This is a genomic window from Stenotrophomonas sp. YJH_SMC_19, from assembly GCF_059367915.1.
On the sequence record NZ_JCAFRI010000001.1, the window covers coordinates 226,392 to 283,255 of the forward strand.

The window sequence follows — 56,864 nt, forward strand, 5'->3', positions numbered from 1 at the left end:
CGTCCGCCCAGGGCAGCGTGAACGCTTCGGGCAGCGTGGCTTCCTTGTGCATGAACATCACCACGCCCCGCTCGTCCTGCTGGAGCGCCCCACGCGCGCCACGCAGCAGCGCTGCAAGTGCAACCCTCTCCTCTTCACTGAGGTGGGAAAGGTCCAGCGTTGACACCTTGCCGTCCACCAGCCCCAGGCGGATCTGGGTTTTTTTGACCACTTGGAACGTCGCCGCTGGCCTTTTGACGGTTGCCCCAAGCAAGTCCTCATCGCGCCGAGACTCACGCCAGCGGCGAACCTTGGGGGCGCCCCTCACCCCTTCTGCCCATTCCAGAAGTCGGGGCAGGCCAATGGCCGCATGCTTGCCATCGTCTGCAAGCAACGGACCTGTTTCGCTGTCCATCGTTGCGAGAACCCGGAAAACCTTTTGGTTGATTCCCAGAAGTCCAGCGGCCTGCGCCGATGTCCACGGCGGGCTCAACTCCACCTTCGTTTTCGCCTTGGCCGCTTTCGCCTCTTGGTCAATGTCGTTCTTCAGACGCTTCCAGGAGACGCCCTCGCCGGCCAGGAACGCCGGGTGCTTTTGGCCCCAGGTTTTTCTGTAGCGTTTTAACAGCTGTGTTTCCGCTTCCTGCTTGGAATCAAGGGACATGGGTTTGCCGCACGGGTGGAATGACGATGGTAGCCGGTCAGAACCGGAACGGTGTGCGAGTGATTGGGTCCGCCGCGGGCGGCAGGCCGTCGTCCAAGCCTTGCGCACGGGCTTGGTTCCGGACCGCCCTCCACGCCGCCTGGAACGCGGATTGTGCCGCCTCCATTGCGTCATCGAATGGCTCGCGCGCCGCGACGCTGGTCCAAGGCTCCAGCAGCGCCTCGGCCAGGGGGGCCTCCCAGAGTTCGCCCTCGGCCAGGGCGCGATCCAGGGTGTCCTCGTCCACGGTGAGCACGTGCCCGGCAATGAGCCCTCCCACCACCGCCCATGGGTGGGGAATGGCCCAACCTTCATGGCACGTGATCAACGCAGCAAAGCGCCCGGCGTTCTTGCGCAGCTTTTCCAATGCCACCTTGGCCTCGTGGATCTGCCGCTCCAGCTCCAGCTCTCGCTGCTGTTGGCTCAAGCGCTCCAGCTCAGCGGTCAGCCGACGCTCTTTCGCTGACCTGCCCTGACGCCCATCCTTCCAAGCCACCAGTTCGTCGTAGTCGTATTTCACACGCTGGTTGGGGCCATTGACGGCGCTGCCGGTGGCCTTCTGAAAGCGGGGCCCGGTGGGCGGGGTGCGTCGCCTCCACTCGCCCAGCGTGTCGGCATGGATGCCCAAGAACCACGCGGCGGCCTTGGCGGACACCAACCCGCCTCCAGCGCTCTTCGCCCGGGCCAACTCTGCGTTCCAAGAGGCTTCCGCTTTGGCTTGGAACGCCTCTTCTGTGCGAACGGGCTCAATCCTCGTCATCGAGCGCCACCTTCTGGTTGCGTGCTGCAAAAATCGTCACTGGCGGGTCGTTGACCTCATCCAGCCGCGGCTTGTCCGTGCCCTTCCAGCGGTTCCAGACCCGGGGACTGCTCGCCATCATGTGCTCTTCCACCACGGCAAACGCTTGACGCAGGACCGACCACTCCTGCTCGGTGTAGATCGCGTCGGTGGCCGCGGAATCCTTGTCCTTGATCCGGTGGTGAAGCATCTGCGACACGACCCGGGCCTTGGTGCCGTGAATCCGTTCGGCATAGCGCCCCAAAGTGCGACGCAAGTCGTGGGGGGTCAGGCCGATGTCCACCTCCTCGCGCAAATCGATCAGCCCAGCGTCGCGACGCACGTTGGCGATGATGGATTTGCTGTCGGAGTAATGACCCGTTTTGCTGCGCCCGGACCTTGCCGGAAAGACGAACCGGGTTCGATCCAACGCGTGCTCAGCGTCAGCCACCGCCGCCTCCAAGGCGTCGATCAGTCCCCGTTGTCCACCCCGTTTGCTCGCGGCGCTCAGCGCGGCCTTGGCGGCCTCCAATCCCTGCTTGGCCCCCGTATCGTCCACGCGCTCGCTGAAGCGCCGCCGCAGGACGCGCTCGGCAAAGTAGGTGACGGGCAAGAACCGCTGCTCTTTGTTCTTGGTCTCGAAAAGGTAGACCTGGCTGCCCGCCCGCTTGGTGGTCGGGTTGATGTCCTCAGGACCCGCCAGCCAGACCCAGGACACCATTTCCTGCGACAACTCTCCGGCGGTGCAGCGGTCATACCACCGCAACGGGGCCGCCTCGCTGCGCCGTGTCCCCCAAAGCAAAGTCAGCAGCAGGTAGTCCGCCCCGGCCGCGTTGCGCCCGCCTTGTTCGTCCCGCCGTGCTGCAATGGCTTTGAGGACCTTGGGCAGGGTTTTGTCGTTCAGGGGATTGCGAACCTCGGCCCGGCTGTAATGGTTTCGCAGCTCGTGTGCTTCTCGGAGCATGTCCCGGGTATGGATGACCACCAGCGGGTTGTAGAACTGGCGTTGGGGCCGGCCAAAGCGATGATCGCGGGCTCTTTCCTCTTCGATGAGGAAGTCGACCGCTCGCCTGGCATCTGAAAACGTGTGTTCCGTTGAACTCAACCCTGCAGCTCGCACACGCTGGATGTATTTGCCGGTGATGCCCAACGCTTCCAGCTGGGACACGGTGAGCTTCGCCCAATCCGCCACCTCCGCCAGCTTCTTGCTCATGTCCCGCGGGATGCGATTGGACAGTTGCATGGAACTGATCCGGCAAGCATCAAAGGCCTGTTGGATGACCTCCAAGTGGAGCTCGTTCAAGGATTTATCCGCCAACCCAACCGCGGGGCGCAAAAGGCGGGCCAAACTGTCCCGCACCGCGTCCACGCTGGCCGGCTTGATCTTCTTGTTCTTTGCGCGGGCGTCCAGGTGGGCGATGTAACGCTCCAATGCCTCGCGCAAGGTCAGATCCCCGAACTCCTTTTCCGATTCCCTCTCCAGCGACTCCAGCAACTGCTGGCGCTTGACGTGGACGGGGTTCTTTCCCGTTTCTTTGAGCAGCGCCAAGTGCTCCCTGCACGCGTCCCTGGCCTCGTCCAGCCCCATGTCGCTCACGTTGCCCAAGGTAAAGCGGATCGGCGTGCCCGTGGGCCCGCGCTTCTGGCCCACGTAGGTGGTCATCGTGGAGCCGACCCGGAAGCCGAACCCCGTGGGAGCGCCTGGTCCACCGTCGAGCACCACGTAGGGTTTGGCTTCCGGGCGGGGGACCAAGCGAACCTTTCCCTGCGCATCCAAGGCCGGGCCTTTGTTGACCGACAACGCCAGCACCTGGGCGTAGGTCAAACTAAACTTGAGTGAACCGGACCTATTGCTCGACGCTGGACTTTTCAACGCATGCCCCTCTGGATGCCAGAGTTGCTACAGTAGCGCACGCCCAGGACCATTGCTACAAGCCGTTGCTACACCCGATAGAGCACTCTCGGCCGCATATCGCTACAACGTCGCTACAACAAACACCGTCACTCGCCCTCATTCGCCTCGAATCACCGCCACTGCCTCGAACAACGCAGACCTCAAGTGACTGATATCAAAGAAAACACTGAAACCACCAAGGGTTCCAAGGAACATACGCCTGCGATGAAGCAGTTCTTCGCAGCCAAGTCCGACTACCCGGACCTGCTGCTGTTCTTCCGCATGGGCGACTTCTACGAGCTGTTCTACGACGACGCGCGCAAGGCTGCGCGGCTGCTCGACATCACCCTGACCCAGCGTGGCAGCTCCGGCGGCGCACCGATCCCGATGGCCGGCGTGCCGGTGCATGCCTACGAAGGCTACCTGGCACGGCTGGTGGCGCTGGGCGAGTCGGTGGCGATCTGCGAGCAGATCGGCGACCCGGCGCTCGCCAAGGGCTTGGTCGAACGCAAGGTGGTGCGCATCGTCACCCCCGGCACGGTCACCGACGAAGCGCTGCTGGACGAGCGCCGCGACACCCTGCTGATGGCGTTGTCGCGCAGCAAGCAGGGCTACGGCCTGGCCTGGGCCGACCTGGCCGGTGGCCGCTTCCTGGTCAACGAAGTGGAGACCGACGACGCCCTGGAAGCCGAGCTGGCACGGCTGGAGCCGGCCGAGCTGCTGGTGCCCGACGAGGAGAACTGGCCGGAGTTCCTGCGCCAGCGCACCGGCGTGCGCCGCCGTGCGCCGTGGCTGTTCGACGCGGACAGCGGGCGCCGACAGCTGCTGAACTTCTTCAAGCTGCACGATCTGAGCGGCTTCGGTATCGATGACAAGCCCCGTGCCACCGCCGCCGCCGGCGCCCTGCTCGGCTATGTCGAGGAAACCCAGAAGCAGCGCCTGCCGCACCTGACTTCGATCGCGATGGAAACCGCCGGCGAGGCGATCGCGATGAACGCCGCCACCCGCCGCCACCTGGAATTGGACACGCGTGTCGACGGTGATACCCGCAATACCCTGCTGGGCGTGCTCGACAGCACGGTGACACCCATGGGTGGGCGCCTGCTGCGCCGCTGGCTGCACCGCCCGCTGCGCCTGCGCGAGGTGCTGGTGCAGCGCCACCACGCGGTGGAAACCCTGATCGATCGCGGTGCGGACGCCGACATCCGCGAGCAGTTCCGCCGCCTCGGCGATCTGGAACGCATCCTCACCCGCGTCGCGCTGCGCTCGGCGCGCCCGCGCGATTTCTCCACCCTGCGTGACGGCCTGGGCCTGCTGCCGGCGGTGCGCGAAGTGCTGGCCCCGCTGGACTCGCCGCGCCTGCAGGCCCTGCATGCGGCGCTGGGCGAACACGACGCGTGCGCGCAGCTGCTGGCCAGCGCCATCGCCGACATGCCGCCGCTGAAGCTGAGCGACGGCGGCGTGCTGGCCGATGGCTTCGATGAAGAGCTGGACGAGCTGCGCCGGCTGTCCACCCATGCCGACCAGTTCCTGGTCGACCTGGAACTGCGCGAGCGCGAGAGCAGCGGTATTCCCACCCTGAAGGTGGGCTACAACCGCGTTCACGGTTACTACATCGAAATCAGCAAGGGCCAGTCCGATCGTGCGCCGGTGCACTACACCCGCCGCCAGACGCTGACCAATGCCGAGCGCTACATCACCGAAGAACTGAAGGCATTCGAGGACAAGGTGCTGTCCGCGCGCGACCGTTCGCTGTCGCGCGAGAAGTACCTGTACGAGCAGCTGCTGGACACCCTTGGCGGGCAGTTGGAACCGCTGAAGCAGTGTGCCGCTGCGCTGAGCGAACTGGACGTGCTGGCCGCCTTCGCCGAACGCGCGCAGGCGCTGGACTGGGCGCGCCCGGAACTGCAGGCCGAGCCGTGCCTGAAGATCGAACGCGGCCGCCATCCAGTGGTCGAAGCGGTACGCGAACAGCCGTTCGAACCCAATGACCTGGACCTGCATCCGGACCGTCGCATGCTGGTCATCACCGGCCCGAACATGGGCGGTAAATCGACCTACATGCGGCAAAATGCGCTGATCGTTCTGCTGGCCCACATCGGCAGCTTCGTGCCGGCCAGCCGGGCGGTGATCGGCCCGATCGACCGCATCCTGACCCGCATCGGCGCCGGCGACGACCTCGCCCGCGGGCAGTCAACCTTCATGGTCGAGATGGCCGAGACCAGCTACATCCTGCACCACGCCACCGCCCATTCGCTGGTGCTGATGGACGAGATCGGCCGTGGCACCTCCACCTACGATGGCCTGGCGCTGGCCGACGCGGTGGCCCGCCACCTGGCCTACCAGAACCGCTGCTACACGCTGTTCGCCACCCACTACTTCGAGCTGACCGCGCTGGCCGACGAACAGCATGAGGGCGGCCGCAGCGGCATCGCCAACGTGCACCTGGACGCGGTCGAGCACGGCGAAGCGCTGGTGTTCATGCACGCAGTGAAGGACGGCCCGGCCAACCGCAGCTTTGGCCTGCAGGTGGCCGCACTGGCCGGCCTGCCGCGCGCCACTGTGGCGCAGGCACGGCGTCGCCTGGCCGAGCTGGAACAGCGCGGCGCTGAAAGCCACGCCGCCGAGCTGGCGCCGCAGGCGCTGGATGCCCCGCAGCAGTTCGGGCTGTTCGCGGCGCCATCCAGCAAGGCGCAGGAAGCGCTGGCGGCGATCGATCCGGACGAACTGACGCCGAAGCAGGCGCTGGAAGCGCTGTACCGGCTGAAAACGCTGCTGTAAGTGCGCCTGGCCAGGGGGCACCATGCCCCCCTGGAAGCCACCGCGGAGAATCCTGCATACTCGGCCACGCAGACCGCCACAGGGGAGCTGGGGCGCCGTTCCGCACAGTCACTGAAACTGCGATCCCAGCGGCATGCAATGGGGCCGGGCAACATGCCGCGGCATCGAAGCGAGGGGATTCGATCACGAGGGAACGAACATGCGGCGTACGGTTCTAGCGTTGTTGCTGGTGTGTGGCGTGGCCGATGCACAGGAATTCGTAAGCAGCGAGCGTACCTACGACGAACGCCTGCGGGGTGCGCGGGTCGCGGCGCTCGGCGATGATCTGTTTGGTGATTCCCTAAACAGGAAGGATGGCACGCTGCAGTTCTCGCAGACCGATGTCGTGGTGCCGACCAGCAGTGGAATGCGGGTCGCATTCACCCGCACAACGCCGAAGCAGAAACAGGGACTGGATCGCGCTGCCGCCCCGCTGGGGGCGTCCTGGGAGATCGATGCCCCCTACATGATGGGCTCCTACGATCAACGCCGGGGCTGGAATGCGGCGGGCGGCGGCCGCTGCAGCGGCAGCAACCTGTCCCCGACCGAGTGGGTGGGCCCGTCACCGGACTTCAACACCCGGGTCATCCCGAAGCACACCTATTGGAGCGGCATCTTCATCAACCTCCCTGCGGTCGGTTATGAATCCCTTTTGCTGAAGGAAGCAGGGGCAAGCCTGCCCCAGGATGGGGCAACCTACATTGGCACCTCGGCCAGCCAGTGGCGCGTCAGCTGCCTGCCAGCCATCAGGAATGGAACCGGCGAAGGTTTTGTGGTGCGGACCACCGATGGCACCCGTTACTTCTTCGATTGGATGGCGGTCCGCGACCAGCACGACGTGCTGGCCAACGAGTACTATCGTGATGGCAATGGCAATGGCACATCGCAGCCCTACCTGCTGGTTCCGGTCGTCGATGTCTTCCTCTACGCGACACGTGTCGAGGACCGCCACGGCAACTGGGTCAGTTACAGCTACGACGGTGCCAACCCGACCCGCCTGCTGGCGATCATTTCCAATGACGGAGCCCGGATCGATATCGACTATGACGCGCAGGGCAAGATCGGCGCCGTCCGGGCCGGGGATCGCACCTGGCGTTACAACTACGTCGACAGCTACTGGGGGCGCACGCTCAACGAAGTCGTACTTCCCGACCAGTCGCGCTGGACCTTCTCCACCGACCGCCATGTGGGCGCCATGCCGTGGACGATGGTGCCCCCCGTCCTGAATCCAGGCTTCTACATGAATTCCTGCGCGCAGAATGCAACGGGATTCCGCTCGGAAGATGCCGGCGACCCGGCCTTCAACGATGTGATCACCATGCGCCATCCCAGCGGCGCACAAGGGGTGTTCTCGCTTCGCCAGTTGATCCACGGATCGGACAACACGCCTGGCAGCTGCGGCATCATCGGCACTAGTTCCTCCAACTTCGGGTTTGGCTCATTCGGCATTCCCAATGCCTACATGGCCAAGTCGCTGGTATCCAAGACCCTGTCCGGGCCCGGCATCCAGCCCGCCTCCTGGACGTACACATACTCACCACACTGGTCATTCACCGGTGGCTGCACCTCCAACTGCGTTTCAACAACCTGGGAAAACCGGCCCGACGGCGTGCAGGCCGAGTATGTCTTCGGCAACGACTACACCGCCAACATCGGCGACCTGCAGATCGAGCGCCTTCGCCGTGCCGGCCTGGTGGTACAGGAAACCCGGTATGTGAAGGCAGCCGCATCGGGGCCCTACCCCGCACGCTATGGAACGCAACTGGCGCCACGCGGGAATCCGCTGACCACCCAGATCCGGCCGATGCAGGACACCCAGCTGCGCCGGGACGGGATGCTTCATCGTCGTTATGTGGATGCATTCGACGGCCTAGCGCGCCCGGTGCGCATCGTCGAATCGAGCACTGCTGGCCCATGATCGGAGCGTGTCGGGATGCGAGCCGCCGGGCGACCGGAACAAGGCCCCGGCAATGAATTCCCGACAATCGATAGACAGAAGCTATAGAAGTGAATGATTCATTCGATTATTCATTTCATCTGGCCATAGCTAAAGTCGAGTGAAGATGTTCCACCCCGTCTTCACCCGCAGGAGCCAGCCATGAGCCAGTCCGATAACAACAGCCCCAAGTGCCCGTATCACACCGCGCCGTCGCCTGCGGAAGGCGCCCAGCAGCAGCGTGAACTGAGCACCACGCCCAAGCAGAAGCACGGCGATGATCCGGTCACGCCGATGACCACGGCCTTCGGCGCACCGGTGGTGGACAACCAGAACAGCAAGACCGCCGGCCCACGTGGCCCGCTGCTGATGGAAGACGTCTGGCTGCTGGAGAAGCTGGCCAACCTCAACCGCGAGATCATTCCCGAGCGCCGCATGCACGCCAAGGGCTCGGGCGCGTTCGGTACTTTCACCGTCACCCACGACATCAGCAAGTACACCCGTGCCAAGCTGTTCGAGAAGGTCGGCAAGCAGACCGAGATGTTCGCGCGCTTCACCACGGTGGCCGGCGAGCGTGGCGCCGCCGACGCCGAGCGTGACATCCGCGGCTTCGCACTGAAGTTCTACACCGAAGAAGGCAACTGGGACCTGGTCGGCAACAACACGCCGGTGTTCTTCCTGCGCGACCCGCGCAAGTTCGCCGACCTCAACAAGGCCGTGAAACGCGACCCGCATACCAACCTGCGCAGCGCGCGCAACAACTGGGACTTCTGGACGTTGCTGCCCGAAGCCCTGCTGCAGGTGACCGTGGTGATGAGCGACCGCGGCATCCCGCGCAGCTTCCGCCACATGCACGGCTTCGGCTCGCACACCTACAGCTTCACCAACGCCGACAGCGAGCGCTTCTGGGTGAAGTTCCACTTCGTCAGCCAGCAGGGCATCGAATCGCTGACCGACGCGCAGGCGCAGATCCTGGTCGGCCATGACCGCGAAAGCCACGGCCGCGACCTGTTCGCCGCAATCGAGAAGGGCGACTTCCCGAAGTGGAAGCTGTTCATCCAGGTCATGCCCGAGCTGGAGGCGGAAACCTACCGCATCCATCCGTTCGACCTGACCAAGGTGTGGCCGAAGAGCGACTACCCGCTGATCGAAGTGGGCCAGTTCGAACTCAACCGCAACCCGGTCAACTGGTACCAGGACGTCGAGCAGTCCGCGTTCGCACCGAGCAATCTGGTGCCCGGCATCGGCCCGTCGCCGGACAAGATGCTGCAGGCACGCCTGTTCGCCTATTCCGATGCGCAGCGCTACCGCCTGGGCGTGAACCACCACCAGATTCCGGTGAACGCCGCACGCTGCCCGGTGCACAGCAACCACCGCGACGGTGCGATGCGCGTGGACGGCAACTACGGCGGCCTGCCGCACTACGAGCCGAACAGCTACGGCCAGTGGCAGGAACAGCCGCAGTACCGCGAGCCGCCGATGAAGATCCGCGGTGACGCCGACTTCTGGAATTTCCGTGAGGACGACGCCGACTACTTCAGCCAGCCCGGTGCGCTGTTCCGCAGCTACAACCAGGCACAGAAGGACCGCCTGTTCGCCAACACCGCCCGCGCCCTGGGCGATGCGCCGGACTTCATCAAGCAGCGCCACATCGACAACTGCAGCAAGGCCGACCCGGCCTATGGCGCTGGCGTTGCCGCGGCCCTGAAGGCGCTGGCCAGCCAGCCGTCGGATCCGTTCAAGCCGGCGCAGCCGGAAGCGGACTTCCCCACCGCGACCCCGGGCGCCGAAGACATCGAGCTCTGATCGCCCTGCCCCGTGAACAGCACGCCGCCTCCCCGTGAGGCGGCGTCGCCGTTTTAACGGTCCGCGTCGTACCTTCTGCACGCCCCACCCCAATCAAGGATTCCGCAGATGAGCCTCACCGACGAACTTCTCGCCAAACTGCAGGGCGCACCGCTGCAGCAGGTGTCGCAGCAGCTCGGCATCAGCGACACCCAGGCTTCCGGTGCGATCAGTGCCGCGCTGCCGGTGCTGATGGGCGCGCTGGGCAACAACGCCTCGCAGCCGCAGGGCGCGCAGGCGCTGCTCGGCGCGCTGCAGAACAACCACAGTGGGCTGGACCTGGGCAGCGTGCTCGGTTCGGTACTGGGCGGCGGTGGCGGTGGTGCCGCCAGCGATGGCGCCGGCATCCTCGGCCACATCTTCGGCGGCAACCAGCAGAAGGTGGAAACCGGCCTGGCCCAGGCCACCCAGCTCGACAGTGGCCGCACCAGCCAGCTGCTGCAGATCCTCGCACCGATCGTAATGGCTTTCCTCGCCCAGCGCCTCGGTGGCGGCCAGGCCGACGCCGGCTCGCTCAGCCAGGCCCTCGGCCAGGAAAAGCAGCAGGTGCAGCAGCAGGGCGGTCTTGCCGGCGGCCTGCTAGGCAGCCTGCTGGACCAGGACGGTGACGGCCAGCTCGGCGTGGGCGATCTGCTGAAGATCGGCGGCAGCCTGCTGGGCGGCAAGCGCTGAGCCAAGGGGGCGCCGGATCCGGTCTGGCGCCCTGCTGCTTACAACGCGTCGATATCGCCGAGCGCGCGGATCAACCGCCGTGCGCGCTTGTCCGGCTTGTGCTCCGGCGGCTGGAAACCATCGCGCGCCGCGATGCGCAACGCGCGCTGTTCGGCACGGCGCGCCTTGGAGGCCTCACTCTCGGCATACAGCTGCTGCGCCGTCGGCGCCGGCCCGCGCTGGTCGCTCAGGCCCAGCACCTGGATCTCGAAATGCTCCTCGCCGCGGTCGACCTGCAGCTGCTCACCGACGCGCACTGCGCGTGAGGATTTCGGGCGCTGCCCGGCGACGCTGACCTTGCCGGTTTCGATGGCCTGCTTGGCCAGGCTGCGGGTCTTGAAGAAACGGGCCGCCCACAGCCAGATGTCCAGGCGGACACTGGGCGACAGCGGGGAAAGCTCGGTCATCGGCAGGGACTACTCCGTTCGCTTGTTCAGGGGACGCGGGTTGTCGGGGTCGGTGCGGCAGCCACTGCCCCCGATCAGGGTGGGAACGCCGGCGGAAAGATCCTGGCGCTGGCTGCCGACCAGGCACTCGGGGCGGTCGATTGGCCGCACCTGGGTATCGCCCAGCCGGTCACCTGTCGAACATGCGGCCAGCGCGGCGCCGATCAAGGCCAGCGCCAGCCTTCGCTTCACCTGCAGTCGTTGACGCATTGCCACATCCCGCAAACCGGCTTGGTGCTAGTGTGCGCCTCCCGGGATTCGATCACCACTCCATGGCCAAAGCGCCGCTTGACCTGACCTCCGGCCCGATCGGCCGCAATCTCCTGTTGTTTTCCCTGCCGATCCTGGCCGGCAACATCGCGCAGTCGCTGAACGGTTCGGTGAATGCGGTCTGGGTCGGGCGCTTCCTCGGCGAGGCGGCACTGACCGCCACCGCGAACGCCAACAACATCATGTTCTTCCTGATCGGCTCGGTGTTCGGCTTCGGCATGGCCTCGACCATCCTGATCGGCCAGGCGATCGGCGCGCGCGACATCCCGCAAGCGCGGCGCGTGGTGGGTACCAGCGCTACCTTCTTCATCGGCCTGTCGGTGATCATCGCCATCGCTGGCTGGTTCATGGCCCATCCGCTGCTGGCGGCGATGGGCACGCCGGCCGCCTCGCTGCCATTGGCCGAGGCCTACCTGCAGATCATCTTCCTGGCGATGCCGACGCTGTATGCGTTCGCCTTCCTCACCGCCGCGCTGCGCGGTGCCGGTGACTCGCGCACACCGTTCCGTTTCCTGATGGTGTCGGTGGCACTGGACATCGTGCTGAACCCGGTTCTGATCTTCGGCATGGGGCCGTTCCCCGCGCTGGGCATCGCCGGCTCGGCCTGGGCAACGCTCGTCGCGCAGACGCTGTCGCTGGCCGGCCTGCTGCTGTACATGCGGCACAAGCGCCACACGTTGTGGCTGGGCCGCGCCGACATGCGCCTGTTCAAGCTCGACCTGACCATCCTGAAAGCGTTGGTGCTCAAGGGTGTGCCGATGGGCCTGCAGATGGTGCTGATCTCGCTGTCGGTGATCCTGCTGATGACCATGGTCAACCAGTACGGCACCGACACCGCCGCCGGTTACGGCGCTTCCCTGCAGCTGTGGAACTACCTGCAGATGCCGGCGATGGCGATCGGCGCGGCGTGCTCTTCGATGGCGGCGCAGAACGTCGGTGCACAGCGCTGGGACCGCGTACGCGCCACCGCACGCCAGGGCGTGCTGTTCAATTTCCTGCTGACCGGCGCGCTGATCCTGCCGCTGGTGCTGTTCGATCGCCAGCTGCTGGCCCTGTTCCTGCCGCCGGCCAGCCAGGCGCTGGACATCGCCCGTCACCTCAACCACGTGGTGATCGGCTCGTTCCTGTTCTTCGGCGTCAGCTTCGTGATCTCCGGCGTGGTGCGCTCCACCGGCGCGGTGATCCCGCCGCTGCTGATCCTGGCTGGTTCGCTGTGGGGCGTGCGCGTGCCGTTCGCCGAGCTGCTGCAGCCGTATTGGGGCGCCGATGCGATCTGGTGGAGTTTCCCGGTCAGCTCGCTGGTGTCGATGCTGCTGTCGTTGGCGTATTACCGCTGGGGCGGCTGGCGCAAGGCGAAGATGATCAGCAAGCCCTCGCACGCCCAGGAACTGGCCACGCCGTCGGAAATTCCGGCCTGCCCGCCGTCGCCGGTGGCCGACCCGGATGCCGCACCGCCACGGTAGTGCCGGCCGCTGGCCGGCAACCTCATGGGCCAGTGAACGCCACGGTAGTGCCGGCCGCTGGCCGGCAACCTCGCACCTCTCCAGCAGCATCGCGGAACAGCCGGCCAGCGGCCGGCTCTACCGCTTCTTCTTCTTCGCCGCGTTGAACATGGCCGCCGCGCGCATCAGCGCCTTGAACGCGGCGGCATCCGGCATCGCGCCTTCATGGATATCGATCGCGCGCCGCGTGTTGCCCTCCAGGCTGGCGTTGAACAGTCCCTTCGGATCGGCCAGCGCCGCGCCATTGGCAAACGTCAGCTTCACCGCCTGCTTGTAGGTCTCGCCGGTGCACAGGATGCCGTTGTGCTCCCACACCGGTGTACCCCGCCATTTCCAGGTTTCCTGCACGTCGGGCAGCGCCTCATGGATCAACGCACGCACGCGTGCCAGCGCTTCGCCACGCCAGTCGCCCAGTTCGGCGATGCGCGCATCGATCAGTTCGGCGGCCGGGGTTCCGGCATCGGCCGGGTTGGGTGCATGCGTGGCCATCAGCGGCTCTCGTCGGCAAGGAGATCAGAACGGTGGGCTTACATGTGTTCGCCGGGCAATGCCGCGGCCTGGCGCACCCAGTCAAGAAACCGGGCTTCATCCAGTACGCCATCCTGTGCAATGTGCAGGTAGCGCGTATCGGCACTCCTGGACGGCTCCGGCGGCACCGGTTTCAGCGCAGCGCCGCGGAAGAACGCCACCTTGATATAGCGGGTGAAGCAATGGAAGCTGAGAAACCAGCCTTCGCCCGCGGCCACCGCATACATCGGCGAGTTCCACTTCACCGCCTTGTGCACCCCGGGTACGGCCTGTTCGACCAGCGCATCCAGCCGTGCGCCGATCGGCCGCTTCCAGTCCGGCATCGCCGCGATATAGGCCTGCACCGTGGCATCGCCCTCGCCCTTGGCGATCTGCGGATTACCGCCTGACAACAGCTTGTGCGCAGCGGAAGGTGCGGTTCGCTTGGCAGGCATCGCACGGCACGTCCATCGGGATGATGCCGGCAGCCTACCGCGGCCTGTGCCGGGCGGTCACGGCGCAGTGCGCCATCGGCTCAGTCCGCCTGCCCCGCGCGGAACTGGCGCCACTCCGGTAATTTGCGGTGACGGCGCAGCGAGCGCATCAAGCCGGCCATCACCACGCCGAACAGCGCACCAGCCAACAGGCCGGCCGCCAGCAGCAAGGCCAGCGGACGCTCGCTGCCCTGCCACAGCATCAGCCACATCAGCGCGGTCCAGAACAGCCCGAACAACAGGCCCTGCACCAGCGCATTGGTACCGAAGCCGGCCAGGATCGGCGGTGGCAGTGCGATGCCCATGCGCCACAGCAGGCGATGCAGCAACGGCGCCGACTGCACACGCGCCAGTCCCTTGCCGTCGAGGAAGCGCAACGCCGACTGGATCACGGCGGGATAGCACGGGTTGATGTCGTTCATCACCTGATCGTGGCCGATGCGATGCCGGAAACGCAAACGGCCACCCGAAGGTGGCCGTCGCGGCAACAACCGAAGTTGTTTATCAGGCCTTTTCGGCCAGACGGGCTGCCTTGGCGGCAGCAGCGGCAGCCAGGTCTTCCTTGATGCGGGCAGCCTTGCCTTCCAGGCCACGCAGGTAGTACAGCTTGCCGGCGCGGACCTTACCACGACGCTTCACTTCGACCGAGTCGATGATGGCGCTGTGGGTCTGGAACACGCGCTCGACGCCGTAGCCGTGCGAGATCTTGCGCACGGTGAACGAGGAGTTCAGGCCGGCGTTCTTGGTGGCGATGACGACGCCTTCGTAGGCCTGCACGCGCTCGCGGCTGCCTTCCTTCACCTTCACGTTGACGACAACGGTGTCGCCCTGGCTGAACTTCGGCAGTTCACGGGTGATCTGGGCGGATTCGAATTCCGCGACGATGGACTTGTTCAGCTTGCTCATGGGTTACACCGATTCTTGTTCGGGTGGGCGTGTCATGTAGACAACGTGGGCTCATGCAGTCACCGGACTGTGCTGCACGTTTGTTGTGGGTACTGCGCGCGCCGGCCTAGGCTGGCGGTAATTGGCCATGATAGCCGATAAAGCCGGCCCTGCGCTAGGGGTCGGCCTTCTGTTTCTGGGCCTGACGGCCCTGTTCCAGCAGCGTGCGGTCGGCCTTGCCCAGCGCCTGTTCATCCAGCAGGTCCGGGCGCCGCTGGGCGGTACGGACCAGCGACTGCTGGCGGCGCCACGCGGCGATGGCCGCATGGTTGCCTGAGCGCAGCACGTCCGGCACGTCACCCAGCGGGTGCTGGGCCGGCTGGCTGTAGTGCGGGCAGTCGAGCAGGCCGAGGTCGCCCTCGAAGCTGTCCTGCGCCGCCGATTCGGCGTCATTCAGGGCACCGTCCTGCAGGCGGGCCACGGCGTCGATGATGACCGCCGCGCCCAGCTCGCCACCGGACAGCACGTAGTCGCCGAGGGAAATCTCCTCGTCGACATTGGCTTCCAGGAAACGCTCGTCGATGCCTTCGTAGCGGCCGCAGAGCAGGACCATGCGCGGCAGCGCCGCCAGTTCCCGCACCTTGGCCTGGGTCAACGGCGCCCCCTGCGGACTGAGGTAGATCACCCGCGCCGGGGTCGGATCAGCATCGCGGATCGCCTGCAGGCAGGCCTGCAACGGCTCGATCAGCATCACCATGCCCGGGCCGCCACCGAACGGACGGTCGTCCACCCGGCGGTAGTTGCCTTCGGCGTAATCACGGGGATTCCAGCCATGCAGGCTGAACAATCCCTTCTCCTGCGCGCGCCCGACCACGCCCAGTCCAGCGGACTGGGCGAGGAACTCGGGGAACAGGGTGATGACGTCGAAACGCATGCTCACACTCAGAACTCGGGATCCCAGTCGACCACGACCAGGTTGACCTCGAAATCGACCGACTTGACGAAGTCCGGCTGCACGAACGGAATCATCCGCTCGCGGTCACCCCGGACCACCACCACGTCGTTGGCGCCGGTGCTGAACAAGTGCGAGACCTGGCCCAGGGCAACGCCCTCGGTGGTCTTCACGTCCAGGCCTTCCAGGTCCACCCAGTAATACTCATCGGGCTTCGGCGGTGGCAGGGCACTGCGGGCCACGTAGATCTCGGTGCCGCGCATCGCTTCGACGGTATCGCGGTCCTCGACGCCGGGGAACCGGGCGACCAGGTGCTTGCCACTGTCGCGGCCACGCACACCTTCAATCGTGGTTTCCACGCCGGACGGGCTGCGCACGATCCACGGCTGGTAACGGAAAATGGCGGAACGTGGCTCGGTCCAGGACTCGAGCTTGATCTCGCCGCGCACACCAAAAGCGCCGACAACCCTGCCCAGCAGGATGCGGCGCTCGATATCTTTCATCTGCTTCAACCAAGAGGGCCACGCCGAAGCGTGGCCCGTCAGGATCAGGCCGCAGCGGCCTGGGACTTGGTCGCTTCCTTGATCAGGTTGCGGACCTTGTCGGTCGGCTGGGCGCCGTTCTTGACCCAATGGTCAACGCGGGCCAGGTCCAGCTCGATGCGCTTCTCGCCGCCCTGGGCGACCGGGTTGTAGAAACCAACGCGCTCGATGTTGCGGCCGTCGCGCGCGCTGCGCACGTCGGTGACGATGATGTGGTAGAACGGACGCTTCTTGGCGCCGCCGCGGGTCAGTCGAATCTTGACCATGGTGTTTTTCCTATTGCCCAGTCGCCAGGATGGCGAGGTAAGCTGGCGATTATAGCGGCAGAGCCCGGCCGAGCCAACCCCGGGGGGTTCGCTTGGGGTCAGATCCCTTTTGCGGCGCAAAAGGGATCTGGCCCCAGCCCCTGCCAAGCCACCGCCGCCAGCACCGCCCTGCCCTGTTCAGCCAGCGCCTGCGAGCTTGGCAGGAGATGCCCGTCGATGGCCTCCAGCGCCCACAGGCCGCTGGCGTTGCAGGCAAAAGCGGCCTTCACACTGCCCAGTTCAGCCAGCGCCAACGGCCGCGTCAACTGCGCATCGGGCCAATGCCGCTTCAGCAGCGCTTCGGCCGTACCGCGCAGGGCCGGCGCCTGCGGCCAGAGCAGCCGTTCACCATCGTGCACGGCCAGATTCCAGGTGCTGCCTTCACTCACGTCGCCATCAGCGGTCACGAACAGCACATCGTCGAATCCTTCGGCCATCGCCGCTCGGCGCTCGGCGAACAGGCCAAACGTGCCCACGTGCTTGATCTGCGGCATTTCGCGCTGCCAGACCACGCTGCGCACGCGCTTGGGCGCGACCAGGGCCACCGGCGCTGATACTGCCACCAGCACGTCCACCGGCACCGCCGCCAGCGGGTTGCGGAAATCGAACCGGCGCGAGTACACCGTCACCCGCAGCGAGGCATCGGCCAGGCCGGCCTGTTGCAGGGCCTGTGCCATCCAGGTCTGCACCTGCACCGTATCCAGCTCGCTGCCGAACAGTTCACGGGTCGCCTGTGACAGCCGCGCCAGATGCAGGTCCAGTCCCTGCACCGCGTGGTCGCGCACCTGCAGCGAGGTGAAATGGCCGTAGTTGACCAGCGCCGGCAGCAGATCCTCGACCTGTGCCGGCAGGCCGTTGCAGGTCACCGTCATCGCAGCAGCGCCTGCGCCTGGCTCCACATGCCGCGCAGCACGTCGGCGGCCGGCTGTGCCGGCGCCATCCACGCCGACTGCCCGGCCCAGGCCTGCATCGCCGCCAGGCGGTTTTCCTGCGCGGCCTGCTTGCGCATCGGCGCGGTCAGCCCGCGCTGCACCGGGTACGGGCGTGGCGCCGGGGCGCCTTCTGCGGCAGCGGCGCGCACATAGGCGGTCGCCAGGCCGCGGCCCAGGCGGCCGCTGAAGGCGCGGGTCGGCCAGGTGTCTTCCGGTTCGCTGGCGGCCAGCCCATCGGCCCATGCCGAGGCGATCGCTGCTTCGGGCGTGCGCAGGAACGCGGTGCCGATCTGCACCGCGCTGGCCCCCAACGTGAGCGCGGCGGCGATACCGCGGCCATCGGCGATACCGCCGGCGGCAATCACCGGGATCTGCAGGTGATCGGCCAGGCGCGGCAGCAGCGCGAACAGGCCGACCAGCTGGCGCTCGGCCATCGCCGGATCGAACGCACCGCGATGGCCGCCCGCTTCCATGCCCTGCGCCACCACCGCATCGGCACCGGCGTCCTGTGCTGCACGCGCTTCGGACAAGGTGGTCGCGCAGGCGATCCAGGCAATGCCGGCATCCTTCAACTGCTGCACGTGGCGCGGCAGCAACACACCCATGATGGTCGAGGCCACCGCCGGGCGTGCGGCCAGCAGTGCGGCGAACTGTTCTTCGAAGTCGGCGGGCGTGGCATCGGCGGCGCTGGCCGGCACGTCCGGGCCCCACTGCGTCAGGAAGGCGCGGCTGGCAGCCTCGGCGGCAACGTCACGGGTCGGCACCGGATCCGGCACCCACAGGTTCACCTGCGCCGGGCCATTGGAAGCGGCGCGGAAGTCATCCATCCAGCGGCCGATATCGGCGGCCGGCGACAGCACCGCACCCATCGCGCCCATGCTGCCGGCATTGGCCAGCGCGGCCGACAGCGGCACCGGGCAGGCACCGGCCATCGGTGCCAGCAGGATCGGAAGCTGCAATGAAAAACGCCGACAGAAGGTGTCGGCGCGTTCAAGAATCGGCGATGCATTCACGCGACATACCTGTTGGAGAAGTCGCCATCCAGCATACGCCAGTCATTGTGACCGGGGCCGCGTCGCAATGCGCGCCGGCCCCGTCGCTGCATCAACGGAACGGCATGCCGCGGCCGCCCATGGCGCCCATCATGCCCTTCATGCTGCGCAGCATGCCCTTCATGCCGCCGCCGGCCATCTTGCTCATCATCTTTTCCATCTGCATGTACTGCTTCATCAGCTTGTTGACGTCAGCCGGCGTCACGCCCGAGCCCTTGGCGATGCGCGCGCGGCGCGAGCCGTTCAGCAGGTTCGGGTTGCGCCGTTCCTTCTTGGTCATCGAGCTGATGATGGCGATCATGCGCGGCACTTCCTTGCCCTGGCTGACCTGCTGCTTCAGATGGTCGGGGATGTTGCCCAGGCCCGGCAGCTTGTCCATCAGGCCGCCGATGCCGCCCATGTTCTGCATCTGCTCGAGCTGGTCACGCATGTCGTTCAGGTCGAACTTCTTGCCCTTGGCGACCTTCTCGGCCAGCTTGGCCGCCTTGTCCTTGTCGACCTGCTGCTCTACCTGCTCGACCAGCGACAGCACGTCGCCCATGTCGAGGATGCGGCTGGCGATACGGTCCGGGTGGAACACGTCCAGGCCTTCCGGCTTTTCGCTGACGCCGACGAACTTGATCGGCTTGCCGGTGATGTAGCGCACGCTCAGTGCGGCACCGCCACGGGCGTCACCGTCGGTCTTCGTCAGCACCACGCCGGTCAGCGGCAGGGCATCGCCGAAGGCCTTGGCGGTGTTGGCCGCGTCCTGGCCGGTCATGGCGTCGACCACGAACAGGGTTTCGGCCGGGTTCACCGCAGCGTGCAGGGCCTTGATCTCGGCCATCATCGCTTCGTCGATGGCCAGGCGGCCGGCGGTATCGACCAGCAGCACGTCGACGAACGACTTGCGCGCGTCGTCGATGGCGGCACGGACGATGGCTTCCGGCTTCTGGTCGGCACTGGACGGGAAGAACAGCACGCCGACCTGCTCGGCCAGGGTCTTCAGCTGCTCGATCGCGGCCGGACGGTAGACGTCGGCCGAGACCACCATCACCTTCTTCTTGCGCTTTTCCTTCAGGTGCTTGGCCAGCTTGCCCACCGTGGTGGTCTTGCCGGCGCCCTGCAGGCCCGCCATCAGGATGATGGCCGGCGCGGGCACATTGAGGTTCAGGTCGCTGGCTTCGGCGCCCATCACCGCGGTCAGCTCGTCGCGCACGACCTTGATCAGCGCCTGGCCCGGGGTCAGCGACTTCAGCACTTCCTGGCCGACCGCTCGTACCTTGATGCGCTCGATCAGGGCCTGCACCACCGGCAGCGCAACGTCGGCTTCGAGCAGCGCGATGCGCACTTCGCGGGTCGCCTCGCGGATGTTCTCCTCGGTCAGGCGGCCACGGCCACGCAGGCGCTCGATGGTGCCGGAAAGGCGCTGGGTCAGGGACTCGAACATGCGGCGCAACCTGTCTGAAAGCGGGGGACAATAAGGCAGACAGTATAACGGGTCCGACTGTCTCCCCGGACTGCGGCCACGGGGCCGTCGCCACCACCGCAGGGGTGTGCGAAACTGCAACGATGACAATCGTTCTCATCGCCGTCCTGCTCTACCTGGCTGCCAGTGCCCTGCTGGTGCGCGCGCTCGGCCGCGATGAAACCACCGGCTCGCCCACCTGGCTGTGGCCGGCCCTGCCGGCGATGCTGCTGCATGGCAGCTACCACGTGATGGTGGCGATGCGCACCAACGGCGGGCCGGACATGCACTTTTTCGCCGCGCTGTCGCTGGTCGGCCTGGGCATGGCCTGGCTGACCTCGCTGGTCGGCGCACGCGGGCGGATGTCGGCGCTGGGCGTGGTGGTGTTCCCGCTGGCTGCCGTGCTGCTGCTGGCCTACCACGGCTACGGCCACGAACCGAGCAAAGTGCTGGGCTGGCGCCTGGCCAGCCACGCCTGGCTGGCGCTGCTGGCCTACGCCACGCTGAGCATCGCCGCGCTGCTGGCAATCATGCTGTGGCTGCAGGAACGCGCACTGCGTCGCCGCGAGTTCCGGCCGTGGCTGCGGGCGCTGCCGCCGCTGGCCGACCTGGAATCACTGCTGTTCCGGGTGATCACCGTCGGCTTCGCGCTGCTGACCCTGACCCTGGTCACCGGTGTGCTGTTCGTCGATGACCTGCTGGCACAGAAGCTGGTGCACAAGACTGTGCTGAGCGTGCTGTCGTGGGTCGTGTTCGGCGTGCTGCTGGTCGGCCGCCGCCGCTACGGCTGGCGCGGCATGAAGGCGGTGCACTGGACGCTGGCGGCAATGCTGTTGCTGCTGCTGGCGTTCTTCGGCAGCCAGTTCGTGATTGAACTGGTGTTCGGGCATACGCGATAGAAGCGTGCCGACCAACGGTCGGCACCCACCACATCACCTGGTAGTGCCGGCCGCTGGCCGACAACTGGACCGCACCCTGTGTGGATGCTGCCGCCGGTCAGGGCACCGGCTGGGCCAGGATCTTCCGCACCGAACGGCCGCTGTTGGTGAGGATGTCATCGACCTGCCAGCAGCCCTGGCCCTGGCGCACCATCGGCAACCGGGTCACGTAGGCCTTTTTCCAGACCAAATAGCGCATTTCCACCTGGCCAGTGGTCGCCGAGGCCTCTTTCCAGCTGTAACGCACGGGGCTGTCGATGTCGCCATCCTGCGCATCCAGCCACGGATCGGAATCGATCGTGCAGATGCCCTCCTCGCGCTGCTGGCAGGCACGTTCATCACGCAGCGCCTTGCCGAAGGCCGCGCTGACCAGCGCGGCCGGCGGCTCCAGCAGATCACCGTTGCCGGTCGTCGCCTCGTAGAAGGCGCGGGCCACAGCCGCAGGCTCCCGGCAGGCGGGAGCAGCCTGCACGGTGGGGGCCAGCAGCAGCCCGGCGATCACGAACATCCCTGTATTTCGCATGTATTTCTCCTTGAGGGAGTGCCGGTCGCTGACCGGCACTACAGGATATCCCGTTGCTGCCGGCCAGCGGCCGGCACTACCCGATACCCGGCTTACAACCCGTAACGCTCGATCACGTCCAGGTGCGGCTGGCGATCCTGGTCGCAGGCTTCGGCCAGGCGCAGCCAGCAATGCGGATGCGGCCACGTCGCGGTCTGCTGCTGGAGGAAGCGGTGCAGCGCCAGCGGTGCATGGTCCTGCGGCTGGGCCACGGTAAACAGCAGGCCGGGCAGCGTGCCGTCTTCCACATCGGGGTCGGTGACGGTGTAGTCCGGGCGGCTGTGCGACCACACCTTCCAACCCTGTGCTTCGGCCGCCTCGACGAAGACGTTCCAGGCCTCTTCGCCCGGGTGCGCGCCATCGATCATCCAGCTGCGGGCGAAGCCGCCGCGTTCCAGCACATGCACCTGCGCATAGGTCGGGATGAAATGCTCGCGTGCTTCCTCCTCCTCGGGTGCCGGATGCACCAGCGCGGCATCGAACACCACCCAGTCGCCCACCTGCTGGGCGCGGTTGGACGGCGCGTTCTCGACGATGCGCGCGGTCACCGGTCCGCTGCGACGGGCGTAGTACTCCATCGGCTCACCGTTCTCTTCGCTGCGGATGATCACCCAGCCCCACGGCTCTTCGACCACGCCTTCCTGGCTGGACAGCTCCATGCCGATCGCCTTCGCCGAGCGACGCACGGCGTCCCAATCCCGCGCCGCGCTGGCGGCACTCATGTGGTCCCAATGCGCGGCATTCGGCTCTTCCAGCAATTCAACCAGCTGCGCATAGCAGGCCTGTGCTTCGCTGAAGCGGCCGGTTTCCATGTACATGCGCGCCAGCGTGCCGCGCGCGCCGTGCGAGCCCGGAGACAGCTCCAGAAGGGATCGGGCCGCCTGCTCCAGCGCCGGCCAGTCGGACACGCGGCGGGCACGCTGCACCTCGCACCAGTGCGCGAACACCGGCACGCTGCCACGGTAGAGATCGGCCAGCTGGCGCAGGCCATCGTCGTCGCCCTGCTCGGCCAGCCAGCGCATCAGCGTGTAGGCCGCGGGACCATCGTGCTGCGCATGGCCGCGTACGAACCGCCACAGCAGCGCGCGCGCCTCGGGCTGTGCGCCGCAGGCATTGAGTGCGCTGGCCGCCATCTCGGCCAGCGCCTCGTCATCGGGCAACTCGGCATGCGCCTGCAGCAACCACTGCGCTTCGCGCTCGGGATCGCGCGACTGGTTCTGTTCGCCCTGCGCGTCCAGCCATGCCAACAGCTCGCCCGCCGGCGCCGGCAGCGGTGCGACATCCGGCAACGCGTCGATGCGCGCGGCCAGGCCGGCCACCAGCGCCGCAGCACCACGATCCTGGCGCAGCTGCGCCAGATGGGTGCGGGCCAGTTCCAGCTGCCGCAGTGCCACCCAGCGCGCGCCACGCTGCAGCGCCAGCTCCAGGCTCAGTGCTGCCACTTCGATCAGCAGGCGATGCGATCCGACCCGGGCAAAGTGCTCGATGATCGTGTTGAAGCGCGTGCCCAGATCCCAGGTATTGCGCGCAGGATCCCGCTGGCAGAGCGCGGCGGCGGTGTTGGCCCACAGGCGCCAGTAGTTCGGAGTCAGCTCGCTCCACGGCACCAGCTGCTGCAGCGCCTCTTCGTCGCGGCCCAGCTGGGCCAGCGCCCAGGCCTTGGACAGGCGGCGCGGCACCGTGCAGTTGGCCGGCTCGTATTCTCCGGACGCAGCAACTTCGGCCTCCCGCTTTTCGATCAGTGCCAGTGCCTCATCGGCACGGCCCATTCCCAGCAGGATCTTGATCTGCATCTCCGGGAAGCTGTCGAACACTTCCTTGCCACAGGCCTCCACGGCATCGGCCTGCGCCTGCAGGTAATCCAGCGCCGCCTGGCCACGACCATCATCGAGCAGCGCATCGGCCTTCTCGCAGCTCAGGCACTGGAAACAGGCCCAGCTCGGGTCGATGCGACCCAGTGTTTCATCGCAGACCTCGATGCGCTCGGGCACCCAGCCCGGGCCATCGATGTTGCCATAGCAGGCAGCCAGATCCTGGGTCACGCAGATCGACTGCGGGCATTCCAGCGTGTCCTCACGGTGCGCACGTTCGAACAGCGCCACCGCTTCGCCCAGCGCGCTCTCGCCTTCGACGCGGTTGCCGACGCGGTTGCGCAGCGCCCAGTGGCCGACATAGACGTCGACCCACGGGTTGTCCAGCGCCTTGCCCAGCGCACGCGCTTCGGGCAGCAATGCATCGACGCGGTCGATCTGCAGTTCACTCACCTCGTCGGCGAGACGGTTCAGCAGGTGCGCGTTCTGCGCCTGGCCGGCCTGGCGCAGGTCACCCTGCAGTTTTTCGACCCAGTTCCAGATGTCCATGGGGTAAGTGCTCCTGTCTAGCAAAGGCTGGATGAGAAGGTACGGTGCTCAGCGCAGCATCTGCTGCAGGGCACCGGCAATATCGGTAAAGGCGCCGTTGAGATCCGGGCCGGGCGTAGCGTTCGCGCGTGCCAGCGGGCGGCCCTGCGCGGCGACGATGATCTTCAGTGAGCGCAGCAGACGGGCTGCGGCTTCGGCCTGTGGATGCCCCTCGCGCTGGGCGCGCAGCAGCGCCTGCACTGCCGGGTTGTCGAGATTGAGGTACAGCCGCGACGGCGCGCGCGACTCGATGCGTGCGGTGAACTGCCGGGCCAGGCGCAGCGCGGCCATCGACACGCGCTTGTCGTTCTCGTCGTCTTCCAGGCGCTGCTTCAGCTCGGCTTCGCGGTCGGGCACCACCACCACCGGCAGCGACTCGGGGCTGAAGCGTGCCGGCAGCAACTGTTCGCCGTCGCCCAGCTGCTCGCGCAGCCATGCCAGCTGCGCCTCGTCGAGGCTGTCATCGCTTCGGAACAGTGCACGGTTACCCTGCTCGGTCCCCAGTTCAACCAGGCGCAGGCCCTTGGCCTGGGCCCAGCGACGCAGGAACGGCACGACTGCATAGCGGTGGCCATGCGCGACCGGTACCCCCATCGCGCGGAACAGCATCTCCTCGAAGCCACCGCCATTGTCGAGAATCACATGCACGGCACCACGCGCCGGCAGCGCACTGGCCGGCAGGTCGCCCTGCGAAGTCGGCACGCGCACGTGCTCCAACAGCAGGTCGAACAGGCGGTCATCGCACAGCGCCGCGCCCAGCAAGGCCTCATTATGGCGCGTGAGAACGCGTCGCCAGGCTTCCGGCTGCTGCCGTGCGACGTCGGCCAGGCCATCAATCAGCGCCTCCAGCAGCGCGTGCTGCACGGCCCGGTACTGGTCATCGCGCTGCAGGTCTTCGCGGCTGGCGGTGGGCGTCAGCCGCGAGGATTCGATCACCCCGCCGATGAAACCGGCCCACGGCGGCAGCAGGTCGCGCGCATCGTCGTCCAGCAGCATGCCGCGCACGAACACCGAAAGATTGCGGTTGTCACTGGTGCCGTAGGTAGCGCCATCCTGGACCCACAACAGGCCGGTGGCATCGCTGTCGCCATCCGCGCGCAGTGGCACGGTGACGATCGGCTCGAAATCGTGCTCGAAGCGCGCAGCGAACTGCAGCGCCTGGCGACGCGCCTGCACCGGATGCACGACGACGTCACCCTGGCTGCGCCACGGCGGCGGCTCGGGGTTGAGCGCCTCGGCCGCAGCACCAATGAAGATCGGCTCGGACAGCAGCGCGCAATAGCGGCCCAGCACCTCGTGCAGGCGCGCCTCGTTGGCCAGCGGCAGGAAATCCGGATGCAGCTCCAGTTCCACCTCGGTGCCAACCGCGCGCGCCGGCATTTCGCTGACGGTGTACTGCTCGGCATTGCTGGACACGTACAGATGACCCAGTTCCGGCGTCTGGTACGAGGTGGTACGCACGCTGACCCTGCGCGCCAGCACGAAGGCCGACAGGAACCCGAGGCCGAACATGCCGATCAGGCCTTCATCGTCCTCCCCGCCCTGGCGCAGGCCCCGGGTGTAGCCGACGCCCACGGTAGCCAGGTAGTCATGGATTTCCTGGCGGGTCAGGCCGGCACCGGTATCGGTGATGCGCAGCACGCCGGCAGCGGCATCGACCTGCACCGAGATGCGCGACGGCACTTCGATGCCAGGCTGCTCGATGCGGCGACGGATGATCGAGTCATGCGCGTTCTGCACCAGCTCACGCAGCGCCACCACCGGGGTGGAATACAGGTGCTTGCCCAGCACCGTCATCAATCCATTGAGATCGACCCCTGCGCGACGGATTTCGGCGTTGGGGGCGGTGAGCGTGGTGTCCTGCATGTAATCGTTTACTCCTGGGCACGGAAAGACGCCAGAGGGCGCCTTCGTCGAGCGGGAAAAACTAGCACAGGCAGGCTGACCGTTGCCGTATACGACGCTTGTAGAGGCAGAGCCCCGCGCATCACGCCGCGTCGATGGCCTCGGACAGGCGCTCCACCGCGATCACTTCCATGCCCTTCACCGAACCGCCCTTGGGCGCGTTGGCCTTGGGCACGATGGCGCGCTTGAAACCATGGGTGGCCGCCTCGCGCAGGCGGTCCTCGCCGTTGGGCACCGGGCGGATCTCGCCGGACAGGCCAACCTCGCCAAAGGCAATCGTCTTTTCCGCCAGCGGCCGGTCCTGCAGCGAGGACAGCACCGCCAGCAGCACAGGCAGGTCGGCCGCGGTCTCCTGTACGCGGATACCCCCGACCACATTGACGAACACGTCCTGGTCGCCGACCAGCACGCCGCCGTGACGGTGCAGCACTGCCAGCAACATGGCCAGGCGGTTCTGCTCCAGGCCGACCGCGACACGGCGCGGGTTCGACAACGGCGATGCATCGACCAGTGCCTGCACCTCCACCAGCAGGGGCCTCGTGCCCTCGCGGGTGACCATCACGCAGCTGCCCGGCTGATGGGTGCTGCCGCCGGACAGGAAGATGGCCGATGGATTGGAGACTTCCTTCAGGCCCTTGTCCCCCATCGCGAACACGCCCAGTTCGTTGACCGCACCGAAGCGGTTCTTGAACGCGCGCAGCAAACGGAAGCGGCTGCCGCTCTCGCCTTCGAAGTACAGCACCGCATCGACCATATGTTCGAGCACGCGCGGGCCGGCGATGCCGCCCTCCTTGGTCACGTGGCCGACCAGGAACACCGCGGTGCCGGTCTCCTTGGCGAAACGCACCAGCCGCGCCGCGCTCTCGCGCACCTGGCTGACCGAACCCGGCGCGGCGGTCAGGCTCTCGGTCCACAGGGTCTGCACCGAATCGGCCACGATCAGCCGCGGGCCCGCCCTGGAGGCATGCTGCAGGATCGACTCGACGCCGGTCTCGGCCAGCGCGTTGACCCCATCCAGTGGCAGTTCCAGCCGGTGCGCACGACCGGCCACCTGCGCCAGCGACTCCTCGCCGGTGACGTACAGCACCGGCAGTTCGGCCGCCATCTTTGCCACTGCCTGCAGCAGCAGGGTCGACTTGCCGATGCCCGGGTCACCGCCGACCAGCACCACCGCGCCCTCGACCAGGCCACCGCCGAGCACGCGGTCGAACTCGCCGATGCCGGTGCTGACCCGGCGGTGCTCGGTCTGCTCCACGTCCTTCAGCGCGGTGATCTTCGGCGGATCGATCTTGCCCGCCCAACCCGCCCGGCGCGACGCCGGCGCCTTGGCCGCCGCCGCGCTCTCCAGCACGATTTCCGACAGCGAGTTCCAGGCGTTGCACTCGGTGCACTGGCCCTGCCACTTGCTGAATTCGGCGCCGCATTCATTGCAGACGTAGGCGGTGCGGGCTTTGGCCATCGGATGATTTCCAGCAACGGGAACAGGCGTGGCAGGATAGCCGAGCCGGGTCGCAGGTGCTGCGACCGCTCAAGTCCCGCCTGCCCGCGCCGATAGCTGTCGCGGGCGTGCGCCTTGCGGGCGCCCCCTCCCTCCCCCTCTGGATTCAACATGACTGGCAGTTACAGTCAGAGCCTGGTCGCCATCTCCCTGCTGGTGGCCATTCTTGCTTCGTACACGGCGCTGGACATGGCCGGCCGCCTGGCCACCGCCGAGGGCCGCGTGGCCCGCTGGTGGCTGGCCGGCGGCGCGGCGGCGATGGGCCTGGGTATCTGGTCGATGCATTTCATCGGCATGCTGGCCTTCGACCTGCCGATTCCGGTCGGCTACGACCTCGGCATCACCCTGTACTCGCTGGCCGTGTCGATCGGCGCCTCGGCCTATGCGCTGTGGCTGGTGTCGCGGTCCAGCCTGCCCTGGCGACGTCTGCTGGCCGGCGCCGTGCTGATGGGCTTGGGCATTGCCACCATGCACTACCTGGGCATGGCCGCGATGCGCATGCAGCCGGGCATCGACTATCACCCGGGCTGGTTCGCTGCCTCCATCGCGGTTGCCATCGGCGCCGCCGGTGCGGCGCTGTGGATTGCCTTCCGCCTGCGTGCCGAGCAGCGCAACACCACGCGCCTGCGCCTGCTCGCCTCACTGGTGATGGGCCTGGCCATCGTCGGCATGCACTACACCGGCATGGCCGCGGCGCGCTTCCCGGAGGGCAGCATCTGCGGCGCGGTCGGCAGCGGCGGCATCGACACGCGTTGGCTGGCGGTGCTGGTGATCGTCACCACGGTGGCGACCCTGGGCATCGCCCTGGTGGCCTCGCTGTTCGACCGGCAGATGCGCGTGCGCACCGGGCTGCTGGCCGATTCACTGGCACACGCCAACGACAGGCTGATCCAGGCCGCCCTGCACGACCCGCTGACCCAGCTGCCCAACCGCATGCTGCTGCAGGACCGCATCGAGCAGGCCATCGAGAAGGCGCGGCGGCGCAACCAGGCGGTGGCGGTGATGTTCTGCGACCTGGACGGCTTCAAGGCGGTCAATGATGCGTACGGACACCAGCTGGGAGATCGCCTGCTGGTGGCGGTGGCGCAGCGTATCGGCGGCCTGCTGCGGCCACAGGACACCTTCGCCCGCCTCGGCGGCGACGAGTTCGTGATCGTGCTGGCCATCGATGTTCCCGACGATGCAGTGGTGGTCGCCGAGCGGATCATCGCGGCGGCGGGCGAACCGTTCCTGCTGGATGCAGCCGAGCTGCAGGTCAGCGCCAGCCTGGGCATCGCCCTGTATCCGGCTGATGCCGGCAACGAGCGCGAGCTGATGGCACACGCCGATGCGGCGATGTACCACACCAAGGAGACCGGCCGGAACGGCTATACGTTCTTCACCCCCTCGATGCAGCTCAGTGCCAACCGCCAGCTGCGCCTGCTGCAGGACCTGCGCAAGGCCATCGCCCGCGACGAGCTGGTGCTGCACTACCAGCCCAAGTTCCCTGCCGCCGGCGCACCGGCCACCGGCGCCGAAGCGCTGCTGCGCTGGCAGCATCCCGAGCTGGGCCTGCTGGCGCCGGATGTGTTCATTCCCATCGCCGAACGCAGCGGTCTGATCCTGCCGATCGGTGACTGGGTACTGGACCGTGCCTGTGCACAGCTGCGCGCGTGGCACGATGCCGGACATTCCGAATGGTCGATGGCGGTGAACCTGTCACCGTTGCAGTTCGCCTCGCCGGCGCTGCTGGACAGTGTGCGCGAAGTGCTGCAACGGCACCGCATCGAGCCGGCGTGCCTGACCCTGGAGATCACCGAGACCACGGCGATGAAGGACGTGGACGCCAGCCTGGCGATTCTCAACGACCTGACCGCGATGGGCGTGCACATTGCCATCGACGACTTCGGCACGGGCTATTCCAGCCTGCTCTACCTGAAGCGCATGCCCGCCACCGAACTGAAGATCGACCGCGCGTTCGTGCACGATCTGGAATGCAATGAAGAGGATGCCGCCATCGTCTCGTCGATCATCGCGCTGGGGCGCACCCTGCAGCTGCAGGTGGTGGCAGAGGGCGTGGAGACGCAGGCACAGCGCGAGTACCTGAGCGAACTGGGGTGTGATCAATTGCAGGGTTACCACCTGGGCCGACCAATGGACGCCGAGGAGTTCCTGCGCCGGGTGGGGTGAGACCCCATCCACGCATGGCGTGGATCTCCTGGTAGAGCCGGCCGCTGGCCGGCTTCCCGCAATTGCCGGCCAGCGGCCGGCACTACCACCCTGTGCCGGCCATGCCAGGCGGGATGAGGCCGATGGCTTTGGGGTCGGATCCCTTGCTGCAGGCAAGGATTCAGACCCCATCCACGCATGGCGTGGATCTCCTGGTAGAGCCGGCCGCTGGCCGGCTTCCCGCAACTGCCGGCCAGCGGCCGGCACTACCCCCCTGTGCCGGCCATGCCGGGTGGGATGAGGCCGATGGCTTTGGGGTCGGATCCCTGGCCGCAGGCAAGGGCTCTGACCCCATCCACGCATGGCGTGGATCCTGGTAGAGCCGGCCGCTGGCCGGCTTCCCGTAATTGCCGGCCAGCGGCCGGCACTACCACCGCGCGTGCCATTCCCGGCGGGCGCGACAAACAAAAAAGGCCGCCCGAGGGCGGCCTTTCTGCGTGGCAACGTCGCGCGGACGTCAGTGCATCATGTGCACGTTCATGTTGTGCATGACCCACAGGGTACCGACCACGATGATGCCGATCACCACCACGGTGAAGGCCGCAGCGTTGACGTTCCAGCGGCTTTCCGAAGAACGGTCCAGGTGCAGGAAGAACACCAGGTGGACCAGCATCTGCAGCACCGCGGTGATGGCGATGACCACACCGTTGACGGTGCGCGAGAAATCACCCGACATCACCATCCAGAACGGGATGACGGTCAGCACCACCGCCAGCACGAAGCCGATCAGGTACGACTTCACGGTGCCATGGCTTTCGCCGCCGGTGCCGTGGTCGTGTGCATGGTTGTCATGTGCCATTACAGGGCTCCATTGAGATAGACGACGGAGAACACGCCGATCCAGATCAGGTCCAGGAAGTGCCAGAACAGGCTCAGGCACGCCATGCGGGTCTTGTTGGTCGGGGTCAGGCCGTACTTCTTCAGCTGCACGAACATCACCAGCAGCCACAGCAGGCCGGCGCTGACGTGCAGGCCGTGGGTACCGACCAGGGCGAAGAACGCCGACAGGAAGGCACTGCGGTCCGGACCGTAGCCCTGGTGGATCAGGTGCTGGAACTCCCACACTTCCATGCACATGAAGCCGAAGCCCAGCAGCCAGGTGATGCCCAGCCACAGGTACATCTGGCCCATCTGCTTGCGGTGCATGGCGATCATGCCCAGGCCGAAGGTCAGCGAGGAGGTCAGCAGCAGCGCGGTTTCCCATGCCACGAACGGCAGTTCGAACAGGTCCTTCGCGGTGGGGCCACCATCGGTGCCGCCTGCCAGCACCACGTAGGTGGCGAACAGCGAGGCGAAGATGAGGCAGTCGCTCATCAGGTACACCCAGAAACCGAAGACGGTGTTGCCGCCGGTGTCGTGGTGCTCGTGGTCGTCATGGCCATGGGCCGCCGCATGCGCGGCGTGCCCGTGGCTCAGGGTCGAGGTATTGGTGCTCATGCCTTCAGCTCCGACTTCACCAGGCCCTGGGCTTCCAGGTGCTTGCGGTGTTCGTTCTCGATGCGTTCCACCTCGGCGGCCGGGACCCAGTAGTCCACGTCCTGGTCGAAGGTGCGGTAGATGAACGTGGCGATCATGCCGACGAAGCCGACGATGGCCAGCCACCAGATGTGCCAGATCATCGCGAAGCCGAACACCAGGCTGAAGGCACCGATGACAACGCCTGTGCCGGTGTTGCGCGGCATGTGGATGTCGGTGTACTTGGCCGGCTTCGGCCAGGCTTCACCACGCTGCTTGCGCTCCCAGAAATCGTCCAGTTCGGTGACTTCCGGCAGGGTGCCGAAGTTGTAGAAGGCCGGCGGCGAAGAGGTTTCCCACTCCAGCGTACGGGCATCCCACGGGTCGCCGGTCAGGTCGACGGTCTTCTTGCGGTCGCGGATCGACACGGCCACCTGGATGATCTGGCACAGGATGCCGGCACCCACGATGAAGGCACCTGCGGCGGCGATCAGCAGCAGCGGCTCGTAGGCCGGGTTGACGGTGCTCTGCAGGCGACGGGTCATGCCCATGAAGCCCAGCACGTACATCGGCATGAAGGTCACGTAGAAGCCGATGAACCAGCACCAGAACGCGCACTTGCCCCAGAACTCATTGAGGCGGAAGCCGAACATCTTCGGCCACCAGTAGGTGATGCCGGCGAACATGCCGAACACCACGCCGCCGATGATGACGTTGTGGAAGTGGGCGATCAGGAACAGGCTGTTGTGCAGCACGAAGTCGATGGCCGGGATCGCCAGCATCACGCCGGTCATGCCGCCGATGACGAAGGTGACCATGAAGCCGATGGTCCACAGCACCGGGGTGGTGAAGTGCACGCGGCCGCGGAACATGGTGAACAGCCAGTTGAAGATCTTCACGCCGGTCGGGATCGAGATGATCATCGTCGTGATGCCGAAGAAGGCATTGACGTTGGCACCCGAGCCCATGGTGAAGAAGTGGTGCAGCCACACGATGAACGACAGCACGCCGATGCAGGCGGTGGCGTAGACCATGCCCTTGTAGCCGAACAGCGCCTTGCGCGAGAAGGTCGCGATGACTTCGGAGAACACACCGAACGCCGGCAGGACCAGGATGTACACCTCCGGGTGGCCCCAGATCCAGATCAGGTTGATGTACAGCATGGCGTTGCCGCCACCGTCATTGGTGAAGAAGTGCGTACCCAGGTAACGGTCCAGGGTCAGCAGCACCAGGGTGATGGTCAGCACCGGGAAGGCAGCGACGATCAGCACGTTGGTCACCAGGGCGGTCCAGGTGAACACCGGCATCTGCATCAGCTTCATGCTGGGGGTACGCATCTTCAGGATGGTGATGAAGAAGTTGATACCGCTCAGCGTGGTACCCAGGCCTGCGACCTGTAGACCCCAGATGTAGTAGTCCATGCCGACGCTTGGACTGTATTCGATGCCCGACAACGGTGGGAACGCCAGCCAGCCGGTGGCAGCGAACTCACCGATCCACAGCGACAGCATGATCAGCACAGCGCCCGACACGAACAGCCAGAAGCTGAGCGAGTTGACGAACGGGAACGCGACGTCGCGCGCACCGATCTGCAGCGGCACGGCCAGGTTCATCAGGCCGGTGATCAGCGGCATCGCCACGAAGAAGATCATGATCACGCCGTGGGCGGTGAAGATCTGGTCGTAGTGGTGCGGCGGCAGGTAACCCTCGGACCCGCCGACGGCGAGCGCCTGCTGGGTACGCATCATGATGGCGTCGGAGAAGCCGCGCAGCAGCATGACGAAGGCGACGATGAGGTACATCACGCCGATCTTCTTGTGATCCACCGAGGTGAACCACTCCTTCCACAGATAGCCCCACAGCTTGAACTTGGTGATCAGGGCCATGACGCCCAGGCCACCCAGCACCGCGCCGACCAGGGTGGTCAGCACGATCGGATCGTGGGGGATCGACTCAAGAGAGAGTTTTCCCAACATGTTCATTCTCCCGAACCCGCGTGGCCAGCATGGCCAGCGTGTTCGTGTTCGGTGGCATCCAGGTTTTCACCCGATTCCTTGGAATCATGCGCGTCACTGGGGGCATGCCCCTCGTGCGCTTCATGGCTGGCGGCATCGGCAGCGGCGGCACCGGCGTGCGAGTGCTTCATGCCGTAATGCTTGTTGTCGCCCATGTGCTTGGCGATGACCCAGTCGAACAGGCCTTCTTCGGTCTTGCCGAAGTAGGTGACCGGATACCACTCGGCGTTGCGTGCTTCACCCAGGGCCTTGAACGAGGCCTTGTCCAGGGTCTGCTCACCGGCACGGACCTGGTCCAGCCACTGACGGTATTCGGCATCGGTGACCGAGTAGGCGGTGAAGTGCATCTTGGCAAAGCCTGCGCCGCTGTAGTGCGAGGACATGCCCGGGAATTCACCGGTCTCGTTGGCGATCAGGTGGAGCTTGGTCTCCATCGCAGCCATCGAGTAGATCATGCTGCCCAGGTGCGGGATGAAGAAGGCATTCATCACCGAATCGGACGTGATCTTGAAGTTCAGCGGCGTGTTGACCGGGAACTTGATTTCGTTGACGACCGCCACCTTCTCTTCCGGATAGATGAACAGCCACTTCCAGTCCAGCGAGATCGCCTCGATGGTGACCGGTTTGACGTCCGATTCCAGCGGACGATACGGGTCCAGCGCGTGCGACGAACGCCAGGTCAGGACCGCCAGCACCAGCACGATCATGCAGGGAATGGACCACACCACCACCTCGATCGCCGTCGAGTGGGACCACTTCGGCTCGTAACGGGCCTTGGTGTTGGAGGCGCGATACTTCCACGCGAAGGTCAGGGTCATGATGATGACCGGGATGACGACCAGCAGCATGAGCACGGTGGCCGTGATCAGCAGGGTCTTCTCATCCTGGCCGATCTGGCCCTTCGGACTGAGGATGGCCACGGCATCGCAGCCGGTGAGCATCACCAGCAACGACAGCAGCAGGCCCGGGCGCAACCAGCGCCCAAGGGTTTTCAACGGAATCATCGGTCGATCCAATTGCGAGGGAATGCCGTTCCCCGTCCTGCCTGTTCCGGCCAAAGCCGGTCCCACCGGTCCGGAAGACAGGTAGGGAGGTGGGTCGAGTCAGCCTTTCAATTTTAGGCCGTCACCCACCATTTAAGAAAGGCATTGACATTGATCGAGCGCAGGAAAGGCCCGATTCTGGCTGCGACACGTTGTCGCACCGCGCGGGCATGACGGGGCGCATGACCCAGGGCGGCATTCCGGCCCTGGACGTTCGCGGGCCGTTCGCCCTCGTTCGGCAAAGTCACCTGAATCGGTTCAGGCGTGCTGACGGGTGCCTAGCATGGGATGCTCGGCACAGGAGGAAGACCCCGATGGACAAGATCGACTTCAAGAAGCGCGACCGGGCACTCTATCACCCGCCCACCGGCCAGTTCGTACCGGTCGATGTACCGCCCCTGCCCTACCTGATGGTCGATGGCCGCGGCGACCCGAACACCGCCCCGGCCTACCTGCAGGCGGTGCAATGGCTGTACTCGGTGAGCTATGCATTGAAGTTCGCCCTGAAGGCCGGGGGCCAGGACTACGTGGTGCCACCGCTGGAAGCGCTTTGGACCGCCGAGGATCCGTCGAGCTTTGTGGCACGCCGCAAGGATGAGTGGAGGTGGACGGCGATGATCCGCACGCCGGATGGGATCAGTCCAGCGCAGTTGGAGGCTGCCATTGCCAAGGCGGCGAAGAAACTGGGCGACGTTCCAGCCAGCCTTCGCCACGAAATTCTCGAAGAAGGCCTCTGCCTGCAGACGCTGCATGTAGGCGCCTACGATGACGAGGGTCCGGCCCTGGCCCATCTGCACGACGAACTGATGCCCGCACTGGGTTACACCTTTGCCGGCCCCCATCATGAGATCTACCTGAGCGACCCGCGCAGGACCGACGCGGCGCGGTTGAAGACCGTGCTGCGGCAGCCCGTCCGCGCGGAATGACCGCCTGCGAGCACCGCTCTGACAAGGAGCAGAAGATTCATGCCCCTGATTGATCGTTTACTGCGCTGGACCACCCTGCCCACCGGGCGCCGCGCCTTCGCGCTGCTGTGCAGCGTGTTGTTGCTTGTACTGGCCTGCAATCCCGACCTGCTGCCGCTGCTGTCGCTGATCGATGCACTGGGGATGGATGTGGTGATGTTGCTGCTGGCTGCACAGGTAACGGTGGTACTGCCCTGGCTGCGGGAACGCGCCGGGCGATGGTTCCGGCTGGCCATGCGGATCGCGGCCGGGGTGCTGGCCGGGGTGATCGGCGGCTATCTGCGGCAACTGGTGATGCTCGTGCTCATCAGATCCGGCACCTGCTGCGCTATATATAGGGCTTGATGCCCCGGGCCTGCAGGGAAGACATGAAACAGCTCGCTATCACACTCGGTGCACTGCTGCTGTCCGGCAGCGCATGGGCCGATACACACCAGACCGGAAAAATCACCAAACTGGTTGTCGAATCCACGTTCGTTTCCGTGTGGCTGGAAGGCCAGCCCACCAACAACGAGTGTGCTTCCGACGGGCGCTGGACAATCGATCTTGCCAGCGACAAATCCGGACGGGAAAAGTACGCGGCCATCCTGTCGGCGGCGTCATCGCGGACACCGATCGGCTTCCACGCACTCACCAGCGAAGGTTGCGGCGTGTTCGGAGCAAAGAAGATCTACTATTTCGACCTTGCCTATTGAGACAGCACTCCGCGCAGACGTGCTGCTCAGCGCCTCGGGGCCGGATCTGCGATGCAGACCTTCTCCCCAAGGCGCAGGGACTTGCCGTCCCCGTGCCCTGCCGATGAACGATCAAGCGGCCAAAAGCAGACACTGATACCGGAAAGGTCATTGCCATAGTCTTCGGGGATGCCGGTCATGGCAATGCCCATGACTTCATTCCAGCCCGGCGCGCCACACTTCAGGCAAGCTGCCGCGCTCGCCTTGGCTTTGCCTGGTGTCCATCGCGCGGGCGGAAGGCCCATTCGCCCGGCTTTCCATTCGACATACCGGGAATGGAAGCCAATTGAAAATCCACGCCCCATGTCCACCGTTGTCGTCGAGGCGTCTGCGGGAACCGTCGATTCAACCCGGATCGTCACCGGCCGGTCGGGCAACGTGGCTCCGACCTCAATGCAGTAGGTCGGCGCGCAGGCCTGCGGCACAGAGACAGGTGGCGCAGCGGATGCTGCAGCCGGCAGCGAGGCGGCCAGAATGACGACTGAAGAAGCAATCCGCATGATCATTTCCTCTTGTCGTCCTCGATGAGGGTCTTCAACACCTGCTCGCTGCCGTTGCTGTTTCAGCAGGTTGACCGGGCTCATTCAATCCAGACGTTGGAAATCGAATGTGACCTTCCTGGTGCAGCGGGATGGGACCGGAGGGAAACGCCACTTCGCCACGGCAACCAAGGCTGCGCGCTCATAAGCAGCATTGTCGACCCTCCCCCGGTCCAGCGCTTCAAACTGTGACCGCGTGATGACGGGATTTGTCACCCGCCCATCCTCTTCAACGACGACGGTCGCCACGACAGAGCCACGCACCTGCATCTCGGTCGCGGCGGAAACGACCGGCGCAATGGACTCCACCGGACTGCTTGCCGCCTGGCAAGGCCCAGGGAGCTCCTCACCGGCGCGACATGAGGCACTGGACAAGGCCAACGCAAGCATCAGAACGCGGTTCATTCAACACTCCCGATTGCTGGTGGGGGAGCAGACATTAACCGTGCCGTTCGTGTCGCTGTAGCTCTTCCGGGCAGGCTCCCCCAGCTCACGCGCGGCCCGGGTCTCCACCCCCGTAGCCCGCGCCTCCTCCGAAGATACGCCGACTCGGATCTGCATCACGCCGTTGCTCTCCGAGTTGGACTGTGGCGCAACAAGCGAAGCTTGGAAAGCGGACAATCCAACCCGATCATGCTGGGCAGCATGGCTCACCTCGTGACCGCCCCCCAGAGCAGGAGACTGGATCTCCCCGGAGGATTTGACGCGAAGTCCAGAGGTGACATCAATGCTGATGATTCTCTTGTTCTCGTCATATCCAAAATCACCATTGCGATTGAACTGTATGGTGTAGGTCTCATCGGATAGGAGAATCTGCTTCAGTTCAGAGCTGATGGTTTCTGACTTCATCCAATGGTTGAGCACGGCAGCACCATCACGCAGCGTCGCTCCGCCTTCAAATGCGTACTTGACGATTCGCCCATCTGGATCCGTGAACCTGTAAGGATTCCCGTTCGCATACCTATACCGGTTGAACTGCCCCACCGGCTGCTCATACGCCGTGACCGGATCAACCGACAGGAACACCCCCAACTGCGGATCCATGTAGCGCTGCTGCATGTAGATCAGGCCCGTTGCCGAGTCGCTCACGTGCCCGGTATACCCCGGCCCGTCCGTGACCTGACCACCGACCACGGCCCCGTAGGGCTCGTAGTCATAGCGCTTGATCACATTGCCGTTGGCATCGCTCTCAGCCACGACCGAGCCCAGGGCGTCAGTGTGGATGTACGTCACAGTGGTCTGGGCGATTGCGGATGGCGACAGACCAAGGCCGATCAGCAGCACACAACACAGCCAAGCGCCTGATGCCCCCAGCTTGCGAATTCGATCTCCACATCTCCTGAAGCGGGTAAACACGCCGCCTGCAGTTCCCCCGAACCTGCGCATCCTTCCAATCTCTGAAAGAGCCTTGAAGCAAGGCTGGGTATTCATAGCACAGGAATGACCGGCTGCAGTTGCCAGGTCAGGAACTGTGCAAGGAGCCATGCGCCTGGGAAGGCGGAGGGGCGGGTAGATCGCGAGGCTCAGAAATCGCGACCTGCCAGCCATGGGCTGGCACTTCTGGGGTTGCCGGCCAGCGGCCGGCACTACCAGAGCATAAAAAAAGCCCCGACCAAGGCCGGGGCTTTTCTACAACTGGTGCCGGAAACAGGAGTCGAACCTGCGACCTACGCATTACGAATGCGCCGCTCTACCAACTGAGCTATTCCGGCGGAGCCCGCGATTTTACGGGCTGGGCGCCCCGGCGGTCAATCCACCCGGCTCAGTCCGCCTCTACCCGGTTGGCACACACCCGCCCAGCCGCGAAATCCTGCAGGTTCCCCAGCGTGATCGCCGAGATCTCCTGCAGCGCCTCCACGGTGAAGAAGCCCTGGTGGCCGGTCACCAGCACGTTGGGGAAGGTCATCAGGCGCTGGAAGGCCTCGTCGTCGATGATCTCGCCGGACAGGTCCTGGAAGAACAGCGCGCTTTCCTGCTCGTACACGTCGATCGCCAGATGGCCGAGCCGGCGCGACTTCAGCCCGCGGATCACTGCATGGGTATCCACCAATCCGCCGCGCGAGGTATTGACCAGCATCGCGCCCGGCTTCATCCGCGCCAGCGAGGCGTCATTGATCAGGTGCTGGGTATCGGGCGTCAGCGGGCAGTGCAGCGAGACGATGTCAGCGCGCGCCAGCAGTTCATCCAGCGCCACCATCTCGCCGATACCTGCGAAGGCCGCCGACGGATACGGATCGTGCCCCAGCACCATGCAGCCCATGCCCTTGAAGATGCGCGCGGTGGCCAGGCCGATCTTGCCGGTACCGATGATGCCGACCGTGCGGCCATGCAGGGTGCGCCCGAGCAGGCCATCTAGCATGAAGTTGCCCTCGCGCACGCGGTTGTAGGCACGATGGGTCTGGCGGTTGAGGGTCATCACCAGCGCCAGTGCATGCTCGGCCACGGCTTCGGGCGAGTACGCCGGCACCCGCGCGACGAACAGGTCCAGCGCTTTCGCAGCGGCCAGGTCCACATTGTTGAAGCCCGCACAGCGCAGCAGCACGGCCCGCACACCCAACGCGTGCAGCGCGCGCAGCACCTGCGCATCCAGCCGATCGTTGACGAACACGCAGACCGCGGCGCAGTCCTGTGCCAGCGCTGCGGTATGCACATCCAGCGCGGCATCGAAGTAGACGAACGTGTAACCCTGCCCCGCCGCCTCACGCAGGTTGGCTTCGTCCAGGAAGCGACGGTCGTAGGGTCGGGCGCTGAAGACGGCGATCTGCATGGAAGAACCTGGATGGAATGCCATGCCGACCATACCGCAGCCACGCGTCCGTGGGGATGGCACCGGCGATGCGAACATCGCCGGTGCCCTGTGCCACTCAGAACTTGTAACCCAGCCCCAGCATCACGCCGTTCTGGATCTGCCCGTCACGACGCTCGCCCACGTAGTCGGCCATGATCGACAGGCGTTCGCTGGCGCGGCTGGTCACGCCCAGGTTCCAGGCCAGCACCTGCTCGCCCACGGCCTGGCTGCTTGCCCCGAACACCAGATCCGGTGCTGCGGCGAAGCCGGTGCTGTAGCGCGCCTGCGAGTCGCCCAGTTCCTTCTGCCAGACCACGCGGGCACGCGGGGTAATGCGCTCGCCGTTGTTGCCTTCGAAGGTCCTGAACAGCTGCAGGCCGGCGCCCACGCGGATGCTCTCCAGGCTGCCGCTGCGACCGACCAGTGCACCCGCACCCTGCCCTTCATTGAAGCGCGTGGCCGAGGTACGCGCGTAGTCCACCACCGGCAACAGCGGCTGGATCACCAGGCCCTTGCCCGTGGTGAATGAGAACGCGTGCTCCACCCGCGCGGAGATCGCATCGTTGCTGTACTTGGCACGCAGCGGCTGCTGCAGGCCATCGATACCGCTGACGCTGCGGCGGGTGTCGTGACGCAGGTCTGTGTAGCGCACCGCCGCCGACAGATAGCCGCGCGAATAGGTCGCGTCCAGGTAGCCGCCCACGTCCAGCGCGCGCACGTCACCACTGAAGTCGGAGCCGTCGCGGCCCTTGGTCGACATATCCGCCGCTGCCACGCTGACGCCCAGGGTGACGCGGTCATCGGCAACGCGGGTATCGGCGCCGACGACGATGCCGCCGATGTTATGGCTCAAGCCTGCCACGCCACCGTCGGCATCGATGCGGCCGTGGCTGGCGAAACCGCGCGCCCACAGGCCACGGTTGCGACCAAAGCCACTGCCTTCACCGCCACCCGCCGCCGGCTCGACCAGATGCATGGCCAGCTGGTTGAACAGGCTGCCGTGGCGCATGCCCGGCTGCGCCGACACCGATTGCGCGGCCTGCGAGGCCAGGCCGTCGGCATCACCGCCACTGCGCATCGCGGCCTGGTGCTGCTGCACCACGTTGCCGATGCTGCCCACCAATGCGTTGTCGGCCAGGCGCAGGGTCGCGTGCGCGTCACCGCGCAGGGCACCGGCCTGCTGTGCGATCACATCACGGTCGGCGAACTGCAGGGCGCCGAGCAGCGACTTCAGGCCACCATCCCTGCGATCGGAAGCAGTCGCCAGCGCGCGGCCCAAGCCATCGCCGGAAGTGCCGTTGGTGAACAGGCCCAGCTGGTCGAAACCCGGGTTGGCGGTCAGCCACAGGCCTTCAGCGGCCTGCTTCACGTTGAAACTCAGCAGCGAGTTGTGGCGCGGGCGGAACACTTCGCCGCCGGTGATGCTGGCGCTGTAGCCGGTGTCACCCAGGCGCACGACCTCTTCGAAGCCGCCCTGGTATATCGGGCCCTGCACCAGGTCACGGCGGAAGTCCTGGCCGTAGTAACCCTGCGCCACGTTCAGTTCGAGGAAGGCCCCTTTGGAGATCACCAGCGCGCCGTCGGTCTGCTTGCTGTCGAAGAAACTGCCTACGCGCAGGCGGCCACTGCCCGCCCCGCCGTTCTCGGTCACATCGAACAGCACCTTCCCGCCCGGCATGATGTTGACGTAGCCATGGGTGACCAGATCGCCGCCGCGCGGCATCAGGGTCCCGTACACGCGCAGGCGGTTGAAGCCGTCCTCGCGCCAGGACGGGCGGGTACCGCTGGCCAGCGCACTGAGATCCATAGCGGTGCCGGCCACGTCACCATTGCCGACCAGCATGCCTGCGCCCATTACCCGCACCTCCGAAGCGCGCAGGGCGCCGCCTTCCAGCGCGATGGTGCCGTTGTCGACCAGCATGAAGTCGGCACCGGTGGTCGCGGAGGTCCGCCATGTCGCGCCGTTGGTCACGCGGATCACGCCCATGGAGTTGTCCAGCGTGGACACATCCAGGTCGCCCAGGCGCAGCTTCGACAGCAGCAGGGCCTTGTATGTGGGATCGTTCTGGTAGTCCTGTACCGAGTTCGCGCCGATGCCCTGCGGACCATTGCTGGAGGCGTTGTAGATGCTCTGCGCCAGGTTGATGTAGCTGGACTGCCAGTTGGTGTTCCAGCGCGCGAAGTCATCATCGACGAAGGTCTGCAGCTGGCGACCGGTGCGCAGGTAGCCCGGGTTGATGTCGCCGCTCACGTTGGCGGTGACATTCAACGTATCGCCCGGATCGCGGTAGCCCTTGGCGGTGATGACCCTGTTGCTGTAGATGTCCTGCCCCGGGAACGACTCCAGCTTGCTGCCGCTGCCATCAGGATCGAAAGTGACCGAGGCACCCGTGGTGCGCGCCGGATCGCGGAACACCAGCAGGCCGTTGGGCTGCACGACTTCATACATGGCCTTGTGCAGCAGCCCGGCATCGATGCCACCGCCGTAGTTGCCGGTGTAGATCTGGGTCATCCGCGGCGACGGCGTGTAGATCACTTTGCCGCTGTTGCTGGCCGCGTGGATCTGTACCGAATCGACGATCGGCAGATCACCGGCCAGATAGCGTTCGACGCCACCGGACTGCATGATCGAGCAGGACGAAATGCAGTGGCCGGACACGATGGTGTTCAGGCCGGACGTGCGGATCACGCCCTGCAGCCACTCGCCGGCGATCAGCGCGCCACCATTGGAGGTGCGCAGCACCACTTCGCGGATCGGCCGGCCCTCGGCCTGTGCCTTGGCCAGCAACGCGGGCAACGACACCACATCGGCGTAGGTCACCCCGCCGCTCAGGAAGATGCGATCCCCCTGCACGTGATAACTCATTGCCATGACGTCATCAGCCGCCGCGATGGCGCCAACGGCGATCAGCCCGGCCAGGGCCAGGCTCAACTTCGAATGCTTCATACGTTCTCTCTCTCCACCCGCAACACGCGGGTAAGGAGTCAAACGGCAAAGCGCCGGAATCTCCCCCAGCCCGGTCGGCCGGAAAAAATGAATGCATTCACAATGAGAGAGGGGGCACCACACACTCTTCCCCATCCGGTCATCGTCGCGTAAAACTCGAAGGCGCACCCGTCAACGTCAGCCGAGGCCAGCCCTGTCCGTTCCGTCCCCCCTGATCCACCACGCGCCGGAGCCACCCGCGCCTGCGGACGCCTTCATCGCGTTCGTACGCGAGGAACGCGCGCCACTGTGCGCGTTCCTGCGCACACGGGGCGTCGGGCCGGAGGATGCAGAGGACATCGCGCAGGACTGCATGGAGCGGCTGATCCGCTATCGCGCGCACGGCACCGACGAACTGCGCCTGCTGCTGTATCGTATCGCGCGCAATCGCCTGGCCGATCGCGGCCGATCGCCGCAGTCGCGACCGCACCTGTCACTGGCCGAGCATGATGGTCACGACGAGCCCACCAGCCCGTCGCCGGACCCCTTGCGCCAGGCAGAGTCCGGGCAGATGTTGTCCCTGCTGCGGCAGGCCCTTTTCAAATTGCCCGAGCGTGCGCGCGAGGTGTACCTGCTCAACCGGATCACCGGCATGAGCTATACGCAGATCGCGCGGCACTGTGGAATTACAGCCAAGACCGTGGAAAAACACATCGCCCGCGCCCTGCAGGGCCTGCGCCAGGAGTTGGGACCGGATCCGCTGCACAACGACGGGGATACCGAATGAGCAGCCACCGGCACACGGAAGACGCCTCGCTGTTCGCACGCGCCAGCGCCTGGGTAGCGCGGTTGGAGGCCCCGGACTGCACTCCTGCCGAACGCGAGTCGTTCGAAGACTGGCTGGCTGAAGACCCTGCCCATGTCAAAGCCTGGGCGCAGGCCGAAGATCTTTTCCAGCAAGGCCAGGGCCTGGCTGCGGACCCATGGCTGCGGACGGCTGCGGCGCGTGCGGCACGGCCTGCCCGACGCCGCTGGCTGCCTGCTGCGGCCGCGGCCGCTGGTATCTGCCTGGCCATCGGCGTGGGCTGGATGGTAGCGGTGGATGGCAACCCAGCCCCGCAGCGCTTTGCCAATGACACGCATCAGGCGCAGCGGCTGACCCTGCCCGATGGCAGCGTAGCCATGCTCGATGCCGGCACGACGCTGCACGCACGCTTTGGCTGGCGCCACCGCGAGCTGGACCTCGAACGCGGCCGCCTGCAGTTGCAGGTCGCGCCATCGAACAAAGCACTGCAGCTGCGCGCCGGCACCAGCACCATCCGCGATATCGGCACCACCTTCCAGGTCGAGCGCCTGCACGATGGCCTGGTCGAGGTCGCGCTGCTGGAGGGTGCGGTGGAAGTCAGCAACGGCGCCGCCCAGCACACCCTGGCCCCTGGCCAGCAACTGCAGGTACTCCCCTCCGGGCGCATCCAGCCCGGCCCAGCGTTGTCCTCCACGGCAGCCGCCGAGGGCTGGCTGCGTGGGCAGCTGGTCTTCGATGCCACCCCGCTGTCGATCGTGGTCGAACGCATGAACCGCTATGGCCATGCACCGCTGGTGATCGCCGACCCGGAGATCACCGATCTGGCAGTCAGCGGCACGTTCCGCGCAGGCGACGCACAGGAGTTGCTATCCGCGCTGGAACTTGGCTGGTCCATTGCTGGCCAGACGCGCCCGGATGGCGCGCTGGAACTGCGCCGCACGTACTGAGGAGGCCTGCGGTGATGGCAGGACCAGGCGCGCTGCAGTGGGGGCTGCTCCGCCCCCTGCTGTGCCTGGCGCTGCTGGTCGCCGCGCCGCCTGCCGCCCTCGCAGGCGATCCGGCTGCCACCCACGACTACCGCATCAACGCTGGCCCGTTGCCCTCGGCATTGCAGCAATGGGCACGGCAAAGCGGCATCGCTCTGGTGTTCGATGCCCGGGAACTGGCGGGGCTCCATGCCAACGGCACCCATGGCCAGGCCGATCCAGCATCGGCCCTGAAACAGCTGGTCGCCGGCATGCCGGTGACCATCCTTCGAACACCGTCCGGTGGCTTCGTGGTCCGCCGCATCCGCGTCGCGCCCGCCGTCGCGCCGCCGGTTCCGGCAACGGTGGCGCCGCGCCCGCGCATGCCCCCGCAGTCGCCCCCCCAGGTGGACCTGGCGCCGATCCATGTCACCGGCAGCCGGTTGCCGCGCACCTCCGTGCAGACCACCCTGCCGGTGACCACGATCGATCGCGCAGACATCCTGCGCAGTGGCTACGGCAGCCTGTTCGACCTGCTGCGACACCTGCCCGGCATGAACGGGCTGCCAGCGATGAGCAGCGCACGCAGTGGCGATTCGCAGTACCTGCCTGTCGGTGCAGCCGCCACCACCAGCCTGGATGGCATGGGACCGCGCGCCACCCTGTTCCTGGTCAATGGCCGGCGCCTGCCCCGTTATCCAATGGTGTCCCTGGAACAGGGCGGGCTCACCGACCTGGGCGGCATTCCACTCAGCTTTGTCGAACGCATCGAACTGGTGCGCGGCGGTGCATCGGCCATCTACGGTGCCGATGCCATGTCCGGCGTGGTCAACATCATCCTCCGCGACCAGGCCGACGGCCCGGAGGCAACGCTGCAGACCGGTCTGAGCAGTCGTGGCGACGCTGGCCAGTACCGCGTGCAGGCCGCCACCGGAGGCCTGCGCGGGAGCGGCGACCGCTGGTTCGCAGGCATCGACCTGCATCGCGTCGATCACCTGGCGGGGGACCAGCGTGACTGGCACGCCGAGACGTCGCAGTACCTGATCGGCGCCTTCCGCGATGGCGACTACTGGCCCGCGACGCGCTGCGACGGACCATTGAAACGACGCAATGGCGCCTGCTGGTTCGACAGTTCGCGCCCTCGTTCGCTTCAACCGGCCTCCGATACCGCCTCGGCCTATCTGCGCTACCGGCATGAGCGTGGCCAGGGACGCTACGTCTATGCCGAAGCCCGCGCCAGCCACAACCGGCAGCGTTTCGATCTGGGCCCGACCGCCGTCGCCCTCGGCCTGTACGGGTACACCTTCAACAGCGTCCTGCGCGAAGCCGGCAATGTGCGTCCCCAGGTCCGTGCCACCGACGCCGATATCACCCTGGGCATCGGCCGGGACCAGGGCAGCCACAGCTGGGACGCCGGCATCAGCGCGCAGCGCAGCGACGTCACCCTGGCCACGCCGGGCACCGTGCGCGCCGAACCGTTCATCGAGGCTGCGCAGTCGCTCAGGTTCCTGCCAGGCTTCGATGCATTGCCCGCCGATGAAGCCACTTCGCTCTTCCCATCGATCCGCAACCGTGGACTTACCGAGCAGTGGCAGGGCTGGTGGGGCATACAGCGCGCATTGATGCCGATGCGGGGCGGTAATGCGCAGCTGGCTACCGGCATCGATCTGCGCCATGAACGCTGGACGTCGCACCCGGACACCCTGCTGAGCCAGGGCGATCTGGCACTGGGGCTGCCGCAGCAGCAGCGGCGCCTGTCGCGGCAGAGTGGCGGCGCGTATGCGGAACTGGGCCTGCCACTCACGTCGGAACTGCGCATGGACCTGGCCGCGCGCTGGGACTACGACGGCGACTACACGGCATTCTCGCCCCGTGCCGGCCTGCGCTGGACGCCAACACCGCACTGGTCGTTCCTGCTGGCCAGCGGCCGCGGCTATCGCGCGCCCAGCCTGTTCGAACAGCGCCGCCCGCCAGGACAGTTCGGCACCCTTACCCTGCCCGTCTCAAGCGCACTGCCACCTTGTGCACAGAGCGAGCCGGACGGCCGCTGCGTGGTCACTGCGGATGTGGAGGAGAACAACGCGCTCAAGGCCGAGAGCTCACGCAGCCATTCACTGGCGGCGACCTGGTCACCCAGCGATGCGTTCTCGCTTTCGCTGACCCACAACATCGTCGAGCTGCGCAACGAGATCCTCACGCTGCAGCCGGCCGATGCCGTGTGGAACCGTGACACCTGGCAATTGGATGAGGATGGCAACCTGAGCAGCCTCCGCCTGTCGTTCGACAATATCGGCCGCACCACTTCCCGCAACTGGGTGCTGCGTGGCGAATACCGGATCGACACCGGCAGCACCGGCCAGTGGTTGTTCTCGCTGGACGCGCTGAAGCAGCAGGAGCTGCGCCGCCGTCGGGACCACGAGCCGGCGATCGACCTGCGCGGGCATGTCACGCCCGAGATGGCGGCGGTCCTCAACGTGCAATGGCAGAACAGCAACTGGGACATCGCCCTGCGCGGCAACCAGGTGGGCCGCACCCGCGCATGGCTGCCCGGCGCCGAGTGCCCGCAGCGGCAGATCGAACAGAACCACTGCATGAATCCGCGCCAGCTGCGCTGGAACCTGCACCTGGCGCGCCGCCTGGGCACACGCGTCATCGCGGCGCTGGACGTGCACAACGTGCTTGATGCGCAACCGGTGAACTACCTGGTCGGCAATGGTGGGCAGATGCCGGGGCTGGACGATCCACTGGGTCGCTACTACCTGCTTACCCTGCAGTTCCGCTGAGCGTAGTACGCTACGCGGCCTGTTCCACCGGTCTGCCACCTTCCCCATGAAAGCCTATCTCTGGTTCTGGGGCGCGTTCCTGCTGTTCTTCGCGTTGCCCTTCCCCTGCATCCTCTATTTCGGAACCTCCTGGCCGGTGGCGCTGGCTGATCGCAGCGCGCCATGGCTGTCCCTGCTGCTGCTTGTGCTGTCGCTGGCTGCATGGCTCTCTCTGCTGTTCGCGTTCCTGCATTTCCTGCTGCTCGGCCCACCGCGCGCCCTGCATCGCGTCCGCTCGATCCTCGCCGATGGCGAACCGCGCGATGCGCTGATCGAACACGCTGAACAGACCGGCGTACAGGTGCGTGGCTTCGCGCAATGGAAACTGCAGCTGTCCTTCAAGAACCTGTCCGGCACGCCGATCCGCGAACAGCTGCTGGTGGTCGACAGCAAGCCGCAACTGCAGCGCTTCGGCGTCGGCAGGCACGTCGATGCACGCCTGAGCCAGGTGCCGGGCGCGTTCCCGAACGTGGTACTGGACGGTGCCCAGCCCGAACTGGATGTCGCCAGCCTGTGGCGGCGAAGCATCGGCGCAGCGCTCTGCATCGTCCTGGTAGCCGCTGCCTATGTGGCGGCCTACCGGCTGCAGAGCGAGGGTCTTGGCTGGACCTTCCTGTCCTTCGGCCACCCGCTGCTGGTGTGCCCGCTGGTGCTGTGTGGGTACATCTTGGGGCTGCGCCTGCTTGGCCGCCTGCTGCAGGCTGATGCGCGCGGCGACGCGTTGAAGTACCGCGGCATCGGCGTGGAGGCCAGGGTGCTGAAGGTGCGTCAGACCGGCACCTACCTCAACGAACAGCCGCAGGTGGAGTTCCAGCTGGAGTACACCGATCGTGACGGCCGCGTACAGCAGGTGAGCGTGCGCCGCTTCATCCCGCTGATCGATCTAGCCAACATCCCGCGCGAAACCGTGACCCTGCTGTACGACCCCGATGACCGTGGCAACGTGCGCCTGGAGGGCGTATGAAACAGCCGCCCTCCACCCGCGCCGTGTTCCTGGTATTGCTGCTGGTTCTGGCGGGCGTGGCCGTTGCCGGCGGCGCGGTGCAGACCATCAGCGAAACGCTGGGGCATTCGGTACAGCCGGACCGGTTGCCACCCTCCGTCTCGTCTCAGTCGCCGCGCGAGCAACCCGCATCGCTTGTGCCGTCCCCGGCCGCCTTCCCCGCGGCGAGTACCGCTGCGGCGCCCGAACGCAACAATCGCCTGTTCGATGCGGACTACCTGCTGGCTGCCCGCCAGGCACTGGAGCAGTTGCCAGCGCTGGCCGGACAGCGGTTGACGGTGTTCCACAGCATCCACTTCTATGACGATGGCCGCATCAACCTCGATCTGGTCGACCCGCAACAGCCGGGCCACGTCGACAGCTACCACTTCGAACGTGGCCAGTGGCGCAAGGGCAATCCGGTGAACCCGCAGCAGTTCGCGCCAACCATCAGCCTGCAGCGCAGCAGCACACCCCTGGCCAGCATCGATTTCGAGGCCGTGCCGCGCGTGGCGCAGGCACTGCAGGAACAACGCGACGCGCTGCAGAACCCCGCATCCGAAGTCGGCCACGTCTACGTGATCGTGCGCAAAGGCGGCAAGCTGGTGTGGCTGCCGGATGACGTCGCCGGTGACCGCGAATCCGTGCGCCTGCAGTTCGATGCGCAGGGCACCCTGCGCGGCGTGAACCGCCGATAGGCCACACAAAAAGGGGACGGAGGGGATTAAGTCGCATGTGCCTTGGTGCGGATTGCGACTTAATCCCCTCCGTCCCCTTTCTATTTCACCGAGCGGGCGATGGCGTACTGCGCGCCGTGGTACGTGGACAGCACCAGCAGGCTGGCCAGCGGCAGGCCGCCGGCGAAGCGGTCCCAGGCCAGCAGTGAATCGCTGGCGACGAACAGCAGCGCACCGGCGGCCGCCCAGCGCGCGCTGCTGGCTTCCACGGCAGCGGGCTGTGGCCGGCGCCACTGGCGTGCCAGTGCCAGCACCGCCATCGAGGCCAGCACCACCACATACGCCAGCACCGGCGCACGCATCGGTGCAGGCAGGTGCGGCCACAGGCCAAGTACGTTGAGCACGGCAAACGTCGCCAGCAGGACGCTGGCCGCCAACAGCCCACGTCCCGCACGCAGGCCGTCGCGGAAGGCCACGATGTAGCAGAGGTGGGCCAGCAGGAACGCAACCAGGCCCGGCACGAACGCATCCATCGGCAGCATCAACGCGATGTCACCCACGCACGACAGCAGCATGCCGGCCAACACCGCGCGTCGATAGAACGGCTGCGCGGGATCATGCACGCGCCAGACGATGGCAGCGATCAGCAGCGTGGTGGTCGGCTTGGCCAGCCAATGCAGCCAGCGCCCGTCACCGTGCAGGAAGGCACCGATGATGGCCAAGATCGCCATCAGCAGGATCACGCCATCGCGGGCGCGCGGCTTCATCGCGCCTTCCACAATTCTGCGAGGCGGTCAGGCTTGCCGGCGATACGCTCCAGCACCGGGTACTGCAGGCCACCGTGGTAGGCGATGCTCATCGTTTCGATGCGGTCGAACTGCTTCACCAGCAGCACGATCGGCGCCTTGTCCTTCGCTGCCGCAGCCACCGCGTCCTTCAAGCGCTGGCTGCTGTACTCACGGCCGCCAACCGCGATCACCTTCATGCCCGGTGCAAGACCGGCGTTGAACGCCGGGCTGTCCCAGATCACATCGCCGACCGTACCGCTGTCGAGTACGGTCGCGCCCAGCGAATAGGCCAGCAATGCCGCCTTGGCGCGTTTTTCCTGTGCCTTGTAGGCGTCGTTCGGGGTATCGCGGTAGACCAGCTTCCAGCCCGCCAGCTCCAGGCCGCCGGTCAACGAACCGTGGCCGTCCAGGCGCCCGCGCAGGAACGTCGCCCAGTCGTACGGCGCGATGCCGTTCAAGGTCGCGACCACATCATCGAAGGTGTACGGGTTGACGTCCCAGTCGCCATTGCCGACGCCGAAGAACGCACGCGCGAAGTCGTCCAGGCTGCGGCGGTTGCCGCTCAGTTCGCGCAGCTTGCCCTCCACTTCCAGCCACAGCATCTGGCCGCCGGAGTAGTAGTCCTCGCTCATCTGGTAGTTGCGGTAGGGCAGCGTGCGGCGCTGGGCGATGGTCGGATCGTTGGTAGTGTCCTGCAGCGGCCGCCAGGCCAGGCCCGGTCGGCCACGGTCGTAGGTCGCGGCCACATTGGCCAGCATGTCGCGCGCCTGCGCGGTCGACCACAGCCCCGAACGCGCCGCCAGCACCTGGCCCCAGAACTGGGTCTGGCCCTCGTACACCCACAGCAGGCTGTCGCCCATCGGCACGTTGAAGTTGGCGGTGGCCAGGTCGGCGCCGCGACGGTACTTGCCGTTCCAGGAATGGGTGTACTCGTGCGGCAACAGATCGCGCATCCACGCGTTGCTGTCCCACTCGATGAAGTAGCCCGGGTCAGCGCTGTTCTCGCTGGAACGGTGATGCTCCAGGCCGATGCCACCGAGGCGGTCGGTCAATGCCAGCAGGAACTCATAGTGGTTGTAGTGGCGCGCACCGTAAAGCTTGTCGGCCTGCTGCACCAGCGCGCGATGCATGGTGATCTGCGCCTCGCTCGGCTTCAGTGATTTGGCGTCGTCGGCAAACACATTGAGGTGCACCGGCACCTTCGCGCCCGGGTCGAGATCGATGCGCTGGTAGTGCTCGCCGGCGAACAAGGGCGAATCGACCAGATGGTCATACGAGATCGGCTTGAACACCACGGTGTCACCGTCGCGCCGCGCGGTTTCCAGCGCGGTTGCGAACGACCAGCCCTTGGGCAGGGTCACGCTGGCCTGCGCCTGCAGGTTGCGTGCATCGACGCCGGCCGGATACAGCGAATTGGCGTTCCACTGCAGGTTGAGCATTTCCGGGGTCATCACCACCCGGCCCTGGCTGCCGCCCTGCGAGGACAGGAAGTCGAAGTGGGCGACGATCTCGCTCACGCCCTCGGGCACGTTCACCTTGAACGCATAGACGTTGAACTGGTCACGCTGCCAGGCCAGCGGCTTGCCGTTGGCGGTCACGCGCAGCCCGGCCAACTTGTCGATCGGGCCGGTGGGCGAATGGTTGCCGGGAATCCACTGCGGGTACAGCAGGGTCATCGGGCCGGGCTTGGCCGGCATCGTAGCGGTCACCTTGAAGATGCGCCGGGCCAGATCGCGCGCGTCGACATCGATGCGCAGCAGGCCGGGGGCCACCGCGTTCGCCGGTGGCGAGGTCTGCGCCAGTGCAGGCGTGGCCGCCAGCGCGAACAGCAACGACATCGCCAAGGCTCGGGTCTTCATCGGGCAGGTTCCAACAGCGGAGAATCTTCCGATGCTAGGCCTGTAACGTGCCCTGCCCCATGGCCAAAGGTCATGGGCGGGCCGCCCATCCTTGCGTGCGAAAAAGCGTGCGAACCAAGGTTCGCACCCACCTTGTGCTGGTTTGCACCCACCGTGTGCCAGTTCGCACCCACCAGAGCAGTTCCAGTAGATCCACGCCATGCGTGGATGAGGCGCTTCCCGGTCAGTCGACCAGGCGCAGGCGCAGTTCCTTCGGCAGCGCGAACACCATCGATTCCGGTTCGCCGTCCAGCTCGCCCACGCCGGTGGCGCCCAGCTCGGCCAGGCGCGCCAGCACGCCATCGACCAGCACCTGCGGTGCCGAGGCGCCGGCGGTCACGCCGATGTGCTGCTTGCCTGCCACCCATGCCGGGTCGATCTCGTGCGCGCCGTCGATCAGGTACGACTCCACGCCCTCACGGCGGGCCAGCTCGCTCAAGCGGTTGGAGTTGGAGCTGTTCGGCGAACCGACCACCAGCACCAGGTCGCAGCGCTTGGCCAGATCGCGCACGGCATCCTGGCGGTTCTGCGTGGCGTAGCAGATGTCGTCGTTCTTCGGGCCCTGCATCGCCGGGAAACGCTCGCGCAGCGCATCGATGATCCCGCGCGTGTCATCCACCGACAGCGTGGTCTGGGTGGTGTAGGCGAAGTTTTCCGGCTGGTTGATCTGCAGCGTGGCGACCTGCTCCACGTCCTCGACCAGGTAGATCTGCCCGGTACCGGCTTCGCGGTTCCACTGGCCCATGGTGCCTTCCACCTCCGGGTGACCGGCATGGCCGATCAGCACCACGTCACGGCCGGCACGGCAGTGGCGGGCGACCTCGAAGTGGACCTTGGTCACCAGCGGGCAGGTGGCGTCGAACACCTTCAGGCCACGGCGCTCGGCTTCCTGGCGCACGGCCTGGGACACGCCATGGGCGCTGAAGATCACCGTGTTGTTGTCCGGCACTTCGTCGAGTTCCTCGACGAAGATCGCCCCGCGCTGCTTCAGGTCGTCGACCACGAAGCGGTTGTGCACCACTTCATGGCGAACATAGATGGGCGCGCCCAGCGTTTCGATCGCGCGCTTGACGATCTCGATCGCACGATCGACACCGGCACAGAAACCACGCGGGTTGGCGAGCAGCACATCCATCAGTTCAATCTCCCGGCAGCGGCCGGCTTACGGTTTCGGATTGGCATTATCCGCCTTTTTGGCGGACTTGCCGTCGAACAGGCCAAACAGGGCGATGCCGATGGCACCCACCACGATGGCCGAGTCGGCGATGTTGAACGAGGGCCAGGTGTAGCTGCCCACGTACCACTGGATGAAGTCGACCACGTGGCCGTGCACCTGGCGGTCGATCACGTTGCCGATGGCGCCGCCGATGATGAGCGCATACGGCACCGCGGCCTTCCAGTTGCCGCGCGCGGTGCCGCGCAGCCACCACGCCATCAGGCCGCTGATGGCGATCGCCAGCGCGGTGAAGAAGTACTTCTGCCAGCCACCGGCGTCGCTCAGGAAACTGAACGCGGCGCCGGTGTTGTAGGTGCGGTACCAGTTCCAGAAGCCGTCGATGACCACCACCGGCTGGAACTCCGGCAGGCTCGACAGCACCCAGGCCTTGGACCACTGGTCCAGGCCGATGATGGCGGCCGACAGCAGCAGCCAGACCAGGGCGTTCGGATGCGGACGGGGCGCGGCCATCAGAACCAGCTCCGCACTTCGCCGGCGCCGGTCACGTTGCTCACGCAACGGCCGCACAGTTCCGGATGGTCGGCGTTGCTGCCGACGTCGGCGCGGTGGTGCCAGCAGCGCACGCACTTGGCCTTGGTGGTCGGCTGGGCGCTGACGAACACCTCGTCGGTGGTCGCCGGGCGCACCTGCACGTCGCCACTGATGAACAGGAAGCGCAGTTCATCGGCCAGCGGCTGCCACTTCGCGGCCTGCTCCTCGTTGGCGGCAATGGTGATCTCCGCTTCCAGCGCGGCACCGATGGCGCCGTTGGCACGCATCGGCTCGAGCACCTTGGCCACCTGCTCGCGCACAGCCAGCAACTGATCGAAGTCGGTGGCGTTGAGCTGGGCATCGGCCGGCAGCGGCGCCAGGCCGTCGTACCAGGTGGTGAACAGCACATGGCCGGCATGCTCGCCCGGCAGGTAGCCCCACAGCTCGTCGGCGGTGAAGGTCAGGATCGGCGCAACCCAGCGGGTGAACGCTTCGGCGATGTGGTACATCGCGCTCTGTGCCGAACGGCGACCGTGCGAATCGGTCGGCATCGTGTACAGGCGGTCCTTGGTCACGTCCAGGTACAGCGAGCCCAGGTCCACGCTGCAGAAGTTCAGCAGCAGCTGCACGATCTCGGCCATGTTGTAGCCGTCGTAGGCCGCCTTGATCTTCTCCTGCAGCTCCCACGCACGGTGCACGATCCAGCGGTCCAGCGCGACCATCTGGTCGAGCGGCTGCAGGTGCTGGGCCGGATCGAAACCGTCCAGGTTGCCGAGCAGGAAGCGTGCGGTGTTGCGCAGGCGGCGGTAGGCGTCGGCGTTGCGCTTCAGGATCTCCTGCGACAGCGACATCTCGTTGCTGTAGTCGGCCGAGGCGATCCACAGGCGCAGGATGTCCGCGCCCAGCTTGTTCATGATGTCCTGCGGCTCAATGCCGTTGCCCAGCGACTTGGACATCTTGCGGCCCTGCTCGTCCACGGTGAAGCCGTGGGTCAGGCACTGCTTGTACGGCGCGCGCTTGTCGATCGCCACGCCGGTCAGCAGCGAGGACTGGAACCAGCCGCGATGCTGGTCGGAACCTTCCAGGTACAGGTCGGCCGGCTTGCCGAAGCCACGCGCGGCAAGCACGCCCTCATGGGTCACGCCCGAATCGAACCAGACGTCGAGGATGTCGGTGACCTTCTCGTAGTCGGCCGCTTCGGCGCCCAGCAGTTCGGCGGCATCCAGCGAGTACCACACGTCGATGCCCTCGGCTTCGACACGGTCGGCGACCTGCTGCATCAGCTCCACCGAGCGCGGGTGGATCGCGCCGGTCTGGCGATGGGTGAACAGTGCGATCGGCACGCCCCAGGTGCGCTGGCGCGAGATCGTCCAGTCCGGGCGACCGTCGACCATGCTCTGGATGCGCGCCTTGCCCCAGCTCGGGAACCAGCCGACGGTGTCGATGGCGGCCAGCGCATCGTTGCGCAGGTTGGCCTTGTCCATCGAGATGAACCACTGCGGGGTGGCGCGGAACACCACCGGCTTCTTGTGACGCCAGCAGTGCGGGTAGCTGTGGCGGATCGGATGGAAGGCCAGCAGCGCACCGTTGTCACGCAGCACGCCGACGATGGCCTCCTGCGCCTGCCATAGATGTTGGCCAGCCAGCACCACGTCACCGGCCGGCGGGGTCGATTCCAGGTATACGCCACGGCCGTCGATCGGGGTGATCTGGCCGGCGTTGTACTTGTCCAGCAGGCCGTACTTCTGGCTGACCACGAAGTCTTCCTGGCCGTGGCCGGGGGCGGTGTGCACCGCACCGGTACCGTCCTCGTCGGACACATGGTCGCCGTTGAGCACCAGGATCTCGCGTTTCGGGTAGAACGGATGCGCCAGCAGCTGGTTTTCCAGCGCCGCACCGGTGGTTTCACCGTGCAGCACCACGTTTTCGACGCCATAGCGCTGCAGCGCGCGCTCGGCCAGCGCCGCAGCCAGCACCAGCCAACGGCGCTTGCCGTTGTGCGCCGGGCCTTCGGCCAGCACGTAGGTGATCTCCGCGCCCAGCGACACCGCCAGCGAGGCCGGCAGCGTCCACGGGGTGGTGGTCCAGATCGGTACGGCCACTTCCACGTCGGCCGGCACGCTCACGCCGAACGCCTGGCCGATGGCCTGCGCATCGCGTGCGGCGTAGGCCACGTCGATCGCCGGCGATTCCTTTTCCTGGTACTCGATCTCGGCCTCGGCCAGCGCCGAGCCACAGTCGAAGCACCAGTACACCGGCTTGGCGCCACGCACCAGGTGGCCGTTGGCCACGACCTTGGACAGCGCACGGATCTCGTTGGCTTCGAAGTCGAAGCTCAGGGTCTTGTACGGGTTGTCCCAGTCACCGGTCACGCCCAGGCGCTTGAAGTCCACGCGCTGGATGTTGATCTGCTCTTCGGCGAACTCGCGGCACTTCTGGCGGAATTCAACGGCGTCGAGCTTGGTGCCGACCTTGCCCCACTTCTTTTCCACCGCGATCTCGATCGGCAGGCCATGGCAGTCCCAGCCCGGCACGTAGGGCGCATCGAAGCCGGCCAGGTAGCGCGACTTGACGATGATGTCCTTCAGGATCTTGTTGACCGCGTGGCCCAGGTGGATGCGGCCGTTGGCGTACGGCGGGCCATCGTGCAGCACGAACAGCGGGCGGCCGGCGGCGTTGTCGCGCAGCTGCTGGTAGAGCCCCTGCGCTTCCCACCGCGCCAGAATGCCCGGCTCGCGCTTGGGCAGGTCGCCGCGCATCGGGAATTCGGTGGCTGGCAGGTTCAGGGTGGTCTTGTAGTCCTGGCTCACGCAGTGGCTCGCAATCTATGTTCGGAAAGGATGGCGCGCGCCTGTTCGGCGTCGCGGTGCATCTGGTCGGTCAGCGCCGCCAGATCATTGAATTTCTCTTCGTCGCGCAGCTTGGCGACGAACTCCACATCGATGTGGCGCCCGTACAGGTCGCCCTGGAAATCGAACAGGTGGGCTTCCAGCAGCGGCTCCACGCCCTCCACCGTCGGGCGGGTGCCGAAGCTGGACACCGACGGCCACGGCTGGTCGAACACGCCATGCACCCAGGTCGCGTAGATGCCCGACAGTGCCGGGGTCTTCGGGAACCGCAGGTTGGCGGTGGGGAAGCCCAGCGTACGGCCGAGCTGGCGCCCGCGCACCACCCGGCCGCTGATCGCGTACGGACGACCCAGCAGATCGTTGGCACGGGCGAAGTCGCCCTGCTGCAGCAGCTGGCGGATGCGGGTGCTGGAAATGCGTTCGCCATGCAGGTCGACCGCTTCAATTTCGCCCGCAGTGAAACCCAGTTCGGCACCCATTTTCTGCAGCAGAGCCAGGTCGCCACGGCGGCGGTTGCCGAAGCAGAACTCCGGGCCGATCCAGACCTCACGCGCACTCAGGCGCTTGACCAGCAACTGGCGCACGAAGGTCTCGGCCGGCATCGCCGCCATCGCCGCGTCGAATCGCAGCAGGCCGACCGCATCGACACCGAGCTCGCGCAGGATCTCGACCTTGCTGCGCGCCAGGGTCAGCCGCGGCGGCGGTGTGCCCTGGGCGAAGAACTCACGCGGCAGCGGCTCGAACGCCACGGCCACGGCGGCCACGCCCAAGGCGCGCGCGCGGGCAACCGCGTGGCGGACCAGCGCACGATGGCCCAGGTGGAGGCCGTCGAATGCACCGATACAGACCACGCTTCCGTTGGGGAACAGGTCCCCGCCCTCGACGCTTCTGAACAGCCTGCTCATCAACTCTCGTTCCGGCCCGACCGGGGCCGCCGCTTCAATGGTGTAACCCTGAAGTATAGCCGCCACAAGCCGCGATCAATGCCCACGCAGATCGCGCGGGCGGAAGCCCATCGCCAGCATGGCTACCGCGTAGGTGGCACCGCCACCGCCGACCAGCAGCGACAGGCTGCCGATCCGCTCCCACACGCTCATCGCCGAGAAGCCCGGCAGCCAGTGCAGCAGGGCCAGCAGCACACCAACCATGGCCGCACAGGCCAGCAGCAGTCGCAGCAGATAGCCGCCCCAGCCCGGCCGGCGCTGGTAGACGTCGGTCTTGCCCAGCCAGTACCACAGCAGGCCCAGGTTCAGGTAACTGGACAGCGCGCTGGCAATGCCCAGTGCCAGATGCAGGCCCGGCTGCTTGCCGATGGCCGCCATCACGCCCTGCGCCTTCAGCTCGTCCGGCACCATGACCTGGTACAGCACCGCCAGCAGGGCGAAGTTGAACACC

At 66.2% G+C, this 56,864-nt stretch carries 50 protein-coding genes and 1 tRNA gene (2 of these 51 cut by a window edge); 15 read left to right on the forward strand and 36 right to left on the reverse strand.

The window, feature by feature from the left end:
* From AC5P5R_RS01030 to AC5P5R_RS01040, 3 genes are all read right to left on the reverse strand, one after another.
* A protein-coding gene (locus tag AC5P5R_RS01030) for a hypothetical protein (protein WP_032960358.1) crosses the window boundary here: on the reverse strand, positions 1 to 643 show its 5' portion. 287 nt of this gene lie to the left of the window's left edge; only the first 643 of its 930 coding nucleotides appear in the window; the start codon lies at positions 641 to 643; its stop codon lies beyond the left edge, outside the window.
* A 37-nt stretch (positions 644 to 680) separates the two neighbouring features.
* The gene (locus AC5P5R_RS01035) at positions 681 to 1,337 is read right to left on the reverse strand and encodes a nucleotide-binding protein (protein ID WP_229295620.1); all 657 of its coding nucleotides are present in this window, start codon (positions 1,335 to 1,337) and stop codon (positions 681 to 683) included.
* A 91-nt stretch (positions 1,338 to 1,428) separates the two neighbouring features.
* Complete coding sequence (locus AC5P5R_RS01040) at positions 1,429 to 3,285, reverse strand: integrase arm-type DNA-binding domain-containing protein (RefSeq protein ID WP_229295619.1); 1,857 nt, start codon at positions 3,283 to 3,285, stop codon at positions 1,429 to 1,431.
* Positions 3,286 to 3,579: 294 nt separating this feature from the next.
* On the opposite strand from AC5P5R_RS01040, the gene mutS reads away from it, so the two are divergent.
* The 4 genes from mutS to AC5P5R_RS01060 all read left to right on the forward strand — a co-directional run bounded on the left by mutS (position 3,580) and on the right by AC5P5R_RS01060 (position 10,627).
* Positions 3,580 to 6,135: a DNA mismatch repair protein MutS gene (gene mutS, locus AC5P5R_RS01045; protein ID WP_062606759.1), complete on the forward strand. Its 2,556-nt coding sequence runs from the start codon at positions 3,580 to 3,582 to the stop codon at positions 6,133 to 6,135.
* 199 nt (positions 6,136 to 6,334) lie between these two features.
* Positions 6,335 to 8,092: a hypothetical protein gene (locus AC5P5R_RS01050; protein WP_005412660.1), complete on the forward strand. Its 1,758-nt coding sequence runs from the start codon at positions 6,335 to 6,337 to the stop codon at positions 8,090 to 8,092.
* 180 nt (positions 8,093 to 8,272) lie between these two features.
* A complete protein-coding gene (locus tag AC5P5R_RS01055; RefSeq protein WP_005408605.1) occupies positions 8,273 to 9,916 on the forward strand; it encodes a catalase in 1,644 nt (547 codons plus the stop codon).
* A gap of 108 nt (positions 9,917 to 10,024) precedes the next feature.
* Positions 10,025 to 10,627, forward strand: a complete 603-nt coding sequence (locus tag AC5P5R_RS01060; protein ID WP_005408604.1) for a DUF937 domain-containing protein — start codon at positions 10,025 to 10,027, stop codon at positions 10,625 to 10,627.
* A 38-nt stretch (positions 10,628 to 10,665) separates the two neighbouring features.
* Here AC5P5R_RS01060 and AC5P5R_RS01065 read toward each other — a convergent pair whose 3' ends face one another.
* Positions 10,666 to 11,073 carry an RNA-binding S4 domain-containing protein gene (locus AC5P5R_RS01065; RefSeq protein WP_005408603.1) on the reverse strand — a complete coding sequence of 136 codons (408 nt, stop codon included), beginning with the start codon at positions 11,071 to 11,073 and terminating at the stop codon, positions 10,666 to 10,668.
* Positions 11,074 to 11,082: 9 nt separating this feature from the next.
* Entirely contained in the window at positions 11,083 to 11,322 is a 240-nt protein-coding gene (locus tag AC5P5R_RS01070; RefSeq protein WP_100438016.1) for a hypothetical protein, read from the reverse strand.
* Positions 11,323 to 11,384: 62 nt separating this feature from the next.
* Between AC5P5R_RS01070 and AC5P5R_RS01075 the strand changes: the two genes are divergently transcribed.
* Entirely contained in the window at positions 11,385 to 12,845 is a 1,461-nt protein-coding gene (locus AC5P5R_RS01075) for an MATE family efflux transporter (RefSeq protein ID WP_100438015.1), read from the forward strand.
* Between the two features lie 117 nt (positions 12,846 to 12,962).
* Here the strand turns inward: AC5P5R_RS01075 and AC5P5R_RS01080 are convergent, their stop codons facing one another.
* The 10 genes from AC5P5R_RS01080 to ffh form a co-directional block, all read right to left on the reverse strand.
* Positions 12,963 to 13,373, reverse strand: a complete 411-nt coding sequence (locus AC5P5R_RS01080; protein ID WP_012479533.1) for a DUF1801 domain-containing protein — start codon at positions 13,371 to 13,373, stop codon at positions 12,963 to 12,965.
* A gap of 38 nt (positions 13,374 to 13,411) precedes the next feature.
* A complete protein-coding gene (locus AC5P5R_RS01085) occupies positions 13,412 to 13,846 on the reverse strand; it encodes a DUF1801 domain-containing protein (RefSeq protein ID WP_062606757.1) in 435 nt (144 codons plus the stop codon).
* 80 nt (positions 13,847 to 13,926) lie between these two features.
* Positions 13,927 to 14,307 (reverse strand): DUF6404 family protein, encoded by a 381-nt coding sequence (locus AC5P5R_RS01090; protein WP_100438014.1) that lies wholly within the window; start codon positions 14,305 to 14,307, stop codon positions 13,927 to 13,929.
* 82 nt (positions 14,308 to 14,389) lie between these two features.
* Complete coding sequence (gene rplS, locus AC5P5R_RS01095) at positions 14,390 to 14,791, reverse strand: 50S ribosomal protein L19 (RefSeq protein ID WP_005408597.1); 402 nt, start codon at positions 14,789 to 14,791, stop codon at positions 14,390 to 14,392.
* A 154-nt stretch (positions 14,792 to 14,945) separates the two neighbouring features.
* Positions 14,946 to 15,704, reverse strand: coding sequence for a tRNA (guanosine(37)-N1)-methyltransferase TrmD (gene trmD / locus AC5P5R_RS01100; protein ID WP_024956747.1), 759 nt, complete (start codon positions 15,702 to 15,704; stop codon positions 14,946 to 14,948).
* 8 nt (positions 15,705 to 15,712) lie between these two features.
* Positions 15,713 to 16,225, reverse strand: coding sequence for a ribosome maturation factor RimM (gene rimM / locus AC5P5R_RS01105; RefSeq protein ID WP_100438013.1), 513 nt, complete (start codon positions 16,223 to 16,225; stop codon positions 15,713 to 15,715).
* Between the two features lie 44 nt (positions 16,226 to 16,269).
* A complete protein-coding gene (gene rpsP / locus AC5P5R_RS01110; protein ID WP_005408594.1) occupies positions 16,270 to 16,530 on the reverse strand; it encodes a 30S ribosomal protein S16 in 261 nt (86 codons plus the stop codon).
* A gap of 98 nt (positions 16,531 to 16,628) precedes the next feature.
* Positions 16,629 to 17,441: an aminotransferase class IV family protein gene (locus AC5P5R_RS01115; RefSeq protein ID WP_012479530.1), complete on the reverse strand. Its 813-nt coding sequence runs from the start codon at positions 17,439 to 17,441 to the stop codon at positions 16,629 to 16,631.
* Positions 17,438 to 18,514: an NAD(P)H-dependent flavin oxidoreductase gene (locus AC5P5R_RS01120; protein WP_012479529.1), complete on the reverse strand. Its 1,077-nt coding sequence runs from the start codon at positions 18,512 to 18,514 to the stop codon at positions 17,438 to 17,440. The genes AC5P5R_RS01115 and AC5P5R_RS01120 overlap by 4 nt, the downstream gene beginning before the upstream one ends.
* Positions 18,515 to 18,605: 91 nt before the next feature.
* Entirely contained in the window at positions 18,606 to 19,982 is a 1,377-nt protein-coding gene (gene ffh / locus AC5P5R_RS01125) for a signal recognition particle protein (RefSeq protein ID WP_005408591.1), read from the reverse strand.
* 122 nt (positions 19,983 to 20,104) lie between these two features.
* Between ffh and AC5P5R_RS01130 the strand changes: the two genes are divergently transcribed.
* Complete coding sequence (locus AC5P5R_RS01130; protein WP_005408590.1) at positions 20,105 to 20,899, forward strand: cytochrome C assembly family protein; 795 nt, start codon at positions 20,105 to 20,107, stop codon at positions 20,897 to 20,899.
* 97 nt (positions 20,900 to 20,996) lie between these two features.
* Here AC5P5R_RS01130 and AC5P5R_RS01135 read toward each other — a convergent pair whose 3' ends face one another.
* The 4 genes from AC5P5R_RS01135 to radA form a co-directional block, all read right to left on the reverse strand.
* Positions 20,997 to 21,461, reverse strand: coding sequence for a YqhG/Tai3 family protein (locus AC5P5R_RS01135; protein ID WP_100438012.1), 465 nt, complete (start codon positions 21,459 to 21,461; stop codon positions 20,997 to 20,999).
* A 92-nt stretch (positions 21,462 to 21,553) separates the two neighbouring features.
* Positions 21,554 to 23,860 (reverse strand): tetratricopeptide repeat protein, encoded by a 2,307-nt coding sequence (locus AC5P5R_RS01140; protein ID WP_100438011.1) that lies wholly within the window; start codon positions 23,858 to 23,860, stop codon positions 21,554 to 21,556.
* A 48-nt stretch (positions 23,861 to 23,908) separates the two neighbouring features.
* Positions 23,909 to 25,765: an ATP-binding protein gene (locus tag AC5P5R_RS01145; protein ID WP_012479525.1), complete on the reverse strand. Its 1,857-nt coding sequence runs from the start codon at positions 25,763 to 25,765 to the stop codon at positions 23,909 to 23,911.
* A 121-nt stretch (positions 25,766 to 25,886) separates the two neighbouring features.
* A complete protein-coding gene (gene radA / locus AC5P5R_RS01150) occupies positions 25,887 to 27,263 on the reverse strand; it encodes a DNA repair protein RadA (RefSeq protein ID WP_005408586.1) in 1,377 nt (458 codons plus the stop codon).
* A gap of 150 nt (positions 27,264 to 27,413) precedes the next feature.
* Here radA and AC5P5R_RS01155 point away from each other — a divergent pair, with 150 nt between their 5' ends.
* Positions 27,414 to 29,471, forward strand: a complete 2,058-nt coding sequence (locus tag AC5P5R_RS01155) for a putative bifunctional diguanylate cyclase/phosphodiesterase (protein ID WP_005412645.1) — start codon at positions 27,414 to 27,416, stop codon at positions 29,469 to 29,471.
* 496 nt (positions 29,472 to 29,967) lie between these two features.
* Here AC5P5R_RS01155 and cyoD read toward each other — a convergent pair whose 3' ends face one another.
* The 4 genes from cyoD to cyoA are packed head-to-tail and all read right to left on the reverse strand — an operon-like array spanning position 29,968 to position 33,984.
* Positions 29,968 to 30,309, reverse strand: coding sequence for a cytochrome o ubiquinol oxidase subunit IV (cyoD, locus tag AC5P5R_RS01160; protein WP_005408584.1), 342 nt, complete (start codon positions 30,307 to 30,309; stop codon positions 29,968 to 29,970).
* A complete protein-coding gene (gene cyoC, locus AC5P5R_RS01165; RefSeq protein ID WP_005408583.1) occupies positions 30,309 to 30,947 on the reverse strand; it encodes a cytochrome o ubiquinol oxidase subunit III in 639 nt (212 codons plus the stop codon). The genes cyoD and cyoC overlap by 1 nt, the downstream gene beginning before the upstream one ends.
* A complete protein-coding gene (gene cyoB / locus AC5P5R_RS01170) occupies positions 30,944 to 32,941 on the reverse strand; it encodes a cytochrome o ubiquinol oxidase subunit I (protein WP_005408582.1) in 1,998 nt (665 codons plus the stop codon). Before cyoB ends, cyoC begins: the two co-directional genes overlap by 4 nt.
* Positions 32,942 to 32,943: 2 nt before the next feature.
* Complete coding sequence (cyoA, locus tag AC5P5R_RS01175; protein WP_005408581.1) at positions 32,944 to 33,984, reverse strand: ubiquinol oxidase subunit II; 1,041 nt, start codon at positions 33,982 to 33,984, stop codon at positions 32,944 to 32,946.
* Positions 33,985 to 34,337: 353 nt separating this feature from the next.
* Here cyoA and AC5P5R_RS01180 point away from each other — a divergent pair, with 353 nt between their 5' ends.
* Genes AC5P5R_RS01180 through AC5P5R_RS01190 form a run of 3 tightly spaced genes read left to right on the forward strand, consistent with a single transcriptional unit; the run spans position 34,338 to position 35,683 of the window.
* Positions 34,338 to 34,949, forward strand: coding sequence for a GyrI-like domain-containing protein (locus AC5P5R_RS01180; RefSeq protein ID WP_062606751.1), 612 nt, complete (start codon positions 34,338 to 34,340; stop codon positions 34,947 to 34,949).
* A 39-nt stretch (positions 34,950 to 34,988) separates the two neighbouring features.
* Positions 34,989 to 35,333 (forward strand): hypothetical protein, encoded by a 345-nt coding sequence (locus AC5P5R_RS01185; protein ID WP_062606749.1) that lies wholly within the window; start codon positions 34,989 to 34,991, stop codon positions 35,331 to 35,333.
* A 23-nt stretch (positions 35,334 to 35,356) separates the two neighbouring features.
* Positions 35,357 to 35,683, forward strand: a complete 327-nt coding sequence (locus tag AC5P5R_RS01190) for a hypothetical protein (RefSeq protein WP_005408578.1) — start codon at positions 35,357 to 35,359, stop codon at positions 35,681 to 35,683.
* Between the two features lie 26 nt (positions 35,684 to 35,709).
* Here AC5P5R_RS01190 and AC5P5R_RS01195 read toward each other — a convergent pair whose 3' ends face one another.
* The 6 genes from AC5P5R_RS01195 to AC5P5R_RS01220 form a co-directional block, all read right to left on the reverse strand.
* Positions 35,710 to 36,306, reverse strand: a complete 597-nt coding sequence (locus tag AC5P5R_RS01195; protein ID WP_062606747.1) for a hypothetical protein — start codon at positions 36,304 to 36,306, stop codon at positions 35,710 to 35,712.
* Positions 36,307 to 36,666, reverse strand: a complete 360-nt coding sequence (locus AC5P5R_RS01200) for a TonB family protein (RefSeq protein WP_024957469.1) — start codon at positions 36,664 to 36,666, stop codon at positions 36,307 to 36,309.
* Positions 36,667 to 37,545 carry an RHS repeat-associated core domain-containing protein gene (locus AC5P5R_RS01205; RefSeq protein ID WP_050426953.1) on the reverse strand — a complete coding sequence of 293 codons (879 nt, stop codon included), beginning with the start codon at positions 37,543 to 37,545 and terminating at the stop codon, positions 36,667 to 36,669. It abuts the gene before it with no gap.
* Positions 37,546 to 37,897: 352 nt separating this feature from the next.
* Positions 37,898 to 37,973: transfer RNA gene (locus tag AC5P5R_RS01210), tRNA-Thr, on the reverse strand.
* Positions 37,974 to 38,023: 50 nt separating this feature from the next.
* The gene (locus tag AC5P5R_RS01215; protein ID WP_100438002.1) at positions 38,024 to 39,028 is read right to left on the reverse strand and encodes a 2-hydroxyacid dehydrogenase; all 1,005 of its coding nucleotides are present in this window, start codon (positions 39,026 to 39,028) and stop codon (positions 38,024 to 38,026) included.
* A gap of 97 nt (positions 39,029 to 39,125) precedes the next feature.
* Positions 39,126 to 41,996 carry an autotransporter outer membrane beta-barrel domain-containing protein gene (locus AC5P5R_RS01220; protein ID WP_100438001.1) on the reverse strand — a complete coding sequence of 957 codons (2,871 nt, stop codon included), beginning with the start codon at positions 41,994 to 41,996 and terminating at the stop codon, positions 39,126 to 39,128.
* 256 nt (positions 41,997 to 42,252) lie between these two features.
* Between AC5P5R_RS01220 and AC5P5R_RS01225 the strand changes: the two genes are divergently transcribed.
* Genes AC5P5R_RS01225 through AC5P5R_RS01245 form a run of 5 tightly spaced genes read left to right on the forward strand, consistent with a single transcriptional unit; the run spans position 42,253 to position 48,247 of the window.
* A complete protein-coding gene (locus AC5P5R_RS01225; protein WP_080052359.1) occupies positions 42,253 to 42,762 on the forward strand; it encodes an RNA polymerase sigma factor in 510 nt (169 codons plus the stop codon).
* Complete coding sequence (locus AC5P5R_RS01230) at positions 42,759 to 43,727, forward strand: FecR family protein (RefSeq protein ID WP_049448433.1); 969 nt, start codon at positions 42,759 to 42,761, stop codon at positions 43,725 to 43,727. The genes AC5P5R_RS01225 and AC5P5R_RS01230 overlap by 4 nt, the downstream gene beginning before the upstream one ends.
* A gap of 14 nt (positions 43,728 to 43,741) precedes the next feature.
* On the forward strand, positions 43,742 to 46,528 hold the full coding sequence (locus tag AC5P5R_RS01235) for a TonB-dependent receptor (RefSeq protein WP_329751422.1): 2,787 nt from the start codon (positions 43,742 to 43,744) through the stop codon (positions 46,526 to 46,528).
* A 46-nt stretch (positions 46,529 to 46,574) separates the two neighbouring features.
* A complete protein-coding gene (locus tag AC5P5R_RS01240) occupies positions 46,575 to 47,531 on the forward strand; it encodes a hypothetical protein (RefSeq protein WP_099527507.1) in 957 nt (318 codons plus the stop codon).
* Positions 47,528 to 48,247, forward strand: coding sequence for a hypothetical protein (locus AC5P5R_RS01245; RefSeq protein WP_100438000.1), 720 nt, complete (start codon positions 47,528 to 47,530; stop codon positions 48,245 to 48,247). The genes AC5P5R_RS01240 and AC5P5R_RS01245 overlap by 4 nt, the downstream gene beginning before the upstream one ends.
* Positions 48,248 to 48,327: 80 nt before the next feature.
* On the opposite strand, the gene AC5P5R_RS01250 is transcribed toward AC5P5R_RS01245, so the two are convergent.
* The 7 genes from AC5P5R_RS01250 to murJ form a co-directional block, all read right to left on the reverse strand.
* Positions 48,328 to 48,993, reverse strand: a complete 666-nt coding sequence (locus tag AC5P5R_RS01250; protein WP_100437999.1) for a lysoplasmalogenase — start codon at positions 48,991 to 48,993, stop codon at positions 48,328 to 48,330.
* Entirely contained in the window at positions 48,990 to 50,873 is a 1,884-nt protein-coding gene (locus AC5P5R_RS01255) for a M61 family metallopeptidase (protein WP_065183110.1), read from the reverse strand. The genes AC5P5R_RS01250 and AC5P5R_RS01255 overlap by 4 nt, the downstream gene beginning before the upstream one ends.
* A gap of 223 nt (positions 50,874 to 51,096) precedes the next feature.
* Complete coding sequence (ispH, locus tag AC5P5R_RS01260; RefSeq protein WP_005408565.1) at positions 51,097 to 52,047, reverse strand: 4-hydroxy-3-methylbut-2-enyl diphosphate reductase; 951 nt, start codon at positions 52,045 to 52,047, stop codon at positions 51,097 to 51,099.
* Positions 52,048 to 52,074: 27 nt separating this feature from the next.
* Positions 52,075 to 52,599 carry a signal peptidase II gene (gene lspA / locus AC5P5R_RS01265; protein ID WP_005408564.1) on the reverse strand — a complete coding sequence of 175 codons (525 nt, stop codon included), beginning with the start codon at positions 52,597 to 52,599 and terminating at the stop codon, positions 52,075 to 52,077.
* Positions 52,599 to 55,430, reverse strand: a complete 2,832-nt coding sequence (gene ileS, locus AC5P5R_RS01270; protein ID WP_099497739.1) for an isoleucine--tRNA ligase — start codon at positions 55,428 to 55,430, stop codon at positions 52,599 to 52,601. Before ileS ends, lspA begins: the two co-directional genes overlap by 1 nt.
* Entirely contained in the window at positions 55,427 to 56,374 is a 948-nt protein-coding gene (locus AC5P5R_RS01275) for a bifunctional riboflavin kinase/FAD synthetase (RefSeq protein WP_005408562.1), read from the reverse strand. Before AC5P5R_RS01275 ends, ileS begins: the two co-directional genes overlap by 4 nt.
* Positions 56,375 to 56,449: 75 nt before the next feature.
* A protein-coding gene (murJ, locus tag AC5P5R_RS01280; RefSeq protein ID WP_032965638.1) for a murein biosynthesis integral membrane protein MurJ crosses the window boundary here: on the reverse strand, positions 56,450 to 56,864 show its 3' end. 1,190 nt of this gene lie beyond the right edge of the window; 415 of the gene's 1,605 nt are visible here — the last part of the coding sequence; its start codon lies beyond the right edge, outside the window; the stop codon is at positions 56,450 to 56,452.

Excerpts from the sequence above, each read along its gene's own strand:
- mutS (WP_062606759.1), top strand. The coding sequence starts at position 3,580 with ATGAAGCAGTTCTTCGCAGCCAAGTCCGACTACCCGGACCTGCTGCTG.
- AC5P5R_RS01050 (WP_005412660.1), top strand. The coding sequence starts at position 6,335 with ATGCGGCGTACGGTTCTAGCGTTGTTGCTGGTGTGTGGCGTGGCCGAT.
- AC5P5R_RS01055 (WP_005408605.1), top strand. The coding sequence starts at position 8,273 with ATGAGCCAGTCCGATAACAACAGCCCCAAGTGCCCGTATCACACCGCG.
- AC5P5R_RS01060 (WP_005408604.1), top strand. The coding sequence starts at position 10,025 with ATGAGCCTCACCGACGAACTTCTCGCCAAACTGCAGGGCGCACCGCTG.
- AC5P5R_RS01065 (WP_005408603.1), bottom strand. The coding sequence starts at position 11,073 with ATGACCGAGCTTTCCCCGCTGTCGCCCAGTGTCCGCCTGGACATCTGG.
- AC5P5R_RS01070 (WP_100438016.1), bottom strand. The coding sequence starts at position 11,322 with ATGCGTCAACGACTGCAGGTGAAGCGAAGGCTGGCGCTGGCCTTGATC.
- AC5P5R_RS01075 (WP_100438015.1), top strand. The coding sequence starts at position 11,385 with ATGGCCAAAGCGCCGCTTGACCTGACCTCCGGCCCGATCGGCCGCAAT.
- AC5P5R_RS01080 (WP_012479533.1), bottom strand. The coding sequence starts at position 13,373 with ATGGCCACGCATGCACCCAACCCGGCCGATGCCGGAACCCCGGCCGCC.
- AC5P5R_RS01085 (WP_062606757.1), bottom strand. The coding sequence starts at position 13,846 with ATGCCTGCCAAGCGAACCGCACCTTCCGCTGCGCACAAGCTGTTGTCA.
- AC5P5R_RS01090 (WP_100438014.1), bottom strand. The coding sequence starts at position 14,307 with ATGAACGACATCAACCCGTGCTATCCCGCCGTGATCCAGTCGGCGTTG.
- rplS (WP_005408597.1), bottom strand. The coding sequence starts at position 14,791 with ATGAGCAAGCTGAACAAGTCCATCGTCGCGGAATTCGAATCCGCCCAG.
- trmD (WP_024956747.1), bottom strand. The coding sequence starts at position 15,704 with ATGCGTTTCGACGTCATCACCCTGTTCCCCGAGTTCCTCGCCCAGTCC.
- rimM (WP_100438013.1), bottom strand. The coding sequence starts at position 16,225 with ATGAAAGATATCGAGCGCCGCATCCTGCTGGGCAGGGTTGTCGGCGCT.
- rpsP (WP_005408594.1), bottom strand. The coding sequence starts at position 16,530 with ATGGTCAAGATTCGACTGACCCGCGGCGGCGCCAAGAAGCGTCCGTTC.
- AC5P5R_RS01115 (WP_012479530.1), bottom strand. The coding sequence starts at position 17,441 with ATGACGGTGACCTGCAACGGCCTGCCGGCACAGGTCGAGGATCTGCTG.
- ffh (WP_005408591.1), bottom strand. The coding sequence starts at position 19,982 with ATGTTCGAGTCCCTGACCCAGCGCCTTTCCGGCACCATCGAGCGCCTG.
- AC5P5R_RS01130 (WP_005408590.1), top strand. The coding sequence starts at position 20,105 with ATGACAATCGTTCTCATCGCCGTCCTGCTCTACCTGGCTGCCAGTGCC.
- AC5P5R_RS01135 (WP_100438012.1), bottom strand. The coding sequence starts at position 21,461 with ATGCGAAATACAGGGATGTTCGTGATCGCCGGGCTGCTGCTGGCCCCC.
- AC5P5R_RS01140 (WP_100438011.1), bottom strand. The coding sequence starts at position 23,860 with ATGGACATCTGGAACTGGGTCGAAAAACTGCAGGGTGACCTGCGCCAG.
- AC5P5R_RS01145 (WP_012479525.1), bottom strand. The coding sequence starts at position 25,765 with ATGCAGGACACCACGCTCACCGCCCCCAACGCCGAAATCCGTCGCGCA.
- radA (WP_005408586.1), bottom strand. The coding sequence starts at position 27,263 with ATGGCCAAAGCCCGCACCGCCTACGTCTGCAATGAATGCGGCGCCGAA.
- AC5P5R_RS01155 (WP_005412645.1), top strand. The coding sequence starts at position 27,414 with ATGACTGGCAGTTACAGTCAGAGCCTGGTCGCCATCTCCCTGCTGGTG.
- cyoD (WP_005408584.1), bottom strand. The coding sequence starts at position 30,309 with ATGGCACATGACAACCATGCACACGACCACGGCACCGGCGGCGAAAGC.
- cyoC (WP_005408583.1), bottom strand. The coding sequence starts at position 30,947 with ATGAGCACCAATACCTCGACCCTGAGCCACGGGCACGCCGCGCATGCG.
- cyoB (WP_005408582.1), bottom strand. The coding sequence starts at position 32,941 with ATGTTGGGAAAACTCTCTCTTGAGTCGATCCCCCACGATCCGATCGTG.
- cyoA (WP_005408581.1), bottom strand. The coding sequence starts at position 33,984 with ATGATTCCGTTGAAAACCCTTGGGCGCTGGTTGCGCCCGGGCCTGCTG.
- AC5P5R_RS01180 (WP_062606751.1), top strand. The coding sequence starts at position 34,338 with ATGGACAAGATCGACTTCAAGAAGCGCGACCGGGCACTCTATCACCCG.
- AC5P5R_RS01185 (WP_062606749.1), top strand. The coding sequence starts at position 34,989 with ATGCCCCTGATTGATCGTTTACTGCGCTGGACCACCCTGCCCACCGGG.
- AC5P5R_RS01190 (WP_005408578.1), top strand. The coding sequence starts at position 35,357 with ATGAAACAGCTCGCTATCACACTCGGTGCACTGCTGCTGTCCGGCAGC.
- AC5P5R_RS01195 (WP_062606747.1), bottom strand. The coding sequence starts at position 36,306 with ATGAGCCCGGTCAACCTGCTGAAACAGCAACGGCAGCGAGCAGGTGTT.
- AC5P5R_RS01200 (WP_024957469.1), bottom strand. The coding sequence starts at position 36,666 with ATGAACCGCGTTCTGATGCTTGCGTTGGCCTTGTCCAGTGCCTCATGT.
- AC5P5R_RS01215 (WP_100438002.1), bottom strand. The coding sequence starts at position 39,028 with ATGCAGATCGCCGTCTTCAGCGCCCGACCCTACGACCGTCGCTTCCTG.
- AC5P5R_RS01220 (WP_100438001.1), bottom strand. The coding sequence starts at position 41,996 with ATGAAGCATTCGAAGTTGAGCCTGGCCCTGGCCGGGCTGATCGCCGTT.
- AC5P5R_RS01230 (WP_049448433.1), top strand. The coding sequence starts at position 42,759 with ATGAGCAGCCACCGGCACACGGAAGACGCCTCGCTGTTCGCACGCGCC.
- AC5P5R_RS01235 (WP_329751422.1), top strand. The coding sequence starts at position 43,742 with ATGGCAGGACCAGGCGCGCTGCAGTGGGGGCTGCTCCGCCCCCTGCTG.
- AC5P5R_RS01240 (WP_099527507.1), top strand. The coding sequence starts at position 46,575 with ATGAAAGCCTATCTCTGGTTCTGGGGCGCGTTCCTGCTGTTCTTCGCG.
- AC5P5R_RS01245 (WP_100438000.1), top strand. The coding sequence starts at position 47,528 with ATGAAACAGCCGCCCTCCACCCGCGCCGTGTTCCTGGTATTGCTGCTG.
- AC5P5R_RS01250 (WP_100437999.1), bottom strand. The coding sequence starts at position 48,993 with ATGAAGCCGCGCGCCCGCGATGGCGTGATCCTGCTGATGGCGATCTTG.
- AC5P5R_RS01255 (WP_065183110.1), bottom strand. The coding sequence starts at position 50,873 with ATGAAGACCCGAGCCTTGGCGATGTCGTTGCTGTTCGCGCTGGCGGCC.
- ispH (WP_005408565.1), bottom strand. The coding sequence starts at position 52,047 with ATGGATGTGCTGCTCGCCAACCCGCGTGGTTTCTGTGCCGGTGTCGAT.
- lspA (WP_005408564.1), bottom strand. The coding sequence starts at position 52,599 with ATGGCCGCGCCCCGTCCGCATCCGAACGCCCTGGTCTGGCTGCTGCTG.
- AC5P5R_RS01275 (WP_005408562.1), bottom strand. The coding sequence starts at position 56,374 with ATGAGCAGGCTGTTCAGAAGCGTCGAGGGCGGGGACCTGTTCCCCAAC.